The sequence below is a fragment of the Frigoribacterium sp. NBH87 genome (genome assembly GCF_014217665.1).
Taxonomy (GTDB): Bacteria; Actinomycetota; Actinomycetes; order Actinomycetales; family Microbacteriaceae; genus Frigoribacterium; species Frigoribacterium endophyticum.
Genome location: NZ_CP043650.1, coordinates 2,949,099 through 3,006,063 on the forward strand (window position 1 = coordinate 2,949,099; position 56,965 = coordinate 3,006,063).

Annotated in this window: 51 protein-coding genes, 2 tRNA genes and 1 pseudogene (2 of these 54 only partly in view); 33 read left to right on the forward strand and 21 right to left on the reverse strand. The window is 73.7% G+C overall.

Translation table 11 applies throughout. The features are described 5' to 3' along the window. The 4 genes in view from F1C15_RS13760 to F1C15_RS13775 are tightly spaced (each overlapping or abutting the next) and all read left to right on the forward strand, a layout consistent with a single transcriptional unit that may run on beyond the window. Positions 1-254: the end of a sensor histidine kinase gene (locus tag F1C15_RS13760; protein ID WP_185231830.1), read on the forward strand. The gene continues 1,024 nt to the left of window position 1, outside the view; only the last 254 of its 1,278 coding nucleotides appear in the window; its start codon lies beyond the left edge, outside the window; the stop codon is at positions 252-254. After that, complete coding sequence (locus tag F1C15_RS13765) at positions 251-1,393, forward strand: hypothetical protein (protein WP_185231832.1); 1,143 nt, start codon at positions 251-253, stop codon at positions 1,391-1,393. The genes F1C15_RS13760 and F1C15_RS13765 overlap by 4 nt, the downstream gene beginning before the upstream one ends. Next, a complete protein-coding gene (locus tag F1C15_RS13770; protein WP_185231834.1) occupies positions 1,380-2,129 on the forward strand; it encodes a response regulator in 750 nt (249 codons plus the stop codon). The genes F1C15_RS13765 and F1C15_RS13770 overlap by 14 nt, the downstream gene beginning before the upstream one ends. Then, on the forward strand, positions 2,129-2,734 hold the full coding sequence (locus F1C15_RS13775) for a thymidine kinase (RefSeq protein ID WP_056053161.1): 606 nt from the start codon (positions 2,129-2,131) through the stop codon (positions 2,732-2,734). Before F1C15_RS13770 ends, F1C15_RS13775 begins: the two co-directional genes overlap by 1 nt. Positions 2,735-3,004: 270 nt before the next feature. Here F1C15_RS13775 and F1C15_RS13780 read toward each other — a convergent pair. From F1C15_RS13780 to F1C15_RS13790, 3 genes are all read right to left on the reverse strand, one after another. After that, positions 3,005-3,078 (reverse strand) — tRNA-Pro (locus F1C15_RS13780). A gap of 106 nt (positions 3,079-3,184) precedes the next feature. Next, a complete protein-coding gene (locus F1C15_RS13785; RefSeq protein ID WP_185231836.1) occupies positions 3,185-4,135 on the reverse strand; it encodes a metallophosphoesterase in 951 nt (316 codons plus the stop codon). After that, entirely contained in the window at positions 4,132-6,693 is a 2,562-nt protein-coding gene (locus F1C15_RS13790) for a transglycosylase domain-containing protein (protein WP_082514263.1), read from the reverse strand. Before F1C15_RS13790 ends, F1C15_RS13785 begins: the two co-directional genes overlap by 4 nt. A 50-nt stretch (positions 6,694-6,743) precedes the next feature. Between F1C15_RS13790 and F1C15_RS13795 the strand changes: the two genes are divergently transcribed. Continuing rightward, positions 6,744-6,905 carry a hypothetical protein gene (locus F1C15_RS13795; protein ID WP_185231838.1) on the forward strand — a complete coding sequence of 54 codons (162 nt, stop codon included), beginning with the start codon at positions 6,744-6,746 and terminating at the stop codon, positions 6,903-6,905. Then, entirely contained in the window at positions 6,905-7,375 is a 471-nt protein-coding gene (locus F1C15_RS13800; RefSeq protein ID WP_185231840.1) for a RidA family protein, read from the forward strand. Before F1C15_RS13795 ends, F1C15_RS13800 begins: the two co-directional genes overlap by 1 nt. A 48-nt stretch (positions 7,376-7,423) precedes the next feature. Here the strand turns inward: F1C15_RS13800 and acs are convergent, their stop codons facing one another. Beyond that, positions 7,424-9,406 carry an acetate--CoA ligase gene (acs, locus tag F1C15_RS13805; protein WP_185231842.1) on the reverse strand — a complete coding sequence of 661 codons (1,983 nt, stop codon included), beginning with the start codon at positions 9,404-9,406 and terminating at the stop codon, positions 7,424-7,426. Positions 9,407-9,997: 591 nt separating this feature from the next. Here acs and F1C15_RS13810 point away from each other — a divergent pair. From F1C15_RS13810 to F1C15_RS13875, 14 genes are all read left to right on the forward strand, one after another. Continuing rightward, entirely contained in the window at positions 9,998-10,924 is a 927-nt protein-coding gene (locus tag F1C15_RS13810; RefSeq protein WP_370543597.1) for a TadA family conjugal transfer-associated ATPase, read from the forward strand. 59 nt (positions 10,925-10,983) lie between these two features. Beyond that, a complete protein-coding gene (locus tag F1C15_RS13815; protein ID WP_185231845.1) occupies positions 10,984-11,928 on the forward strand; it encodes a type II secretion system F family protein in 945 nt (314 codons plus the stop codon). A 126-nt stretch (positions 11,929-12,054) separates the two neighbouring features. Continuing rightward, positions 12,055-12,366, forward strand: coding sequence for a DUF4244 domain-containing protein (locus F1C15_RS16050; protein ID WP_197982203.1), 312 nt, complete (start codon positions 12,055-12,057; stop codon positions 12,364-12,366). 3 nt (positions 12,367-12,369) lie between these two features. After that, a complete protein-coding gene (locus F1C15_RS13825; protein ID WP_056053178.1) occupies positions 12,370-12,714 on the forward strand; it encodes a TadE family type IV pilus minor pilin in 345 nt (114 codons plus the stop codon). 25 nt (positions 12,715-12,739) lie between these two features. Further along, positions 12,740-13,102 (forward strand): Rv3654c family TadE-like protein, encoded by a 363-nt coding sequence (locus tag F1C15_RS13830; protein ID WP_219731549.1) that lies wholly within the window; start codon positions 12,740-12,742, stop codon positions 13,100-13,102. Positions 13,103-13,257: 155 nt separating this feature from the next. After that, entirely contained in the window at positions 13,258-16,215 is a 2,958-nt protein-coding gene (gene topA / locus F1C15_RS13835) for a type I DNA topoisomerase (protein WP_185231849.1), read from the forward strand. Continuing rightward, entirely contained in the window at positions 16,215-16,841 is a 627-nt protein-coding gene (gene tmk, locus F1C15_RS13840; RefSeq protein ID WP_185231851.1) for a dTMP kinase, read from the forward strand. The genes topA and tmk overlap by 1 nt, the downstream gene beginning before the upstream one ends. Further along, the gene (locus F1C15_RS13845) at positions 16,838-17,980 is read left to right on the forward strand and encodes a DNA polymerase III subunit delta' (protein ID WP_185231853.1); all 1,143 of its coding nucleotides are present in this window, start codon (positions 16,838-16,840) and stop codon (positions 17,978-17,980) included. Before tmk ends, F1C15_RS13845 begins: the two co-directional genes overlap by 4 nt. A gap of 14 nt (positions 17,981-17,994) precedes the next feature. Then, positions 17,995-18,672: a TetR family transcriptional regulator gene (locus F1C15_RS13850; protein ID WP_056053190.1), complete on the forward strand. Its 678-nt coding sequence runs from the start codon at positions 17,995-17,997 to the stop codon at positions 18,670-18,672. Positions 18,673-18,732: 60 nt separating this feature from the next. Beyond that, positions 18,733-18,805 (forward strand) — tRNA-Thr (locus F1C15_RS13855). A 111-nt stretch (positions 18,806-18,916) separates the two neighbouring features. Next, positions 18,917-19,921, forward strand: coding sequence for a Gfo/Idh/MocA family protein (locus F1C15_RS13860; protein ID WP_185231855.1), 1,005 nt, complete (start codon positions 18,917-18,919; stop codon positions 19,919-19,921). A gap of 10 nt (positions 19,922-19,931) precedes the next feature. After that, positions 19,932-21,500: a D-alanyl-D-alanine carboxypeptidase/D-alanyl-D-alanine-endopeptidase gene (locus F1C15_RS13865; protein ID WP_082514428.1), complete on the forward strand. Its 1,569-nt coding sequence runs from the start codon at positions 19,932-19,934 to the stop codon at positions 21,498-21,500. Positions 21,501-21,571: 71 nt separating this feature from the next. Next, positions 21,572-22,159 carry an isochorismatase family protein gene (locus F1C15_RS13870; protein WP_185231857.1) on the forward strand — a complete coding sequence of 196 codons (588 nt, stop codon included), beginning with the start codon at positions 21,572-21,574 and terminating at the stop codon, positions 22,157-22,159. Beyond that, on the forward strand, positions 22,156-23,223 hold the full coding sequence (locus F1C15_RS13875; RefSeq protein ID WP_185231859.1) for a Gfo/Idh/MocA family oxidoreductase: 1,068 nt from the start codon (positions 22,156-22,158) through the stop codon (positions 23,221-23,223). The genes F1C15_RS13870 and F1C15_RS13875 overlap by 4 nt, the downstream gene beginning before the upstream one ends. Before the next feature lie 68 nt (positions 23,224-23,291). Here the strand turns inward: F1C15_RS13875 and F1C15_RS13880 are convergent, their stop codons facing one another. The 8 genes and pseudogenes from F1C15_RS13880 to F1C15_RS13915 all read right to left on the reverse strand — a co-directional run bounded on the left by F1C15_RS13880 (position 23,292) and on the right by F1C15_RS13915 (position 32,457). Further along, positions 23,292-25,247 carry an ABC transporter ATP-binding protein gene (locus tag F1C15_RS13880; protein ID WP_185231861.1) on the reverse strand — a complete coding sequence of 652 codons (1,956 nt, stop codon included), beginning with the start codon at positions 25,245-25,247 and terminating at the stop codon, positions 23,292-23,294. A 183-nt stretch (positions 25,248-25,430) separates the two neighbouring features. Beyond that, positions 25,431-26,777 carry an MFS transporter gene (locus F1C15_RS13885; RefSeq protein ID WP_056053201.1) on the reverse strand — a complete coding sequence of 449 codons (1,347 nt, stop codon included), beginning with the start codon at positions 26,775-26,777 and terminating at the stop codon, positions 25,431-25,433. Between the two features lie 224 nt (positions 26,778-27,001). After that, positions 27,002-27,619: pseudogene (ribA, locus tag F1C15_RS13890) on the reverse strand (GTP cyclohydrolase II); the annotation flags it as partial. Positions 27,620-27,675: 56 nt separating this feature from the next. Next, positions 27,676-28,677 (reverse strand): bifunctional diaminohydroxyphosphoribosylaminopyrimidine deaminase/5-amino-6-(5-phosphoribosylamino)uracil reductase RibD, encoded by a 1,002-nt coding sequence (gene ribD / locus F1C15_RS13895; protein WP_185234384.1) that lies wholly within the window; start codon positions 28,675-28,677, stop codon positions 27,676-27,678. A 29-nt stretch (positions 28,678-28,706) separates the two neighbouring features. Next, entirely contained in the window at positions 28,707-29,408 is a 702-nt protein-coding gene (locus F1C15_RS13900) for a GNAT family N-acetyltransferase (RefSeq protein WP_185231863.1), read from the reverse strand. A gap of 2 nt (positions 29,409-29,410) precedes the next feature. Then, the gene (trpS, locus tag F1C15_RS13905) at positions 29,411-30,457 is read right to left on the reverse strand and encodes a tryptophan--tRNA ligase (RefSeq protein ID WP_185231865.1); all 1,047 of its coding nucleotides are present in this window, start codon (positions 30,455-30,457) and stop codon (positions 29,411-29,413) included. Positions 30,458-30,482: 25 nt separating this feature from the next. Then, positions 30,483-31,328 carry an exodeoxyribonuclease III gene (locus F1C15_RS13910; RefSeq protein ID WP_185231867.1) on the reverse strand — a complete coding sequence of 282 codons (846 nt, stop codon included), beginning with the start codon at positions 31,326-31,328 and terminating at the stop codon, positions 30,483-30,485. 10 nt (positions 31,329-31,338) lie between these two features. Then, complete coding sequence (locus F1C15_RS13915) at positions 31,339-32,457, reverse strand: YihY/virulence factor BrkB family protein (protein WP_185231869.1); 1,119 nt, start codon at positions 32,455-32,457, stop codon at positions 31,339-31,341. 187 nt (positions 32,458-32,644) lie between these two features. Between F1C15_RS13915 and ptsP the strand changes: the two genes are divergently transcribed. Further along, positions 32,645-34,237: a phosphoenolpyruvate--protein phosphotransferase gene (gene ptsP / locus F1C15_RS13920; RefSeq protein WP_255465292.1), complete on the forward strand. Its 1,593-nt coding sequence runs from the start codon at positions 32,645-32,647 to the stop codon at positions 34,235-34,237. Between the two features lie 100 nt (positions 34,238-34,337). On the opposite strand, the gene F1C15_RS13925 is transcribed toward ptsP, so the two are convergent. Continuing rightward, entirely contained in the window at positions 34,338-35,255 is a 918-nt protein-coding gene (locus F1C15_RS13925; protein ID WP_185231872.1) for a hypothetical protein, read from the reverse strand. Positions 35,256-35,426: 171 nt separating this feature from the next. Here F1C15_RS13925 and F1C15_RS13930 point away from each other — a divergent pair, with 171 nt between their 5' ends. Continuing rightward, entirely contained in the window at positions 35,427-36,713 is a 1,287-nt protein-coding gene (locus F1C15_RS13930) for a DUF6177 family protein (RefSeq protein ID WP_185231875.1), read from the forward strand. Next, positions 36,703-37,050: a hypothetical protein gene (locus F1C15_RS13935; protein ID WP_185231877.1), complete on the forward strand. Its 348-nt coding sequence runs from the start codon at positions 36,703-36,705 to the stop codon at positions 37,048-37,050. Before F1C15_RS13930 ends, F1C15_RS13935 begins: the two co-directional genes overlap by 11 nt. 111 nt (positions 37,051-37,161) lie before the next feature. On the opposite strand, the gene F1C15_RS13940 is transcribed toward F1C15_RS13935, so the two are convergent. From F1C15_RS13940 to F1C15_RS13960, 5 genes are all read right to left on the reverse strand, one after another. Then, positions 37,162-37,917: a succinate dehydrogenase iron-sulfur subunit gene (locus F1C15_RS13940; RefSeq protein WP_167258628.1), complete on the reverse strand. Its 756-nt coding sequence runs from the start codon at positions 37,915-37,917 to the stop codon at positions 37,162-37,164. Positions 37,918-37,919: 2 nt separating this feature from the next. Further along, a complete protein-coding gene (gene sdhA, locus F1C15_RS13945; protein WP_056053232.1) occupies positions 37,920-39,728 on the reverse strand; it encodes a succinate dehydrogenase flavoprotein subunit in 1,809 nt (602 codons plus the stop codon). 76 nt (positions 39,729-39,804) lie between these two features. Then, a complete protein-coding gene (locus tag F1C15_RS13950; RefSeq protein ID WP_167258631.1) occupies positions 39,805-40,251 on the reverse strand; it encodes a succinate dehydrogenase hydrophobic membrane anchor subunit in 447 nt (148 codons plus the stop codon). A gap of 4 nt (positions 40,252-40,255) precedes the next feature. Continuing rightward, positions 40,256-40,717: a succinate dehydrogenase, cytochrome b556 subunit gene (gene sdhC / locus F1C15_RS13955; RefSeq protein ID WP_082514271.1), complete on the reverse strand. Its 462-nt coding sequence runs from the start codon at positions 40,715-40,717 to the stop codon at positions 40,256-40,258. Positions 40,718-40,866: 149 nt separating this feature from the next. Then, complete coding sequence (locus F1C15_RS13960; RefSeq protein ID WP_185231879.1) at positions 40,867-42,036, reverse strand: glycosyltransferase family 1 protein; 1,170 nt, start codon at positions 42,034-42,036, stop codon at positions 40,867-40,869. A gap of 194 nt (positions 42,037-42,230) precedes the next feature. Between F1C15_RS13960 and F1C15_RS13965 the strand changes: the two genes are divergently transcribed. From F1C15_RS13965 to F1C15_RS14010, 10 genes are all read left to right on the forward strand, one after another. Beyond that, on the forward strand, positions 42,231-43,349 hold the full coding sequence (locus tag F1C15_RS13965; protein ID WP_185231881.1) for a mannose-1-phosphate guanylyltransferase: 1,119 nt from the start codon (positions 42,231-42,233) through the stop codon (positions 43,347-43,349). 164 nt (positions 43,350-43,513) lie between these two features. Then, on the forward strand, positions 43,514-44,593 hold the full coding sequence (locus F1C15_RS13970) for a BMP family protein (RefSeq protein ID WP_185231883.1): 1,080 nt from the start codon (positions 43,514-43,516) through the stop codon (positions 44,591-44,593). Between the two features lie 118 nt (positions 44,594-44,711). Then, positions 44,712-46,232, forward strand: coding sequence for an ABC transporter ATP-binding protein (locus F1C15_RS13975; protein WP_185231885.1), 1,521 nt, complete (start codon positions 44,712-44,714; stop codon positions 46,230-46,232). Beyond that, the gene (locus tag F1C15_RS13980) at positions 46,229-47,506 is read left to right on the forward strand and encodes an ABC transporter permease (protein WP_185231887.1); all 1,278 of its coding nucleotides are present in this window, start codon (positions 46,229-46,231) and stop codon (positions 47,504-47,506) included. The genes F1C15_RS13975 and F1C15_RS13980 overlap by 4 nt, the downstream gene beginning before the upstream one ends. After that, positions 47,503-48,792 carry an ABC transporter permease gene (locus tag F1C15_RS13985; RefSeq protein ID WP_056053248.1) on the forward strand — a complete coding sequence of 430 codons (1,290 nt, stop codon included), beginning with the start codon at positions 47,503-47,505 and terminating at the stop codon, positions 48,790-48,792. Before F1C15_RS13980 ends, F1C15_RS13985 begins: the two co-directional genes overlap by 4 nt. A gap of 53 nt (positions 48,793-48,845) precedes the next feature. Then, the gene (locus tag F1C15_RS13990) at positions 48,846-49,208 is read left to right on the forward strand and encodes a cytidine deaminase (RefSeq protein WP_185234386.1); all 363 of its coding nucleotides are present in this window, start codon (positions 48,846-48,848) and stop codon (positions 49,206-49,208) included. 110 nt (positions 49,209-49,318) lie between these two features. Beyond that, positions 49,319-50,611: a thymidine phosphorylase gene (locus tag F1C15_RS13995; protein ID WP_185231889.1), complete on the forward strand. Its 1,293-nt coding sequence runs from the start codon at positions 49,319-49,321 to the stop codon at positions 50,609-50,611. Positions 50,612-50,722: 111 nt separating this feature from the next. Then, positions 50,723-51,847 carry an adenosine deaminase gene (locus F1C15_RS14000; protein WP_185231891.1) on the forward strand — a complete coding sequence of 375 codons (1,125 nt, stop codon included), beginning with the start codon at positions 50,723-50,725 and terminating at the stop codon, positions 51,845-51,847. Position 51,848: 1 nt separating this feature from the next. Beyond that, positions 51,849-52,337 (forward strand): PTS sugar transporter subunit IIA, encoded by a 489-nt coding sequence (locus F1C15_RS14005; RefSeq protein ID WP_185231893.1) that lies wholly within the window; start codon positions 51,849-51,851, stop codon positions 52,335-52,337. Further along, positions 52,334-52,606 carry a PTS sugar transporter subunit IIB gene (locus tag F1C15_RS14010; RefSeq protein WP_167258650.1) on the forward strand — a complete coding sequence of 91 codons (273 nt, stop codon included), beginning with the start codon at positions 52,334-52,336 and terminating at the stop codon, positions 52,604-52,606. Before F1C15_RS14005 ends, F1C15_RS14010 begins: the two co-directional genes overlap by 4 nt. A gap of 80 nt (positions 52,607-52,686) precedes the next feature. Here F1C15_RS14010 and F1C15_RS14015 read toward each other — a convergent pair whose 3' ends face one another. The 3 genes in view from F1C15_RS14015 to F1C15_RS14025 are tightly spaced (at most 51 nt apart) and all read right to left on the reverse strand, a layout consistent with a single transcriptional unit that may run on beyond the window. Next, positions 52,687-54,363 carry a phospho-sugar mutase gene (locus F1C15_RS14015; RefSeq protein ID WP_185231896.1) on the reverse strand — a complete coding sequence of 559 codons (1,677 nt, stop codon included), beginning with the start codon at positions 54,361-54,363 and terminating at the stop codon, positions 52,687-52,689. After that, positions 54,360-55,193 (reverse strand): purine-nucleoside phosphorylase, encoded by an 834-nt coding sequence (locus F1C15_RS14020; protein WP_056053268.1) that lies wholly within the window; start codon positions 55,191-55,193, stop codon positions 54,360-54,362. The genes F1C15_RS14015 and F1C15_RS14020 overlap by 4 nt, the downstream gene beginning before the upstream one ends. Before the next feature lie 51 nt (positions 55,194-55,244). Then, positions 55,245-56,965, reverse strand: the 3' portion of a protein-coding gene (locus F1C15_RS14025; RefSeq protein ID WP_185231898.1) for a biotin carboxylase N-terminal domain-containing protein. 34 nt of this gene lie beyond the right edge of the window; the window shows 1,721 of its 1,755 coding nt (coding positions 35-1,755); its start codon lies off the right edge, out of view — the gene reads right to left on this strand; the stop codon is at positions 55,245-55,247.

Below are 56,965 nucleotides of genomic sequence, written 5' to 3' on the forward strand. Positions count from 1 at the left end.
TCGACGACGGTGCGGGCTTCGACCAGGACGCGGTGCCCCGTGACCGGCTCGGCCTCAGCAACTCGGTCCGGGCGCGCATGGAGCGCGTCGGGGGCTCGGCGCAGGTCTGGTCGTCGCCCGGCAGCGGCACCTCCGTCGTCATCCGCGTCCCGGCCACCGGCCCCGACGAGCCGGGCGACACGGTCCCGGTGCCCGGCGCCGAGGGCGCGTCGGACGTCGCGCGCTCGGACGACCGGACGGGCGACGCCGCATGAGCGACCGCGAGCGGACCCCGCAACAGGTCGACCCCGTGGGGGCCCTGGCCTCCCGTCCCGTGTCGCTGATCACCGTCGTCGCGGCCCTCGCCGTGGCCGTGTCGGCGACCCTGAGCGGTCGTGACGAGATCGTCGACCCGGCCGCGTCCGTGGGCGCGGTCGCGGCCCTGGCGGCGGCCGGCCTCGTGCTCGTGCTCTCCGCCAGCCCGCTCCGGGCGCCGTTCCGGCGTCGCTCCCTGGTGGCCGTGGTCGTGCTCTCCTGTGCCGCCGTCGCCCTCGAGGCGCTCGGTCTCCTCGGGCAGAACGAGCTCGTGCGCGACGACTGGTCGTCGCTCGCGGTCGGCGTCCTGCTGCTCGGCGTCGCCCCCTACCGACCCGCCGCCGAGATCCTCGTCGCCGGCCTCGTCGTCGCGGTCGTCGTGGCCGTGGTCGTGCTGCTCGAACGGCCCTGGTTCGTGACGGCCGTGCCGACCACGACCTTCGTCGTCGTCGCCGTCGTGCCGGTCGTGGCGCTCTCCGCGGCCGCCGCCTCCTTCTCCCGCACCTTCACGCTGCTGGTCGAGCGGTGGATCGACCGCGCGACGACCTTCCGGCGCGCCAGCGCCGACGAGCTCCGGGCGAGCATCGCCCGATCGGTGCAGCAGGACCGCGTCACCATCCTCAACCGGGAGGTCGTGCCGTTCTTCTCGTCGCTCGTCGACCGCGGGGCGGTGACGGCCGCCGACGCCCAGCGCGCCCGCGACATCGCCGACCAGCTCCGGGTGTCGATGGTGGCCGAGGCCGACCGGTCGTGGCTCGAGCACCTCTTCGTCAGCCCGACGAGCGGCGTCTCGGGCATCGTCGTCGACCCCGACTTCGTCGCCTCCGCCATGACCCCGGACCACAGGACGTCGCTGCGCGCCCTGCTCGTCGCCTTCGGCGAGCGGGACGGCGTCCAGGCCGACGACGTGCGGGTCGACCTCCGACGGGTCGACGAGCGCGTCGAGGCCCTCGTGAGCGTCCCGACCACGGTGGGGGAGTTCGTCGTCCGCCGCCGCTTCGCACCGTGGTTCGCCGTGCTCCGCATCGTCTTCGGCGACCTGCAGGTCGACGCCACCTCCCCCCTCCTGACACTAAGGTTTTCTTATGACCAGCACTGAGTCGAGCGGCCGCTCGTCCCTCCGCCCGGGCTTCGGCAGGCCCGCCGCCGCCCCGTCGTGGAGCACGGTCGGCCCCGGCGACGAGACGCCCGCCACCCGCCGGGTGCGCCTCGCCATCCTCGACGACCACGAGGTCCTCCTGGACAGCCTCTCGAGCTGGATCAACGTCAACGCGTACGACTTCGACCTCGTGCTCACGGCGCACACCTGGCTGCAGCTGGTGCACAGCGACAGCTTCCCGACCGACCTCGTCTTCCTCGACTTCCAGCTCAAGGAGCCCGTCTCGATCGAGGCCCGGGTCCGCACCTGCCGGGCCGCCGGCGCCAAGGTCGTCGTGCTGTCGAGCCTCGACACGCGGGAGTCGCGGGAGCGTGCGCTCGACGCCGGGGCCAGCGCGTTCCTGTCGAAGTCGCTGCCCATGCGCGAGGTCATGGACGCCGCGCGCCAGGTGATGGGCGTCGCCCGCGACTCGTCGCCGCAGCGGGACTGGCGGCCGCTGCCGGTCGGCGCGACCAACCAGAGCCGACCCAAGCTGAGCGCCGGCGAGGCCGAGGCATTCCGGCTGTACGTCTCGGGCTTCAGCACCAACGAGGTCGCCGCCCAGATGAACGTCCAGTACGAGACGGCGAAGACCTACCTGCGCCGGGTGCGCGAGAAGTACGCCAAGGCCAACCGACCGGCGAGCAAGAAGAGCGAGCTGATCCGTCGGGCGGCGGAGGACGGCTACCTCCAGTAGTGGCGAAGCTCTACTTCCGCTACGGGGCCATGAACAGCGGCAAGAGCACGGCCCTGCTCCAGGCGGCCTTCAACTACGAGGAGCGCGGCCAGCGCGTGCTGCTGGCGAAGCCCCGGGTCGACACGAAGGGCGACGACGCGGTCGTGTCGCGGCTCGGCGTCACCCGGACCGTCGACGTCACCTTCGCGCCCGGCGACGACGTGCTGTCGGTGTTCTGTGCCGAGCGAGCGCGCGTGCGCGACGAGACCGGCTCCGACCTCGCCTGCCTGCTCGTCGACGAGGTGCAGTTCCTGTCGCCGGGGCAGGTCGACGACCTGCTGCGCATCGCCGTGCTAGAGGACGTCCCCGTGCTGGCCTACGGCATCCGCACCGACTTCCGCACGCTGGCGTTCCCGGGCAGCCGGCGCCTGATGGAGGTCTCGCACAGCCTCGAGGAGCTCAAGACGATCTGCCGCTGCGGGCGGAAGGCCGTCTTCAACGCACGCAAGGTCGGTGACCGCTTCGTCTTCGACGGGGACCAGGTCGCGATCGACGGCGAGCAGGTCACGTACGAGTCGCTCTGCGGCGCCTGCTACCTCGCCGAGAGCAGCGGCCGCCTCGCCTGACACGGCCCCCGCCTCCTGCTGCCCGTGGAGGGGCACGTACGCCCGGGAGGCTGGACCCGCAGGGTCCCAGCCTCCCCTTCAGCGTCGTGAAGAAAGCACAGAACGACAGGAAGGCTGGACCCGTAGGCCCCCGCCTGCCCTTCAGCGTCGTGAAGAAAGCACAGAACGACAAAAAAGCTGGACCCTAGGGTCCAGCCTCCCCTTCAGCGTCGTGAAGAAAGCACAGAACGACGAATGGCTGGACCCTAGGGTCCAGCCATGCGTCGTGTGTCGGGGTAGCGGGATTCGAACCCACGACCTCCTCGTCCCGAACGAGGCGCGCTACCAAGCTGCGCCACACCCCGTCGTCTCGGTGGGCATCTCTGCCTGCCGAAGCAACGTGTACAAGGATAGCGGATGAATCGGGGTCCGCGTGCCACCGCCGGGCGGTGGGCACCGAGGGGGAGCGAGTCAGGCGGTCAACGTCACGACGACCGCCTCGGGGCGGCAGTCGAACCGCACGGGGGCGTAGATCGACGTGCCGAGCCCTGCGGAGATCTCGAGGTGCGCGGTGCGCCGTGCGTGGCTCCAGGTCGTCAGCCCGCTCACCTTGCTGCGGGGGATGTCGCAGTTGGTCACGAGTGCGCCGTAGCCGGGCACCCGCACCTGACCGCCGTGCGTGTGGCCGCCGAAGATGACGTCGGCGCCGTTCGTGACGAACGAGTTGAGCACGCGCTGGTAGGGCGCGTGCGTGACGCCGATGCCGATGGGGTCCGGCCCGCCCCGGTCGTCCTGCCAGCCGACGTTCTCGCGGAGGTCGTCGAGGGCACCGGGGAGGCGGTCGAGGCGGTCCCAGCCCCGGTGGGCGTCGTTCACCCCGAAGAGCTCGAGCCGGTTGCCCCGGAGCTCCAGGGCGCGTGCGGTGTTGTTCAGGTCGAGCCAGCCCAGGTCGGCGAAGAAGGTCTCCATGCGGTCGACGTCGAGCGGTGCCGGGGCCCGGTGCGGCCTGCTCGGCCCGGCGAAGTACCGGAGCGGGCTCTTGGGGACGGGACCGTAGTAGTCGTTGGACCCGTTGACCCAGACGCCCGGCACGCCGCGGAAGGGCTCGAGGGTGTACTCGAGCGCGGTGTGGGCGTCGGCGTGCCCCAGGTTGTCGCCCGTGTTCACGATGAGGTCCGGCTCGTACACCGACAGCCCGCGGACCCACTCCTGCTTCTCCGACTGCCACGGGGCGAGGTGGAGGTCGGACAGGTGGAGGACGGTGAGCGAGCGCGACCCCGCCTCGAGGATCGGGAGCACCTCGTGACGTACGGTGAAGCGGTTGCGCTCGACGAGCGCGCCCCACGCGAACGCTCCCAGGCCGACGGCCGCGCCCGCCGCAGCGGTCGCGGCCGTCAGGCGTCCGGCAGAGAGGGGGCTCACGAGCACCCTCCGGGGTCGTTGCCGTCCTTGCCGCCGTAGAGCACGACGGAGACGGCGGTGTCCTTCGCGACGGACGTCCCCGCGGCGGGGTCGCTGCTCGCGACCCGGCACTGGTTCTTGCCGTCCCCGGCGGTGAAGCCGGAGACGCCGAGCGCGGTGGTGAAGCCGGCTCCGGCCACGGTCGCCCCGGCGCCCTTGAGGTCCTGGCCCACGAGGTCGGGGACGGTGGTGGCCAGCGAGCCGTCGGAGGTGAAGACGCGCACCGTGGAGCCCTTGGCGACGAGCGTGCCACCGGCGGGGTCCGACCCGCTGACCTGGCCGGCCGGGAGGGTCGACGCCTGCACACCGCCGTCCTCGTACTTCAGGCCGGTGCTGCGGAGGAGCGTCTGGGCGGCGGCGGGCGTGCTGCCGGCGAGATCGGGCACGCTGACCCCGGTGCCGCGGAGGACGGCGTTCGAGGGGGCCACGAAGGCGCCGCCCGGGTACGCGGCGTTGTTGACCGTCTGGACCTCACGGAAGAAGGCCGACCGTGCGTTCGCGTAGCTGCCGTTGCGGGGCTGCACGGGCGACGAGTAGGCACGCAGGCTCTTCTTGCCGCCGGTGAAGTCGTAGTTGCCCTGCCAGATGGCCGTGGCGACGCGGGTGGACGCGCCGATGATCCAGATCTGGTCCTTGTCGTCGGTGGTGCCGGTCTTGCCGATCTCGGGGATGCCGTCGCGAGGCAGGCCGCCGACGGCCGTGCCCGACGTCCAGAGGCCCGACATCGCCTTGGCGGCGCCGGCGGCGACGTCAGGGTCCAGCGCCTGGGTGCAGGCCTGGGGCTGACCGCCGATGTCGGCACCCGAGGAGTCCTTGATGTTGTCCACGATGATCGACTCGCAGTACTTGCCGCCGGCCGCGATCGCGGCGTAGGCCGTGGCCATCGTGAGCGGGGCGACCTCGTTCGAGCCGAGGATCGACGACGGGTTCTCGTAGGCCAGCGGGTTCCCGTCGGCGCGGTGCACGCCGAGCTTCTCGGCGACCCCGGCGATGTCGGCGAGGTCGAGCTGGGAGGCCATCGCCGCGTACGCCGTGTTCATCGACTGCGCGGTGGCCGCGGCGACCGTCATGCTCCCGGGCTTCTCGCCCGCGTCGTTCTTCGGCGTCCATCGCACGGTCGGACGGCCGTCCGCCGTGAGCTGGAAGGTGCGGGGAGTCGCGTTGACGGACTGGTTCACGCCGTTGCCCTGCTCGAGCCAGTCGATCAGGGTGAAGGGCTTGTAGGTCGAGCCGGGCTGGAAGCCGCCCGAGCCGCCGTACTGCTGGTCGGTGCTGAAGTTCACGGAGGTCTGGGTGCGGTCCTCGGACGCCACCTCGGAGAACGTCGTGTTCTGCGCCATGACGAGCACACGGCCCGTGCCGGCCTCCACGGTGTTCACGACCGAGCCGAGCTGGAGCCGGGTCTCGCTCGCCGGGGCGTAGCGGTCGACCTTCTCCTTGGCGCTGGCGGTGAGGTCGAGGTCGAGGGTCGTGTAGACGTTGTAGCCGCCGGTTGCCCAGTTCTTCTCGCGCTCCTCGGGCGAGGAGCCCAGGACGGCGAGGTTCTTGATGTTCTTCTTCACGTAGTCGCAGAAGTACTGGGCTCCGGCTGCCGTGACGGCCGCACAGCCCTGCGTCGGCGTCGTCAGGTGCACGTAGCTCGCGATGTCCGCGGCCAGGGCCGCCTGCATCGTCGGCTCATCGATGAAGCCCTCGGCCTTCATCGACTTGATGATGACGTCGCGTCGAGCCTTGTTGCCCTCGTACTTCTCCGGAGTGGAGAGGTTGCGGGTGTCGGGGTACTGGACGATGGCGATGAGGCTCGCGGCCTCCTCGACGGTCAGGTCGAGCGCCGACTTGTTGTAGTAGTGCTGGGCGGCGGCCTGCACGCCGTAGGTCTGGTCGCCGAAGTACGCGATGTTGAGGTACGCGAGCAGGATGTCGTCCTTGGAGTACTTCTTCTCCAGCCCGATGGCGAACTTCATCTCCTCGAGCTTGCGGTCGAGCGTGGTCGTCGTCGCCTCCTTGTAGGCGGCGTCACGCTCCTCCTGCGTGTCGAGCTGCTGCGACTGAGCGATGCGGATGTTGCGCACCAGCTGCATGGTCAACGTCGATCCGCCGCCGCTGGCCCCCAGCTCGCCGCCCCCGAGCGACCCCGCCGCGGCGCGCACGAGCGACGTGACGTCCACCCCGCCGTGGTCGTAGAAGCGGCGGTCCTCACCGGCGAGGACGGCGTTCTTCAGGTTGCCCGAGACCTGGTCCCACTTGAGCTCGACGCGGTTCTCGCTGTAGAGGGTCGCGAAGGGGACGTCCTGCCCGCCCTGCTTGGCGTAGAGCGTGTTGCGCTGGGACAGCTTGCCGATCTCGATGTACTCGGGGATCGACTCGAAGACCCCGATCGAGCTCGAGGCGGTCATGCCCGCCACGGCGATCGCCGGCGTCACGCCGATGGTGACGAGGAGGCCGGCCAGCACGCTGAAGCCGACGAATCCGAAGAGCGCCCCGACGACGGACGTGGGCTTCGATTTTTGGGCAGACATAAGATCAGGGTAAGTGACACCGACGACATCCGAGCTGATAGGAACCACAAATGGTCCTTTGGGAGTACATGACCACGCCGCTCATGGTGCACAACAGCACCGCGATCCTGAACAACTGGGGGAGCGAGGGCTGGGAGCTCGTGCAGGTCACGCAGGGGCCGGAGGGCGGCCCCGTCGCCTGGTTCAAGCGCGAGAAGCCGCAGGGCGCCTGATGGCCGACGTCGCCGCTCGCCTCGCCGAGCTCGGCCTCGAGCTCCCCGCCGTGGCCGCCCCCGCGGGCGACTACATCCCCGCCGTCCGCAGCGGCCAGCTGGTGTTCACGGCCGGCCAGCTCCCGTTCGTCGACGGCGCCCTCCCGGCGACCGGCGTCGTGGGCGAGGCCCCCGGGCTGGTGACGCCGGAGGCCGCCCGTGACCTCGCAGCACGGTCCGCGCTCAACGCCCTGGCCGCCGCGGCGACCGTGCTCGGTTCGCTCGACGAGGTCGTCCGGGTGGTGAAGGTGACGGGCTTCGTCGCGTCCGACCCGGCGTTCACCGGGCAGCCCGGTGTGATCAACGGCGCCTCCGAGCTGCTGGGCCGGGTGTTCGGCGAGGCCGGCCGCCACGCTCGCAGCGCCGTCGGCGTCGCCGCGCTGCCGCTCGGCAGCCCGGTCGAGGTCGAGCTCGTGCTCGAGGTCGCCTGACCCCGCCCGGCCGCAGGGCTCCCGACCGGGAGCCCTGCCCGGTGGGCATCAGCGCAGGCCGGCGCTGATCGCGCTCATCACGGTCGCGTCGGCGAGCGTGGTCGTGTCCCCGACCTCCCGGCCCTCCGCGACGTCCCGGAGCAGGCGCCGCATGATCTTCCCCGAGCGGGTCTTGGGCAGCTCGTCGACCAGCACGACGGTGCGCGGTCGGGCGATGCTGCCGATCTGGCGCGCGACGTGCTCCCGCAGGGCGACCACCGCCTCCTCGGGGGCCTGGGCGCCGCGGGCGCCGTCGCGCAGCACCACGAAGGCGACGACGGCCTGCCCGGTCGCCTCGTCCGCCGCCCCGACGACGGCCGACTCGGCGACCGAGGGGTGGGCGACGAGCGACGACTCGATCTCGGCGGTCGAGAGCCGGTGCCCCGACACGTTCATGACGTCGTCGACGCGCCCGAGCAGCCAGATGTCGCCGTCGTCGTCGCGACGAGCGCCGTCGCCGGCGAAGTACCGGTCGCCGAAGCGCCCCCAGTAGGTCTCGACGTAGCGCTCGTGGTCGCCCCAGATGCCGCGCAGCATCGACGGCCACGGCTCGGTGACGACGAGCAGCCCGCTGCCGCCGGGGCCGACGGGTGCCCCGTCGTCGTCGACCACGTCGACCACCACGCCCGGCACCGGCGTCTGAGCAGCCCCGGGCTTCGTGGCGGTGACGCCGGGCAGCGGCGAGACCATGATCGCGCCGGTCTCGGTCTGCCACCACGTGTCGACGACGGGGGTGCGGCCCGAGCCGACCACCTCGCGGTACCAGAGCCAGGCCTCGGGGTTGATGGGCTCGCCGACGGAGCCCAGCAGGCGCAGCGACGAGAGGTCGCGGGCGAGGGGCAGCTGCCGCCCGGCCTTCATCGCGGCACGGATGGCCGTCGGGGCCGTGTAGAAGAGGGTCACCCCGTACTTCTCGACGATGTCCCACCAGCGCCCTGGAGCGGGGGAGTCGGGGGTCCCCTCGTAGAGGACCTGCGTCGCGCCGTTCGCGAGGGGCCCGTAGACGACGTAGCTGTGGCCGGTGATCCAGCCGACGTCGGCGGTGCACCACCAGACGTCGGTGGTCGGGCGGAGGTCGAAGACCGTCGCGTGGGTCGTCGCGACCTGGGTCAGGTAGCCGCCGGAGGTGTGCAGGATGCCCTTCGGTCGGCCCGTGGTGCCGCTCGTGTAGAGGATGAACAGCGGGTGCTCGGCCGGGAAGGGCTGCGCGACGTGGTCGTCGCCGACGCCGTCGAGGGCCTCGTGCCACCAGAGGTCGCGGCCCTCGGCCCAGTCGACGGCCTGGCCGCCGCGGCGCACGACGAGCACGGTCTGGACGGTCGACGGCCCGCCCGTGGCGAGCGCGGCGTCGACGGCGGGCTTCAGGGGCGACACCGTTCCCCGTCGCCAGCCGCCGTCGGCGGTGACGACGACGGTCGCCCCGGCGTCGTCGATGCGGGCACGGAGGCTCTCGGCGCTGAACCCGCCGAAGACGACGGAGTGCACGGCGCCGAGGCGGGCGACGGCGAGCATGACCACCACCGCCTCCGGGATCTGGGGCAGGTAGACGACGACGCGGTCGCCCGCCCCGACGCCGAGCGACGCGAGCAGGTTCGCGGCGCGCTTGACCTCCCGGGTCAGCTCGTCGTAGGTGACGGCACGGCTGTCGCCGGGCTCGCCCTCCCACAGCAGGGCGACGCGGTCGCCGTGGCCGGCCTCGACGTGCCGGTCGAGGCAGTTGTAGGCCACGTTGAGGGTTCCGTCGGCGAACCAGCGGGCGACGGGCGCGTCCGTCCAGTCGAGCGCCTCGGCGGGAGGGCGGTGCCAGGTGAGGCGCTCGTGGGCCTGTCGCAGCCAGAAGCCCTCCCGGTCCGCGGCGGCCGCCGCGGCCAGCTCCGGGCCCGCCGCGGCCTCCTCGACGAACTGCGCGGAGGGCGGGACGACCAGGCCGGGGGAGGCGGCCGCCCCGTGGTCGTCACCGGTGGGGGTGGAGGGGGCGGTGCCGTCGGTCATGTCGGTCCTCTCGCGTCGTCGCGGTGCGGCGGCCGGGGCCGTCGCGCCGACCCTACTCCGGCGGCCGGACGCCGCAGGCGCGCCCGGCACCTCGACCGGCGCCGCGACACACCAAGACGGATCGGCCTCACCCGTGGCGTCCGAGCGGGTAGCTGGGGTACAGTGATGCACGTCGGGATTCGTCCTGGCAGGCAGTGCGAGCGATTCCCCCCGATCCAGCACTGCCGTGGCGGCACCCGTTCCCCCCGACTGGTGCCGCCCCTCTCGTTTAACCCGGTCGTCGCCCCCGGGTGGCCGGGGCGTCGTCCCTCCCCAGGACGCTCCGAACGAAGTCGTTCCGGGCTCGGCGTGCACTGATCTGTCTGCGTTGCCGCCGCTGGCTAGCGTCGGCGGATGGACGAGACCGATCGTGGAGCTGCCCGGAGTCACCCCGACCTCACCCGCGGGTGGCCGCCGGGGCGGTACGTCCCCGACGTGCCCGGGAAGCGGGGTCGTGATCGGGGTACGTCGGGCCGTTCCGGGGTACAGGTCGAGGCCGCCCGGGGAGCCTCCGCGCACCGCGAGGCAGACGTAAGCGCGGTCGGCCACGACTTGGGGCCGCTCAGCGCGCTGCTCGACGACGACGTCACCGACGTGTTCGTGAACGGAGGCGCGGGCACCTGGGTCGACCGGGGCGCGGGGGCCCGCCCCGACCCTCGCGTGCACCTCTCCGAGGGCGACGTGCGCTCACTGGCCGCCCGGCTCGTCGCCCGGGGCGGGCGGCACGTCGACGAGGCGACGCCCTGCGTCGACGTGCGGCTGCCGGGGGGCGTGCGCGTGCACGCCGTGCTGCCGCCCGTCTCGACGAGGGGCACCCTCCTCTCCGTCCGGCTGCCTCGCCCCGAGCCGCTCGGCCTCGACGAGCTCGCGGCCGCCGGCTTCTTCGCGCCGGGCGACCACGCCGTCGTGCGGGGGCTGGTGGAGAGGCGCGCGAACGTCCTCGTGACCGGCGCGGGAGGGGCGGGCAAGACCACCTTCCTGGCGGCCTTCCTCTCCGCGGCCGACCCGGGCGACCGCGTCGTCCTCATCGAGGACGTCGCGGAGCTGCGCCTCCGGCACCCGCACGTGGTCTCGCTCGAGGCCCGACAGCCCAACCTCGAGGGCGTGGGCGGCATCGACACCGCGCGCCTGCTGCGGGAGGCCCTCCGGATGCGTCCCGACCGGCTCGTGGTGGGGGAGTGCCGGGGCGTGGAGGTGCGCGACCTCTTGTCGGCCCTCAACACCGGGCACGACGGCGGAGCGGGGACGCTGCACGCCAACGGGCTCGCCGACGTCCCCGCCCGGCTCGAGGCCCTCGGCGCCGTCGCCGGCCTGGCCCCGTCGGCCCTCGCCCGGCAGGCGGTCAGCGCCGTCGACGCCGTGCTGCACGTCGAGCGCCGGGACGGTGGTCGGCGGCTCGCGCAGATCGGCTCGCTGGCCCTGGGCCCGTCGGGCGAGCTCGTCGCCCGGGCGGGCCTCCGCGCGGCGGAGGAGCCGTGAGGCGGAGGCGGCCCCTGAGGCGGCACGACGGGGCGGTCGCCGTCGAGCCGGGTCGACCGGTGCGGAGGGCACCGCCCACGGCGGTCGCCGTCGTCCTGGAGCGCACCGCCGTGCTGCTCGGGGCGGGAGTGGCCCCCGCGTCGGCCTGGCGGCACCTCGCCGGGTCAGAGCGCCACGCCGTGGTGGCCGCCGTCGCGGAGCGCATCGGCACGCAGGCAGCCCGCGGCTCACCGGTCTCCGTCGCCCTCCTCGACGCCCTCCGCAGCAGGCCCTTCGCCCGCGTCCCGGACGGGCTCCGCGCGGACAGGGAGTGGCGTCAGGTCGCGTGCGCCTGGCGTGTGGCCGAGCAGAGCGGAGCGCCCCTGGCGGACTGCCTGAGGTCGTTCGCCCGCGCCCTGCGCCAGTCCGAGGAGGTGCGCCACGAGGTGGAGGTGGCGCTCGCCGGCCCCCGCGCCGCCGCGCGGATCGTGCTCGGGCTCCCCGTGGTCGGCCTCCTCTTCTCCCTCGGCTCCGGCGTCGACGCGGGGGCCGTGCTGGTCTCGCCCCTCGGCGGAGCGTGCCTCGCGGGCGGCGGGGCCCTGGTCGCCGCCGCTCGGGCCTGGAACGCCCGTCTCGTCCGCGGAGCGACGCCGCCGGGCGACGTGCCCGGCCTGCGGCTGGAGCTGCTGGCCGTCGCGCTCGCGGGAGGCGGCTCGTGGCAGGGGGCGGTGGCGCTCGTGGCCCGAGCCGTGGAGGAGTGCCTCGTCGACGGGCCGTCCGGCGACGACGACGGCGCCGCCGTCCTGGAGCTGTCCCGGCGGGCGGGCGCGCCGGCGGCCGAGCTCCTCCGGGCCGCCGCCGTGGAGGAGCGGCTGGAGGCCGCCACCACGGCGCGCTCGGCAGCGGCGCGGCTCGGGTCGACCCTGATGCTCCCCCTGGGGGCCTGTGTCCTCCCGGCCTTCCTGCTCGTGGGGGTCGTCCCGCTCGTCGCGGCACTCGTCTCCTCCACCGCCGGCGTCCTGTGATCCCTCTCCCCAGGCCGGCGTCCCCGCCCGAGGGCCGGGCCCGGGGAGGCCGCACACTCGCACCAGGTCGCCGCGGCGGCCCGCCGACCCGGCCGGGTCGGCGAACGACGAGAAGAAGAGGACCTCATGACCACTGCCCAGACATCCGTCTCCCGCTCCTCGGCGCCCGGCCGTTGCTCGGCGCCCGCGGGCGGGTCCGCGCCCGCCAGGTCGTCCGCCGCGCTCCGACCGGGCGGGCCCGACGTTCCCCGGGCCGCACCGCGGCTCCGGCGACTCGTCGCGCACCTGCGCTCGGAGGTCGGCGCCGCGACGGCGGAGTACGCCATCGTCATCATGGCCGCGGTCGGCTTCGCCGGCGTGCTGCTCGCCGTGATGCGCAGCGACGAGGTGCGGGCCGTGCTCAGCGACCTCGTGCGGTCGGCCCTGTCGGTGGGCTGACGGGTGCCCCGCGGGCTCCGCGACGACGCGGGCAGCGTGACCGTCGAGTTCGCGGTCGTGCTGCCCGCCGTCCTGCTCCTCCTCGCGCTGGTCGTCGGGGCGTCGGCCGCCGCCGCGCAGTCGATCCGCCTCGCCGACGCGGCGGCGGTCACCGCCCGGCAGACGGCCCGCGGCGACGGCGGGCGGGCCGCGGCGGTGCTCGGGCAGCTCGCGCCCGGCGCCGCGGTGCAGTCGACCGAGGGCGAGGGGCTCGTCTGCGTGGTCCTCCGCCGACCGGTCGACGCGGGCCCGCTCACGGGCGTCGTCGTCCTGACCTCCCGCAGCTGCGCCCCGGCGCTCGGGGGCTGACGTGGGAGGGAGGGCGCCGGGCCCCGTGCCCGGCGACGAGGGGGCCGCCTCCGTCCTGGTCGTGGCCGTCCTCGTGGGGGTCGTCGTGCTCGCCGTCGCCGTCGTGGGCGGCGGGCGCGCCCTGGCGGAGCGCAGCCGGGTCAGCGGAGCCGCCGACGCCGCGGCGCTGGCGGCGGCCGACGTCGCCGCCGGTCTGGTCGCGGGGTCGCCCTGCGACCGGGCCGGGGCCCTCGCGACGGCCAACGGCGTCGTCCTCACGAGCTGCCGCGTCGACGAGCTGGTCGTCACCGTGAGGGTGACGACGAGCCTCGCCGGGGTGGTCGTGGGGGCCTCCGCGACGGCGGGTCCGCCGGCGACCGGCACCGTGCCTCCCGGGCTCCCGCCGTGAGGTGGCCGCCCGCCGCGTGTGTGTATGGTGTGCCTGTCGGCGGCACACGTCAGCGCCGTCGCGCTGGTCGGGGTGCGACGCGAGTCGCCCGCCGCCGACCGTCTGACCGGCCTCCCGGGGCTGGTCCCGTCGTTCCCCCCAATGCAAGGAGTCCCGTGCCAGGCACGAAGAAACTGGTCATCGTCGAGTCGCCCGCGAAGGCCAAGACGATCGCCCAGTACCTCGGCAGCGGCTACGAGGTGCTCGCCTCGGTCGGCCACATCCGCGACCTCGTCGAGCCGAAGAACCTGCCGGCCGAGCTGAAGAAGGGCTCGCTGGGCAAGTTCTCCGTCGACGTCGAGAACGGCTTCGAGCCCTACTACGTCGTCTCCGACGCCAAGAAGAAGACGGTCTCCGACCTCAAGCGCGCCCTCAAGGGCGCCGACGAGCTCTACCTCGCCACTGATGAGGACCGCGAGGGCGAGGCCATCGCGTGGCACCTCCTCCAGGAGCTCAAGCCGAAGGTCCCCGTGAAGCGGATGGTCTTCCACGAGATCACGAAGGACGCCATCCAGCAGGCGCAGGAGAACACGCGCGAGCTCGACACCGCGCTCGTCGACGCCCAGGAGACCCGGCGCATCCTCGACCGGCTGTACGGCTACGAGGTCTCGCCGGTCCTCTGGCGCAAGGTCGGCCCCGGCCTCTCCGCCGGTCGGGTGCAGTCCGCCGCCACGCGGCTCGTCGTCGACCGGGAGCGCGAGCGGCTCGCCTTCGTCTCGGCCTCCTACTGGGACCTCACCGCGACCTTCGAGCCCGACGGGGAGGCGCTGCCCTTCTCCTCGAGGCTCGTCCGGGTGAACGGCTCGCGTGTCGCCAGCGGCCGTGACTTCGACGACCGCGGCCGGCTCAAGGGCGAGGCCGTCTCGCTCGACGAGCAGTCGGCCACGGCGCTGACGCGGGCCCTCGAGGCCGAGGGCGTCGACGTCGTCGTCTCGTCGGTCGAGTCGAAGCCCTACACGCGGCGCCCCGCCGCGCCCTTCACCACGTCGACCCTGCAGCAGGAGGCGGCGCGCAAGCTCCGCTTCTCCGCCCGCCAGACGATGAGCGTCGCGCAGTCCCTGTACGAGAACGGGCACATCACCTACATGCGCACCGACTCGCCGTCGCTGTCGCAGCAGGCCACGAACGCCGCCCGGAAGCAGGCGGCCTCCCTCTACGGCGCCGAGACGGTGCCCGAGAAGCCCCGCACGTACGCCGGCAAGAGCAAGAACGCGCAGGAGGCGCACGAGGCGATCCGCCCCTCGGGCGACACGTTCCGCACGCCGAGCGAGATGCAGGGCGCGCTCCGCGGCAACGACTGGAAGCTCTACGACCTCATCTGGAAGCGCACCGTCGCCTCGCAGATGGCCGACGCCAAGGGCTCGACGGCCTCGGTCGCCGTCTCGGCGACGACGCCCGACGACGTCGCGGGCATCACGCCCCGCACCGCCGCCGGGACCCTGGCGGAGTTCGTCGCGACCGGCACCGTCATCACCTTCCGCGGCTTCCTCGCCGCCTACGAGGAGGGCCGGGACGAGGACCGCCACGGCGCCGCCGAGACCGCCGACGCGAAGCTGCCCGTGCTGGCCGAGGGCCAGCACCTCGTCCTCGACGACGTCGAGGCCAAGGGCCACGACACCAGCGCGCCGCCCCGCTACACGGAGGCGAGCCTGGTCAAGACCCTCGAGGAGCTCGGCATCGGGCGGCCGTCGACGTACGCCGCCATCATGTCGACGATCGTCGACCGCGGCTACGTGACCCCGCGCGGCACCGCCCTCGTGCCGAACTGGATCGCCTTCTCGGTCGTCCGGCTGCTCGAGGAGTACTTCGGCGACCTCGTCGAGTACGACTTCACGGCCAGCATGGAGGACGACCTCGACCAGATCGCCGGCGGCGACGCCGACCGGGTCGACTGGCTGAACGGGTTCTACTTCGGCAACGAGACCCACCGCGGCCTGCGCAAGGTCATCGACAACCTCGGCGAGATCGACGCCCGCGACATCAACTCCATCCCGCTGGGCGCGGGCATCACGCTCCGCATCGGCCGCTACGGTCCGTACCTCGAGGCGCCCGGCGACGACCCGGAGACCCCGCGGCGCGTCAACGTGCCCGAGGACCTCGCCCCCGACGAGCTCACGCCCGCCAAGGCGCGCGAGCTGATCGAGGCGCCCGTCGTGGGCGACCGCGTGGTCGGGACGAACCCGGAGTCGGGCAAGGAGGTCGTCGCGAAGGACGGCCGATTCGGCCCGTACGTCACCGAGCGCACGCCGGAGGAGGTCGAGGCCGACCCGGCGACCGGTGAGGTCGTCGAGGCTCCCGCCGCCGCCGCCGCGCCCGCGACCGGGGCCGCGGCCCCGGCCAAGAAGCCCGCTGCGAAGAAGGCCGCCCCGAAGGAGCGCACGGCGTCGCTCTTCAAGAGCATGAGCGTCGACACGATCGACCTGCAGACCGCCCTCGCGCTGCTCGACCTGCCCCGCACCGTCGGCCTCGACCCCGAGAGCGGCGACGAGATCCAGGCCCAGAACGGCCGCTACGGCCCGTACCTGAAGAAGGGGACGGACACCCGGTCGCTCACCTCGGAGGACCAGATCTTCGAGATCGACCTCGCCGGCGCCCTCGAGGCGTTCGCGCAGCCCAAGTACGGCGCCCGCCGGGCCAGCAGCGCGCTCGCCGAGTTCGCGGCCGACCCGGTCAGCGGCAAGCCCATCAAGGTCAAGGACGGCCGCTTCGGGCCCTACGTGACCGACGGCGAGACGAACGCCACCATCCCCCGCGGAGAGACGGTGGAGGAGGTCGACTTCGACCGCGCCGTCGAGCTGCTCGCCGACAAGCGCGCCAAGGGGCCGGCGAAGCCGAAGGCCAAGGCCCCCGCCAAGAAGGCGCCGGCCAAGAAGGCGCCCGCCAAGAAGGCGCCCGTGAAGAAGGCCGCGACCACGAAGGCCGCCACGCCCGGGGCCGCGACCGCGAAGGCCGCGACCGCGAAGGCCGCGACCACGAAGGCCGCCACGACGAAGGCCGCGACCGCGAAGGCCGCGGCCGCGAAGGCGGCGGCGACCGAGGCCGCGTCGTCGACGACCGACTCGACTGGCGAGTAGTGGCGGGCCTCTTCGTCACGTTCGAGGGCGGCGACGGCTCGGGCAAGACCACGCAGGCGGGCCTGCTCGAGTCGTGGCTGACCGAGCAGGGTCGTCGGGTCGTGCGCACCCGAGAGCCGGGCGGCACCGACCTGGGGCTGGAGCTGCGCGAGATCGTGCTGCACCGCCGTGGCCACATCGCCCCGCGCGCCGAGGCTCTCCTCTACGCGGCCGACCGGGCCCAGCACGTCGACACCCTCGTCCGCCCCGCGCTGGAGCACGGCGACGTCGTCGTGCAGGACCGCTACATCGACTCCTCGGTCGCCTACCAGGGCGCCGGTCGCGTGCTGGGCGGCGACGAGGTGCGCGACCTCTCGCGCTGGGCCGTGGATGGCCTCGCCCCCGACCTGACCGTCCTGCTCGACCTCGACGAGGCCGCGGCCCGGTCGCGCCTCGACGCGTCGCGCACCACCTACGACCGCCTCGAGGCCGAGGCCCAGGACTTCCACGCGAGGGTCAGGGCCGCCTTCCTCGCGATCGCCGACGCCGAGCCCGAGCGCTTCCTCGTCGTCGACGCGACCCTGCCCGTCGACGAGATCGCCGCCTCCGTCCGGTCCCGCGTCGAGACCCTCCTCGACCGCCCGTGACGTTCTGGGACGACCTCACCGGCCAGGCCGACGCCATCGACTCCCTGAAGGCGGCGGCCTCGGCCGACCCGGCGAACTCGTCGATGACGCACTCCTGGCTGATCACCGGCCCGCCCGGCTCGGGCCGCTCGAACCTGGCCTACGCCTTCGCCGGGGCGCTCCTCGCCCGGGGCCACGACGACGAGGCGACCGCCCTCCAGGTGGCGGCCCGGTCGCACCCCGACCTCGCCGTGTTGAGCACGGAGCGCATCATCATCACGATCGACGAGGTGCGGTCGCTCGTCGCCGCCTCGCAGTTCTCGCCCTCCGTCGGGCGGTACCGCGTCGTCGTCATCGAGGACGCCGACCGGATGACCGAGCGGACCTCCAACCTGCTGCTCAAGGCCCTCGAGGAGCCGCCGCCCCGCACGGTGTGGATCCTCTGCGCGCCGAGCGAGGCCGACCTCATCCCGACGATCCGGTCCCGCGTGCGGAGCGTGCGCCTCCGCGTCCCGTCCGTGCACGACGTCGCCGCCCTGCTCGAGCGCCGGGGGGTCGAGCCCGCCACCGCCCTGGTCGCCGCCCGCGAGGCGCAGAGCCACATCGGGATGGCCCAGCGGCTCGCGACCAACCCCGAGGCGCGCGCCCGACGGCGGACGACCCTCGAGACCGCCCTCGGCATCCGCTCGGTCTCCGACGCGGTGATCGCCGCCTCCACCATGCTCGCCGTGGCGGGGGACGACGCCAAGGCCATCACCGAGGAGCGCGACGCGGAGGAGCGCGCGAGCGCCCTGCGCTCCCTGGGCGTCGAGCCCGGCGGCACCGTCCCGCCCGCGCTGCGGAGCCAGCTGCGCGCCCTCGACGACGATCAGAAGCGCCGCGCGACGCGCAGCCTCCGCGACGGCATCGACCGCATCATGGTCGACCTGCTGTCGCTCTACCGGGACGTCCTCCTGCTGCACCTCGGCGTCGGCGACGACCTCGTCAACGAGAGCATCCGGCCGCAGCTCGAGCAGGCGGTGACGGCCTCGACGCCGGCCACCACCCTCGCCGTGATGGACGCGGTCAGCGTGGCCCGGCGGCGCATCGAGTCGAACGTCGCCCCCGCCCTCGCGCTGGAGGCGATGCTGGTCGCCGTCAGCAGGCACGCGGTCCGGTGAGGCAGGATGTGCCCATGACCGACCCCACAGCGACAGCCCCTCCCGGACTGCGTGAGCGCAAGAGGCTGGCCACCCGACGAGCGATCCAGGTCGCCGTCCTCGACCTCATCGCCGAGAACGGCTTCGACGCCGTGACCGTCGAGATGATCAGTCGCCGCGCCGACGTCTCGCCCCGCACCTTCTTCAACTACTTCACGTCGAAGGAGGAGGCCGTCGTCGGCGACCCGCCCGAGCTGCCCGACGGCGCCGCCATCGACCAGTTCGTGGACGGGCACGACGAGCCCATCCTCGACGGCCTCGTCGCCCTCCTCGACCAGGCCGTCGTGACGGCCACGGTCGACCGTGAGCTCGTGCAGCGCCGTCGCATCGTGCTGCGCGCCCACCCCGACCTGTTCGCGAAGCGGATCGCGTCGATGCGCGACTTCGAGGAGCGCCTCTCCGAGATCGTCGCGCGTCGCTTCACCGCCGACCCGCGCCTGTCCGCCGCCGTCTCCGACGGGGGAGGGCGTGCGCTGCTCGAGAGCCGCGCGCACCTCGTCACGCTCGTCGTCATCGCGGCGCTCCGGCACGCCTGGGCCGAGTGGATCGACGACGACGACGCCGACCACGCCGCCGACCACCGCTTCAGCCTGCGGGCCCGCATGGAGGACTCGTTCGCCGACCTCCGCCGGGTCGTGACGCGAGAGCTCTGAGAATCCGCTACAGTTGGTGATCGTGCCGAGAGGCACGGGTTCTCGATCTGATCGAGATCCGCCGCTTTAGCTCAGTCGGTAGAGCGTCTCACTCGTAATGAGAAGGTCTGGAGTTCGATTCTCCAAAGCGGCTCCCCCAGAGGCCCGGATCCCCACGGATCCGGGCCTCTCCTCGTCCCGGCCGGGCGGCCGCGTCCCGCCGGCGGAGGCGTCCGACCGCCGTGGTGCCTGGTAGACAGGGCTAATGACGACTCGATGGGGCATCCTCGGCGCCGGCGGCATCGCCGACGCGTTCACGACCGACCTGATCGGCGCCGGCCTGACGGTCACCGCCGTCGGCTCGCGGCAGCTCGACAAGGCCCGGGAGTTCGCCGACCGCCACGGCGTGGCCGGAGCGCACGGCAGCTACGAGGATCTCGTGGCCGACCCCGAGGTCGACGCGGTCTACGTCGCCACGCCCCACCCCTTCCACCGCGACGCGGCCCTGCTCGCGATCCGCGCGGGCAAGCACGTGCTCGTCGAGAAGCCCTTCACGGTGAACGAGGCCGAGGCCGCCGAGGTGCTCGACGCGGCCCGTGAGGCCGACGTGGTGGCGCTCGAGGCGATGTGGACGCGCTTCCTGCCGCAGCAGGTACGGCTCCGCGAGGTGGTGCAGGCCGGCGTCGTCGGTGAACCGCGACTCCTCACGGCCCACCACCTCCAGGCGCTGCCCACCGACCCGCGTCACCGCATCAACGATCCCGCCCTCGGCGGCGGCGCGCTGCTCGACCTCGGCGTCTACCCGGTCTCGTTCGCCGCCGACCTGCTCGGTCCGGTCGAGACGGTCGCCGCCACCGGCGTGCTCAGCGACCAGGGCGTCGACCGCCGCATCGGTGCGTCGCTGCTGCACGCCTCCGGCGCCACGTCGACGGTCTTCGCCGCCCTCGACACCGCCGGCGAGAACACTGCCGTCCTGTACGGCAGCGAGGGCCGCATCGAGGTCGACGCCACCTTCTACGCCCCGGGCGGCTTCACCGTCCTCGACGCCGAGGGCGCCGTGGTCGAGCGCTACGACGCCGTCGACGACGGGCTGCGCGGCATGCACCACCAGGCGGTCGAGCTCGAGCGCCTCGTCGCCGCCGGCGAACGGGAGAGCCCCGCCCTGACCCACGCCGACATGCTCGAGGTGATGCGCGTGATGGACGAGATGCGTCGCCAGGTGGGCGTCCACTACCCCGGAGAGGCCGGAGGCGCGGTCCGCGTTCCGTAGGATGACCCCGATGAACGATCAGGGCGACCTCACCGACCACCCGGACGTGCCCGCCGACGGCCAGGCCCCGACGGGCGCCCCGTCGACGAGCACCGGGTCGACGGGCACCGCGTCGACGACCGCCCCGCCCGCCCGTGCGGGCCTCGGCCGCCTCGTCCGCGAGCACCCGCGCGCCGCCCTGGTGACGGCCGCCGTGACCGCCTTCGCCCTCCTCGGCGGCGGGGCCGTGGCCGCCGGCGCCGCGACCGCTCCGTCGTCTCGCGGCACCGCGTCGTCCGCGTCGCCTTCATCGAGCGACCCGGCCGCCGCCGTGACCGTGACGCCGACGCCGACCGCCGAGGCCGACCCCGTCCGGTCCGTCCCGGGGGAGATCCCGGCCCCCACGCGCCTCCGCACCTGCTCGGTCTCCGGCCCGGCCGCCGACTCCCGCCTGGCCCAGTTCGAGGGCACCGTCGTGAACGCCGCGACCGGCGAGGTCCTGCTCGACCGGGACGGCTCGACCCCCGCCCGCACGGGGAGCGTGCTCAAGACGCTGACGAGCGCGGTCGCGCTCTCGGTGCTGGGGGCCGACCACCGCCTCCGCACGCAGGTCACCGGCGACCCCGGCACGGGCTCGATCGCCCTCGTCGGCGGCGGCGACGCGACGCTCAGCGCGACGGGCCGCAGCGTCTACTCGGGTGCTCCCACGCTCGCCGACCTCGCCGGCCAGGTCAAGGCCTCGCTCGGCGACCAGCCCGTGAGCCAGATCACGCTCGACGCGACCTGGTGGAGCGCCGCCGACAAGTGGGACCCGTCGTGGAAGCGCACCGAGCAGACGATCGGCTACCACAGCGAGGTGACGGCGCTCATGGTCGACGGCGACCGCGCCGACCCCGCCGCCCAGACCAGCCCGCGCAGCACCGACCCGGTCGCCCGTGCCGGCGACGCCTTCCGCGCCGCCCTCGTCGCGGCCGGCGTGGCCGGTGCCGACAGCGCGACCATGGCCCCGGGCTCGGCGACGAGCGCCACCGTGCTCGGCACCGTGTCGTCGCAGCCCGTCTCGACGCTCATCTCGCAGATGCTCCCCGTCTCCGACAACACCCTCGCCGAGATGCTGGCCCGCGCGTCGTCGAAGGAGTCGGGGGCCGACGGCTCGGCGGCCTCGCTCACGACGCTCTACCGCTCGGTGCTGACCAGCGCGTACGGGCTCGACGCGTCGACGGTGACCATCGTCGACGGCTCCGGGCTGAGCGAGGGCAACGCCGTGCCCTCGACCTTCGTGGCGCGCCTCATGGTGAAGGTGCTCGACCGCGAGGGCGGCCTCGGCGTGGTCTACGACGCCCTCCCGATCTCGGGCCGCACGGGCACGCTGGCCTCGCGCTTCACGGGCTCCAACGCCGTCGCCCGCGGTGCGGTGCACGCCAAGACCGGCTGGATCGACACGGCCTACACGCTCGCCGGCACCGTCGCGGCGGCCGACGGCACTCCTCTCGCCTTCGCCTTCTACGCGATCGGCGACGTCCGCGACGACGCTCGGGTCGCCCTCGACACGCTCACGGCGGCCGTCTACAGCTGCGGGGACTCGCTCTCCAACACCTGACCCGGGCGCCGCCGTCCCCGGGCGCCGCCGCCCGGCGTGCGCCTCGCGGCCCGGCGCGCGAAGATGGTGCCATGAGCAGAGCCCTGATCGTCGTCGACGTCCAGAACGACTTCACCGAGGGAGGCGCGTTGGCCGTCACCGGCGGCGCCCGCGTCGCCGAGGCGGTCACCGAGCACCTCCGCCGCTCCGGCGGTCGCTACGACCTCGTGGTCGCGAGCCGCGACTGGCACGCCGCCGACGGCGACAACGGCGGCCACTTCAGCGCCGAGCCCGACTGGGTCGACTCGTGGCCGGTGCACTGCGTGGCGGGCACGCCCGGGGCCGACTACCACCCCGCCCTCGACGCGACGCTCGTCGACGTGCACGTGACCAAGGGCGCCGGGTCGCCGGCGTACTCGGTGTTCGAGGGCGTGACGGGCGACGGGTCCTCCGCGGCGGAGGTCCTCGCGTCGCGAGGCGTCGACGAGGTCGACGTGGTGGGCCTGGCCACGGACCACTGCGTGCGGGCCTCGGCGCTCGACGCGGCCCGAGCAGGCCTCCGGGTCCGCGTGCTGACCGACCTCGTCGCGGGGGTCGGGGCGGAGTCCTCGGCGGCCGCGCTCGACGAGCTGCGCGCCGCCGGGGTCGAGACCGTCGCGTCGACCGAGGTCGCCGCGTGACCGGGCCCGGCCCGGAGCGGGGCGACGAGCGCGCCCCGCTCCGCGTCGGCGTCGTGGGCTACGGCCTCGCCGGCCGCGTGTTCCACGCCTCCCTCCTCGCGGTCGACCCGGCCTACGACCTCGTCGCCGTCGTCACGCGCGACCCGGCCAAGGCCGACGCGGCCCGGGCCGCCCACCCGGGCGTGGAGGTGGTCGACGCCGTCGACGGCCTCTGGCCGCTCGCGCTGGACCTCGTCGTCGTCGCGACCCCCAACGACACCCACGTCGAGGTGGCCGCGGAGGCCCTGAGGCGCGGGGCGGCGGTCGTCGTCGACAAGCCGCTGGCCACCAGCGCGGAGGCGGCCCGCGGGCTCGTGGAGCTCGCGGAGTCTCTCGGGCGGCCCCTGACCGTCTACCAGAACCGCCGGTGGGACGGCGACTTCCTGACCGCGTCGCGCCTCGTGCGCGACGGCGCCCTCGGTGAGGTCCACACCCTCGAGTCGCGCTTCGAGCCCTGGAAGACCGCCAACCGTGCGGGCTGGAAGGCCTCGGCCACGGCCGAGCAGGGCGGGGGGATCCTCCTCGACCTCGGCCCCCACCTCGTCGACCAGGCACTCAGGCTCTTCGGCCCCGCCGAGGAGGTCCACGCCGAGATCGCCGTCCGTCGACCGGGAGCGGTCGCGGACGACGACGTCGTCGTGTCGCTCCGCCACGCGGGCGGCGTCCGCTCGCGCCTCTGGATGAGCCACGTGGCCGCCCAGCCCGGTCCGCGCTTCAGGGTCCTGGGCTCGCAGGGGGCGTACGTCGTGCACGGGCTCGACCCGCAGGAGGCGCAGCTCGCGGCGGGCGTCTCGCCCGCCGACCCGGGGTACGGGCTCTCGGACCCGGCCCGGCCCGGCCTCCTGGGCATCGGCGCCGACGCCCGGCCCGAGCCGACCGACCGCGGAGACTACCCCGCGTTCTACGCCCAGCTCGCCGTGGCGCTGCGGGGGGAGGGGCCGCTGCCCGTCGACCCCCGTGACGCGGTCGCCGCCCTCGAGGTCGTCGAGCGGGCACGCCGGTCGGCCGAGCCCCGGCAGGGCTGACCAGGGCGCTGACCGGCGGCGTCGACGGCAGTGCCGCCGGCGACGGCAGTGCCGCCGGCGACGCCCGCTCAGACCAGGAGCTGGTGCTTCGCGAGGTCGCGGTAGAGCGGCGTGCTGACGACGAGCTCGGAGTGGGTGCCCACGCCGACGACGCGGCCGGCCTCCACGACGACGATCTGGTCGCTGTCGACCACGGTCGACAGCCGGTGCGCGATGACGATGAGCGTCCTGTTCTCGGCCACCGCGTCGATGGCCTCGCGGAGGCGCTGCTCGTTGAGGCCGTCGAGGCTCGAGGTCGACTCGTCGAGGAGCAGCACGGGGGGAGCGTTGAGCAGGGTCCGGGCGATGGCGAGGCGCTGACGCTCGCCGCCGGAGAGCATCACGCCGTCCTCGCCGACCTGGGCGTCGAGGCCCTGCTCGCCGCGCTCGAGCACGCCCGTCAGGTTGACCGCCTCGAGCACGCGGCGGCAGTCGTCGTCCGACGCGTCGGGCGACCCCAGGGTCAGGTTGTCGCGGAGGGTGCCGGCCAGCACCGGGGCGTCCTGCTCGACGTACCCGATCTGGGCCCGCAGCTCGGCGCGGTCGAGGGCCCGCACGTCGACGCCGCCGAGGCGCACGACCCCGGCGGTCGGGTCGTAGAAGCGCTCGATGAGCGCGAGGATCGTGCTCTTGCCGGCGCCCGAGGGGCCCACGAGGGCCGTCCGCCGGCCGACGGGCACGGAGAACGAGACTCCGTGGAGGACGGTGAGGTCGTCGGCGGCGGGCCCCTCGCCCTGCGGGTCGCCCTGCGGGTCGCCCGCGGCGGCCGCGGCGACGGCCCCGGGGGAGGTGGCCGACCCCGTGGCGACGGGGGAGTCGGGGTAGCGGAAGTGCACGTCCTCGAAGGTCACGGCGTCGCCGGTCTCGACGCGGGCGTCGGGGCCGAGCGCCCGCGCCGTCTCGGCGTCGTGCTCCGTCTCGCCGGGCAGGTCGAGGATCTCCTGGATCCGGCCCAGGGCGCCCAGCGCCTGGTTGACGCTGAGCACGGCGCCGAGGGCCTGACCGAGCGGCATGATCATCAGGAACAGGAAGAGGATGAACGAGACGAGCGACGCGATGGTGATCGAGCCGCTCGCGACCCGGTAGCCGCCCACGCCGAGCACGACGAGGAACGACGTCTGCATCGCGACCGAGGCGATGGGCACGACGAGGGCCGAGATGCGCGCCACCTGGAGGCCGCGCTGGTAGGCGCCCACGGCGTCCTCCTCGACGCCGGCGATCTCGCGCTCGGTCGCGCCCGAGGCCCGGATGGTGCGGACCGAGCTGATCGCGCGCTCGACCGACGAGGTCAGGTCGCCGACCTTCTCCTGCGCCTGGCGGCTGGCCACGCGGATGCGGCCGCTGAGCAGCACCACGACGGCGACCGAGACGGCCACGACGAGCACGGTGAGCCCGAGCAGCACCGGGTCGATGAGGAACATGCCCACCAGGGCCCCGACGAAGGTGAGCGAGCCGCCGATGGCCTCGACCAGCCCCTGGGTCAGGACGGCGCGGAGGAGCGTCGTGTCGGAGCCCACGCGGCTCACCAGGTCGCCCGTGCGCCGCACGTCGAACTGGCTGATGGGCAGGTTGAGCATGCGGCCGACGAGGCGGCGTCGGCTCGAGAGCACCACGCCCTCGCCGGTGCGCTGCAGCAGGTAGTGCTGGAACCCGCTGATCAGGCCCGCGACGACGACCAGCGCGACGAGCAGCCAGACGAGGCGGCCGAGGGGGTCGCCCGCCTGGACGACCGAGATGACGCGGCTGACCAGCAGGGGCTGGGCGAGCGAGGCGGCGGCGCCCAGCACGCTGAGCACGATGATGAACACCATCACCTTCCGGTGCTCGAACAGGTACGGCACGAGCTGGCGGAAGGTCGCGCGCGGACCCTCCGGCCGCGGCCGTCGACCCAGGCCCCTGCGGGCCGGGGGCGGCGTCGGCGAGCCGACCCGCGCCTCCTCGGCCTGGGTGGCGGCGCGCTTGCGGGTGCTCGTGTCGGAGCTCATGGTGCCTCTCGTGCTCGGTCGTCGCGGCGACGGGTCGCGACCGGTGGGCGCGACGCGACCGGGGTCACGGGCACCGAGTCGAGGGTACTGCCGTGCGGCCGCGAGCCGCCTGTCGGGGGACGCCGACGGCCCGCCCCCCGAGGGGAGCGGGCCGGGGTGGTGCAGGAGGCGCGGTGCGGCCCGTCAGCTCGAGGTCTCGTACTGCACGTCGCGGGTCTCCGAGCTCAGCAGCAGGGCGATCAGCGTCAGCACCGCCATCGACGACAGGTAGAGCCCCACCAGCCAGGTGCTGCCCCCGGCGGCCTGCCACAGCGCCACGGCGATGAACGGCGCCACGGCCGCGCCGAGGATGCTGGCGACGTTGTAGCTGATGGCCGAGCCGGTGTAGCGGACGCTGGTCGGGAACAGCTCGGGCAGCACGGCGCCCATCGGCCCGAACGTCAGCCCCATGAGCACGAAGCCGATGATGAGCAGCGCCTGGGCGCCGAGCGCTCCCGCCGCGAAGAGCGGGGCGAAGAGGAAGCCGAAGACGAGGATGCCCGCGGTGACGCAGATCAGCAGGGCGCGCCGGCCGTACTTCTCCGCCAGCGGACCGGAGACGAGTGTGAACACGCCGAAGAACACGACGCCGAGGATGAGCATCCAGAGGAACTGGTTGCGCGCGATGCCGAGGCCCGGCGCCGCGCCCTCGGCCGGGGCGGTGCCGTAGGTCAGCGTGAACGTCGTCATCAGGTAGAAGAGCGTGTAGGTCGCCAGCATGATGAACGTGCCGAGGATGAGCGGGCGCCAGCTCGTCGAGAACACGCGCGCGAGCGGCAGGGTCGCGACGTTGCCCGAGTCGACGACCTTCTGGAAGGCCGGCGTCTCGATCAGCTTGAAGCGCACGTAGAGCCCGATCACGACGAGGACGGCGCTGGCGAGGAAGGGCAGGCGCCAGCCCCAGCTCAGGAACTGCTCCTCGGTGAGCGTGCTGTTGAGCACGACGAACAGCAGGTTCGCGATGATGAAGCCGATCGGGGCGCCGAGCTGCGGGAAGGTGCCGTAGATCGCCCGACGCTTCGCGGGGGCGTTCTCGGTCGCCAGCAGGGCGGCGCCGCTCCACTCCCCGCCGAGGCCGAGGCCCTGGCAGAAGCGCAGCACGACGAGGCAGGCCGGGCCGGCGACGGCCCAGCCGGGCGTGGTGCCGGCGGGGATGCAGCCGATCAGCACCGTCGCGACGCCCATCGTGAGCAGGGAGGCGACGAGCGTGCCCTTGCGGCCGATGCGGTCGCCGAAGTGGCCGAAGATCACCGAGCCGACCGGGCGGGCGATGAAGGCGACGCCGAAGACCGCGAAGGAGGCGAGGCGCGCGACGGCGGGGTCGTCGTTCGCGAAGAAGACGGTCGGGAAGACGAGCACGGCGGCCGTCGCGTAGACGTAGAAGTCGTAGAACTCGATGGAGGTGCCGACGAGGCTCGCGACGATGACGCGCGAGCGTTTGTTCGCGGGAGGGGCGGGGGGCGTCGACGAGGCGACGGTGCTGGCAGACATGGAGGCTCCGGAGCGGCAGGCAGGGCGGCGGGTGCGGACGGGCGACGGCCTCGACGACGCCCGGCGCGAGGTGTGCGCTGCAGGTGTCGGAGGCGGCTGGTGCGGTGCTCGGTGGGCGCACGTCGCCGGTGGTGCGGGGCGCTGCTCGTGACAGCGTCCTCCCAGCTTACCTCCGCGACGGCGTCGTGGCGGACGCTGGGCGACGACCGTCGTCGACGCCGGGCTCAGGCTCCGGCGAGGTCGTCCGGCAGCTCGTGGCCCATGCGGTCGCGCTTGGTGTCGAGGTAGCCGGCGTTGAACGTGCCGACGCCGACGACGAGCGGCACCGTCTCGCTGACGGCGATCCCGTGCGCCGCCAGCTGACGGCGCTTCTCCGGGTTGTTGCTCAGCAGCCGGATCGAGGTGACGCCCAGGTCGCGCAGCATGTCGGCCGCCGCGCCGTAGTCGCGGGAGTCGGCCGGGAGCCCCAGGGCGAGGTTGGCGTCGAGGGTGTCGAGGCCGTCCTCCTGGAGCCGGTAGGCACGGAGCTTGGCGACGAGGCCGATGCCCCGGCCCTCGTGGCCGCGCAGGTAGACGACGACGCCGCCGTGGGCGTGGATCGTGTCGAGGGCGGCGTCGAGCTGCGGTCCGCACTCGCACTTCAGCGAGCCGAACGCCTCGCCCGTCAGGCACTCGCTGTGCACGCGCACGAGGGCGCCGTCGCGCGGCGGCGAGCCGTCGGGGGCGGACGCCACGATCGCGATGTGGTCGGCCCCGGTGAGGGTGTCGGCGTAGGCGCGCATGCGGAAGGTGCCGTGGCTGGTCGGGACGGTCGTCTCGACCTCGAACCGCACCTGCGACGAGACGGCGGGGGCGGTCGCGGGCCCTGAGGTGGGGGCGTCGGCGGCGGGGGTGTCGGTCACGGGGTCCTCCGGTGCGGGGCGCGGGCCACGACGAGGAGGTCGTCGCCCAGCGCGGCGGTGCTCACGACGCTCAGCCGGCGCTGGTCGTCGATGGTGTCGACGCCGAGGTCGTCGAGCGCCGTCCGGGGCCCGCCGAGCAGCGTCGGGGCGAGGTAGACGAGGTACTCGTCGACGAGCCCGCGCCGGACGAGCTCGCTCGCCACGGTCGGCCCGCCCTCGACGAGGACGCTCCGGACGTCACGCCGCCACAGGTCGTCGAGCACGGCGGCGAGGTCGTGGGTCGCCGCCCGGACGAGCCCACGCGGGTGCGCGTGCAGGGCCGCCCCGGCCGGCAGCTCGCGGTCGCCGACGACGACGGGCAGGGGCTGCTCGGGCAGCAGTCCGCCGTCGGCGTCGCGGGCGGTGAGCGACGGGTCGTCGGCGAGGGCTGTGCCCGTGCCGACCAGGATCGCGTCGTGCTCGGCCCGTCGGGCGTGGACGTCGAGGCGGGCGGCGTCGCCGGTGACCCAGCGGCTGGAGCCGTCCGCCGCGGCCACGCGGCCGTCGAGGCTCGAGGCCCACTTCAGCGTGACGAAGGGGCGGCGCAGCTCGACGGCCGTGAGCCAGCGGTGCAGGAACTCGCGGCCCTCGGCCTCGAGCACCCCCGGGACGACGTCCACGCCGGAGGCGCGGAGCCGGTCGGCCCCTCCCGAGGAGTCCCGGCCGGGGTCGGCGACGGCGTACACGACGCGCTCGACGCCGGCCGCCAGCAGGGCCTCGCTGCAGGGCCCCGTCCGGCCGGTGTGGTCGCAGGGCTCGAGGGTGACGACCGCGGTCGTGCCCCGGGCCTCTCCGGTGGGCAGCTGCGAGAGCGCGTCGACCTCGGCGTGCGCCGTCCCGGCACCGCGGTGCCAGCCCTCGGCGGCGACGGTGCCGTCCGGTCGGAGCAGCACGCAGCCCACCCGCGGGTTCACGCCGAGGAGCGTGCCGCGGGCCGCCAGCTCGAGGGCGCGGCGCATGGCCGTCTCGAGCACGGCGGGGGCGAGGGTCACGGGGTCTCCGGGGGAGTGGTCGAGGGAGCGGGAGGGGGCGTCGGTGCCGGGTCAGGGGTCGCGGCGTCAGGGCGGTCGCCAGGCCCGACGGGAATGTCGGCCCTCGACCCAACGCTCGCGCCACCGGGGAATTCCCCGGTGAGGGGCACGGGCCAGCCCGGCGCCGGCTCGCGGTCGTCGTCGGGCCCGAGCCGAGCCGTCCAGCACAGGGGGTGCTCGCCGTCGCGCCCCGGGTGCAGGCCCGGGGCCGCCCCGAGGTACCGGAAGCCCACCCGGCGGGCGACCGCGGCCGACGCGACGTTGCCGACGTGCGCCTCCCAGCGCACCTCGGGCAGGCCGCCCTCGCCGAGGGCCCAGTCGACGACGAGCCGCACGGCCTCGGTCATGAGGCCGCGGCCGCGGGCCGCCGGCGCCGTCCAGAAGCCGACGTCGCGGCCCGCCGTCCGCACGCTGACCACGCCGACGAGCTCGGACGACCCCGGGGTCCGGAGGCCCCAGGTCATCTCGCGGCCCGTGGCCCAGCCGTGGTCGACGATCCGGTCGAGGAAGAACGCGGCGTCGGAGCGGTCGTAGGGCGCGGGCACGGTCGTCCAGCGGACGGTCTCGGGGTCGTGGCAGGCCGCCACGATCGCCTCGACGTCGCTCGTGTCGGGCGCTCGCAGCTCGACGAGCGGCGAGCGGAGCGTGAACGCGCGCACCGTCACGCCCTCGCGAGGAACCCGATGCGCTCGTACACGGTGGCGAGGGTCGCCTCGGCGATCTCGCCGGCCCGGTCGGCGGCGCCGGCCAGCACGCGGTCCAGCTCGGCGGGGTCGTCGAGCAGCTCGAGCGCCCGCGCGCGGATCGGGGTGAACGTCTCCACCACCGCCTCCGCGACGTCCTTCTTGAGGTCGCCGTAGCCGCGGCCCGCGTACTGCTCCTCCAGCGAGGCCACGGGGGTCTCGGTGAAGGCGGAGAGGATGGTCAGCAGGTTCGAGACCCCGGGCTTCGCGCCGCGGTCGAAGCGGATCTCGCGCTCGGCGTCGGTCACGGCCGACTTGATCTTCTTCGCGGTGCGGCTGGGCTCGTCGAGCATCCAGACCACGCCGGCCTCGGTGGCCGCAGACTTGCTCATCTTCGACTCGGGCGACTGCAGGTCGTAGACCCGGGCGCCCTCCGCCTGGACGACCGCCTCGGGCACGACGAGCGTCGGGCCGAAGCGCGAGTTGAAGCGGTTCGCGAGGTCGCGCGTCAGCTCGACGTGCTGGCGCTGGTCGTCGCCGACCGGGACCTCGTGGGCGCCGTAGAGGAGGATGTCGGCGGCCATGAGGGTCGGGTAGGCGAAGAGGCCGAGCGAGGCCGTGTCGGCGCCCTGCTTCGCCGCCTTGTCCTTGAACTGGGTCATGCGGCTGGCCTCGCCGAAGCCGGTGAGGGTGTTCAGCACCCACGCGAGCTGGGCGTGCGCCGGCACGTGCGACTGGATGAAGAGCGTCGAGCGCTCGGGGTCGATGCCGGCCGCGATGTACTGCGCCGCGGTGCGACGCGTCGACTCGCGGAGCGTCGCGGGCTCCTGCGCCACGGTGATGGCGTGCATGTCGACGACGCAGAAGAGCGCGTCGTGCGTCGACTGCATCTCGCGCCACTGCAGCAGGGCGCCCACGTAGTTGCCGATGTGCAGCGAGTCGGCCGACGGCTGCATGCCCGAGAAGAGGCGGGGCTTCTGCCCGGGCGTCGTGGTCGGGGCGGGGGAGGGGGGGAGCGTGGTCATGGTGTCCTCGTGGGGGCGGTGCGGGTCAGATGTCGTAGTCGACGACGACGGGGGCGTGGTCGGACCAGCGCTTGTCGTACGACGCGGCGCGGTCGATCGTGTAGCCCGAGGCGCGCTCGGCGAGGGCCGGGGTCGCCACGTGGTAGTCGATGCGCCAGCCCGTGTCGTTGTCGAAGGCCTGGCCGCGCCACGACCACCACGAGTAGGGCCCCTCGACCTCGCCCGAGAGGCGGCGCCCGACGTCGACCCAGCCGAGGCCGGTGCCGCCGCTGCCGTCGACGGTCTCGACGGGCTGGCCGGCCTCGCCGAAGAAGCGGTCGAAGTAGGCGCGCTCGCGGGGCAGGAAGCCGGCGCGCTTGACGTTGCCCTTCCAGTTCTTGATGTCGAGCTCGCGGTGGCCGACGTTGAGGTCGCCCGTCACGACGGCGAGCTCGGAGTGCGCCGCGAGCTGCGGGAGCCTCTCCGACATCGCGTCGAGGAACCGCCACTTCTCGTCCTGCTTCTCGGTGCCGACCTCGCCCGAGTGCACGTAGGTGCTCACGACGGTGACGATCGTGCCGTCGACGTCGTAGTCGGCCTCGATCCAGCGGCCGGCGCTGTCGAAGTCGTCCGGCCCGAGCTCGACGCGGTGGATCACCGCGGCGCCGCGGGACGCGATGGCGACGCCGGCGCGGCCCTTCGCGGTGGCGGGGTGGTGGACGACGTTCCACTCGGGGCCGAGCAGGCCCTCGAGGTCGTCGGTGGTGGCCCGCACCTCCTGCAGGGTCAGCACGTCGACGTCGCGGTCGGCCAGCCACTCGCCCATGCCCTTGCGGTACGCGGCGCGGATGCCGTTGACGTTGACGGACGCGAGTCGGAGGCGTTGTGACATGCCGACGAGACTACCGGCGGCCGCCGACGTCGCCGCCTCGGCGCCGCACCGACCCGGCGGCCCGGGCGACGTGGGCGGCGAGGCCCCGCACCCGCGACGCCGCGCGCCGGGGGGCGGAGACGACCCGCGCCTCCTGGGCGAGCCGTTCCTCCTCGAGGCGGCGCAGCCGCTCGGCCTCCTCGCGGGGGTCGGCCCGCACGCCGATGTCGTCCAGCCCGACGGCGATCCAGGCGGCGGCGAGCAGCAGCACCTGGCAGAGCAGGTTGATGACGAGCAGCAGGCCGACGATCGCGGCGAAGGAGGCGAGGAGGGGGTTCGACCCCGCCGCCCGCAGCAGCGTGCCGCCGACGAAGGTGATGAGCACGAAGCCGGCCGCGCCGAGCGCCGACCCCGCGAGGAGTCGCCGGCCGGGGATGTGCAGGCCGGCCAGCACCCGGAAGAGCGCGACGAGCACCGCGGTGTCGAACGCGAACACGAGGACGAGCGCCACGACCCGGAGCAGCACGACGGACGCCGGGGAGGCCGTGGAGAGGCCGACGAGGTGCAGGCCCCAGGTGACCGCCGTGGTGCTCAGCAGGGAGATCGACGCCGAGACGAGGACGGCCACGCCGAAGGCCACGGCGAGGGCCAGGTCGCGCAGCACGAGGACGACCAGCGACGGGGCCGGCGTCGGGGCCCGGAAGACCGTGCGGACGGAGTCGCGCATGCTGCCGAACAGGCGGACGGACCCGAACAGCAGGCCGACGAGCGCGACGGTGCCCGTCCAGCCGAACACCGAGGCGTTCATCAGGGCGCCCGGCTCCACGACGCCGGCTCCCGAGTCGTCCTTGATGACGCCGGGCACGGCCGACTGGATGAAGACGACGAGCTCGTCGCGGAGGACGACGTCGCCGGCCACGACGAAGCCCGCCACGCTGAAGCCGACCCAGAGGGCCGAGAAGAGGGCGAAGAGCGCCTGGTAGGTGAGGCCGGCCGCGAGCAGCGGCCCCTTCGAGGCGACGTGTCGCCCGACCACGCGGACGAGGCGCGACCCGAGCAGGCGGGCCGCCGCCGAGGGCCCCGCGGGCGTCGCCGGGGCGGGGGCCGAGGGCGGGGGCGGGGTCGCTTCGTCGTCGGGTCGGCGGCGCATGCCCCCAGCGTAGGTGCCCGCGCGCCGGGGGCCGCGGACGGACAGGCCCGCTCGCGTACGATGTGGACGACCGTGCGGCGCCGCCCCTCCCGTGTGCGCCGTCCCCTCCCGAGCATGAAGAGGTACGACCGTGGCACTACAGGGCGTTGGCGTCGGACGTGGAGTGGCCGTCGGCCCCGTCCTGAGGATGCCCGAGCCGCTGCCGGAACCCGGCACCGAGGCGCGCACCGCCGACGCGTCCGCCGAGCTGGCCCGCGTGCGCGAGTCGCTCGAGGCCGTCGCGGCCGACCTGACCGCCCGCGGCGAGAAGGCCGGCGGCGAGGCGAAGGACGTCCTCGACGCCCAGGCGCTCATGGCCCAGGACCCGACCCTCGTCGACGACGTCGAGCAGCGCATCGACGGCGGCGTCACCGGCGAGCGGGCGGTCTTCGAGGCCTTCGGCGCCTTCCAGGAGATGCTCGTCGGCATGGGCGGCTACATGGCCGAGCGAGCGACCGACCTCGGCGACGTGGCCCAGCGCGTGATCGCGGCCCTCCGCGGCGTGCCCGCCCCGGGCGTGCCCGAGAGCGACACGCCCTTCGTGCTGGTGGCTCCCGACCTGGCCCCGGCCGACACGGCGCTGCTCGACCTCGACAAGGTGCTCGCGCTCGTCACCCGCGACGGCGGCCCCACCTCCCACACCGCGATCCTCGCGCGCTCGAAGTCGATCCCCGCGATCGTCGGCGTGACCGGGGCCCTCGACCTGGTCGACGGCACCGTCGTCGTCGCCGACGCCGTCTCCGGGGTCGTCACCGTCGACCCCTCCGCCGACGAGGTGGCCGCCGCCGAGCAGCGCATCGCCGACCGTCGGGCCGCCGCGGCCGCCCCGCTCACCGACGGCGCGCTCGCCGACGGCCACGCGGTGCCGCTGCTCGCGAACCTCGGCTCGCCCGACGAGGCCGCGGGCGCCGTCGCCCTCGGCGCCGAGGGCGTGGGCCTGTTCCGCACGGAGTTCCTCTTCCTCGGCGCGAGCCAGGCCCCGACGGTCGAGAGCCAGACCGCCAGCTACACGGCCCTCCTCGAGGCCTTCCCCGGCCGCAAGGTCGTCGTCCGTGCCCTCGACGCCGGGGCCGACAAGCCCCTCGCCTTCCTCAACGACGCCCACGAGGAGAACCCCGCCCTCGGCCTCCGCGGCCTGCGGGCGCTGCGGGTCAAGGAGCAGATCCTCCGCGACCAGCTGACGGCGCTCGCCGCGGCCCAGGCCGCCACGACGGCAGACCTCTGGGTCATGGCGCCCATGGTCAGCGACGCAGAGGAGACCGAGTACTTCGTCGCCCTCGGCCGTGAGCTCGGCCTCCGCACGGTCGGCGTCATGGCCGAGGTGCCCTCCCTGGCCGTCCTCGCCGACCAGGTGATGCAGAGCGCCGACTTCGTGAGCATCGGCACGAACGACCTCACGCAGTACACGCTGGCCGCCGACCGGATGCTCGGCTCGGTCGCCAGCTACCAGGACCCGTGGCACCCGGCGGTGCTCCGCCTGGTCTCGACCCTCGGCGAGGCCGGCCGAGCCGCCGCGAAGCCGGTCGGCATCTGCGGCGAGGCGGCGGCCGACCCGCTGCTCGCCGTCGTGCTCGTCGGGCTCGGGGCGACCACCCTGTCGATGACGCCGGCCGCCCTGGCCGACGTCCGGCTCGAGCTGTCGAAGCACACGCTCGAGCAGGCGAAGGCCCTCGCGGCCGCCGCGGTCGCCGCGACCACGGCCACCGGTGCCCGTCAGGCCGCCGAGGCGCTCGCCGGCTAGTCCAGGCGGGCCGGCCGGCCAGGCCGGCCGGCCGGGTCCGGCTCGGACCGGGTCCGGCTCGGACCGGGTCCGGCTCGGACCGGGTCCGGTCCGCCCGGCCTCAGCCCTCGACGGCCTGCTGCAGGTGGGCGGCGACGACCGCGTCGACCACCTGGCCGACGGCGGCCTCGACGGCCGCGACGAGCTCCGGAGCCGCGACCCGCGCCTCCTCGAGCGACAGGTCGCCGTCGACGGCCTCGGCGCCCTCGACGCCGGGCAGCAGCCCGGCCGCGACGGCCTCGTCGTGCAGGCGCAGCAAGGTCGCGACACGGTGCGGGGCGATCACGTCGGCGACGACGGCCTCGCGCACGAGGGGGGCCAGCTGGTCGACGGTGAGCACGGGGGAGTCGGTCGCCGTTCCGCCCCCCTCCTCTCCTGTCGTCGTCGCTCCGGCCACCGACGACACCGGTGCCGTCGCCATCTGCTGCGCGACGCTCTCGAGCACGCCCGGCCAGCCCCAGCGGCCCTCGAGGGCCGTGAAGGCGCCGGGCAGGGCGACGGAGGCGGTGGTCGCGGAGGCCGTGCCGCCCGTTCCCGCGGTGGTCGGCAGCCACTCGGGCCGGTAGCGCTCCGCGCGCGGGAACCGCTCGAGGTCGGCGGCGTAGTCGGCGTCCGAGGGCAGCACCCCGGCGTCGCCGGGCTCGAAGGGCGAGCCCGGGTTCACCCAGACGCGTCGGTCGAGGTTGAAGCGGGCGGTGAACGACCCGTCGCGCGAGACGGTGAGCGAGAGGGAGAACCAGGCGCCCTTCTCCGGGTCGGCCATCACCTCGCGGAGCTGCCCGCCGAGGGCGACGACGTCGGGCACGGTGCCGACGGTGCGGCTGCTGCCCGCGGCGTCGACGGCGTCGACCCAGAGGCGCGAGACCGAGCCCACCTCGAGCAGCTGGAGCGTGGCCTCCGCCCAGTCGGTGCCCTCGAGGCTGGCGGCGAAGCGCTCGGCGATGTCGTTCTGGAGCTGCTGCTGGCGGGGGACGTCCATGTCGGCGCGGCCTCTCGGTCGTGGTCGGTGATCGGGGGCGGTGCCGACGACGGGGCGGTTCCCGGCAGGACGGCACGAGAAGCATATGCGCCCGGGCGGGGCCGTGCCCTGATCCGGGGGACGCCGGGGTCGTTCCGGTCAGCGCGCAGGGGCGTGGAGCAGACTGTCCTCGTGGGCACCCCTATCCGACACCCGATGGTCGACGCGGTCACCGCGCAGGTCGTCCGGGTCGACAGCCGGGCCCGGGTCGTGCGGCTGAGCGCGCCCTTCGCCGACCTCCTCTCGCGTCGCCGCAGTCGGCGACGCGTCGTGCTCGTCACGAGCGACCGGTCGCGGCTGACCGTCGGCGTACGCGCCGCGCTCGTCGACGCCGGCGGCACCTGGGCCGTCCACGACGACGCCGGGGCCCTGCGCGACGGGCTGACCGGCCTGCCCTACGCCGACGTCGACGCCGCCGGCCGGCCCCAGGAGGACCCCCTCGCGCCGGTCGTCCCGGTGGACGTGCCGGCTGCGGTCGGCACCACCGCCCAGCTCAGCGTCGACCTCACGGTGCTGCACCGCGCCTCCCACGACACCAGCCTGGGAGGCGCGCTCGAGGCCCTCGGGACGGCCGTCTCCGGCACCGGCCCCGCGTCCTGGGGCAGCTCCGAGCCCCTCCTCCACGACTGGGACCGCTGGGTCCTCACGCAGCACGCTCGGCACGCCGCCCCCGAGACCGTCCGGGTCGTCGTCGAGGGCCCTCGCCTCTCGGGCACCGTCACCGCCCGGGTGACCGAGCACGGCATCGAGGAGACCACCGCCGTCACCATCGACGTGCCCGTCGTCGAGACCGCCGCCGGGGGCTCCGAGGGGGCCGAGGCGGACGCCCGACGCGCCCTCGACGCCGCGATCTCGCGCCTCACCGAGGCGCTCTCCGACATCGCCGGGTCGTCGCTGCCCACGTTCGCGCTCGTCGTGGCGCGGGAGGGCGACGTCGACCGCTGCGTGCGGGCGAAGACCTACCCGCCGCCGAACCCGGTCGCGCTGCTCATCGGCGCGCCCTCCGTGAAGCGGCTGGGCCTCGAGCTGTCCGCCCTCCCCTCGACGCGGCCGGTGGTCGTCGTCGGTCGGCCGCGGCTGCCCGCGTACGTCGTGCCGCTCGGCGACGCGAGCACCTCCGGCTGGGACGCCCTCCACGACACCCTCGACGCCGTCGGGCCCGAGCGTCTCGCCACCATGGTCGCCACCCCACTGCTGCAGGCGTGGGAGGAGGACCTCGCCGAGGCCGACCTCCTGCACGAGAGCGCCGTCGACGGCGCCGTCGGCGTCGCGGGGGCCGGCCGCCCCCGCGAGGGCGAGGGCGAGGTCGACGACGACGAGCGGCACGACGACGACCAGCCCTACGACGACCAGCCCCACGACGACCAGCCCCACGACGACCAGCACGACGACGAGGAGACGCCCCCCGGTGCCCCGTGACATCACCATCCTGAGCCCCACCATCCCCGACGCCCTCGACCTCGCCACGGCCGCGCGGGCGGTCGACGAGTCGTACGGCGAGCGCGAGATCGACGAGGGCGACGCCCTGCAGGTCTTCGCGGAGGGCGGCGAGCCCCTCCTCACCGTGTGGGGCGCGCGGGAGCTCACGACGGCGGGGGAGATCGAGCGGCTGCTGCCGCACCCTCCCGAGGTGCGCCTCCCGGTCTTCTGGGTCGACGCCGTGGCGCCCCTGGCCGACGCCGGCGAGGCCGGGGTCTCCGTGGCCCTGCGCCTGGCGCTCGGGCTCGACGCGACGTGCATCGTCGAGGACGACTGACCCGGCCCCGTCACCCCGACCCCTGGCGATCGACGGTCGCCCGGCGCGACGGGAGGCCCGGACCCCTGGGGGTCCGGGCCTCTCGTCGTCGGAGGGCGGTGCCGGCGGAGGCTAGGCCCGCCCGCGCAGGACGGCCTGCTTGACCTCGGCGATCGCCTGGGTCACCTGGATGCCGCGGGGGCACGCCTCGGTGCAGTTGAAGGTGGTGCGGCAGCGCCACACCCCCTCCTTGTCGTTGAGGATGTCCAGGCGCACCTGGGCGCCCTCGTCGCGCGAGTCGAAGATGAAACGGTGCGCGTTGACGATCGCGGCGGGGCCGAAGTACTGGCCGTCCGTCCAGAAGACGGGGCAGCTCGAGGTGCACGCGGCACAGAGGATGCACTTGGTCGTGTCGTCGAACCGCTCGCGCTGCGTGGCGCTCTGGATCCGCTCCTTCTCCGGCTTCGACGAGGCCATCAGGAACGGCTGGATCTCGCGGTACGACTGGAAGAAGGGCTCCATGTCGACGACGAGGTCCTTCTCGAGCGGCAGCCCCTTGATCGCCTCGACGTAGATCGGCTGGGTGATGTCGAGGTCCTTGATCAGGGTCTTGCAGGCGAGCCGGTTGCGGCCGTTGATGCGCATCGCGTCGGAGCCGCAGACCCCGTGGGCGCACGAGCGGCGGAAGGTCAGCGAGCCGTCCTGCTCCCACTTGATCTGGTGCAGGGCGTCGAGGACGCGGTCGGTGGGCAGCACCTCGACGTCGAAGTCCTGCCAGCGCGGCTCCGTGTCGACGTCCGGGTCGAACCGTCGGATGATCAGGGTGGCGGTGAAGGTGGGGATCGCGTCGGCGCCGGCGGGGGCGTTCTCGAGGACAGCGGTGCTCATGCTCAGTACTTCCGTTCCATCGGCTGGTAGTTCGTGATCACGACGGGCTTGGTGTCGAGGCGGATGTGGTCGCCCGCCAGCGACGAGTGGGCGTCGCCGGTGAGGTAGGCCATCGTGTGCACCAGCCAGTTCTCGTCGTCGCGCGTCGGGTAGTCCTCGCGGAAGTGCCCGCCGCGGCTCTCCTGGCGGGAGCGGGCCGAGTAGACGACGACCTCGGCGAGGTCGAGCAGGAAGCCCAGCTCGATCGCCTCGAGCAGGTCGGTGTTGAACCGCTTGCCCTTGTCCTGCACGGAGATGTTCTTGAAGCGGTCGCGCAGGTCGGCGATCACGTGGGTGACCTCGTCGAGGGTCTCCTCCGTGCGGAACACCTGGGCGTTGCGGTCCATGCTGTCCTGCAGCTCCTTGCGGAGGGTCGCGATGCGCTCGGTGCCGGTGGCGGCCCGCACGTCGTCGACGAGGCCCCGCACGAAGCCCGCCGGGTCGTCCGGCAGCGGCACGAACTCGGCCGTCCTGACGAACTCGACGGCGTTGTTGCCGGCGCGCTTGCCGAAGACGTTGATGTCGAGCAGCGAGTTGGTGCCGAGCCGGTTCGAGCCGTGCACGCTGACGCAGGCGCACTCGCCCGCGGCGTAGAGCCCGGGCACCACGGTCGTGTTGTCGCGCAGCACCTCGGCGTGGACGTTGGTGGGGATGCCGCCCATGGCGTAGTGCGCCGTGGGCAGGACGGGCACGGGCTCGGTGTAGGGCTCGACGCCGAGGTAGGTGCGGGCGAACTCGGTGATGTCGGGCAGCTTCGCGTCGATCACGGCCGGGTCGAGGTGCGTGATGTCGAGGTAGACGTAGTCCTTGTGCGGCCCGCCGCCCCGGCCCTCGCGGATCTCCGTGGCCATGCAGCGCGCCACGATGTCGCGCGGCGCGAGGTCCTTGATGGTGGGCGCGTAGCGCTCCATGAAGCGCTCGCCCTCGCTGTTGCGGAGGATGGCGCCCTCGCCGCGGGCGGCCTCGGAGAGGAGGATGCCGAGCCCGGCCAGGCCGGTCGGGTGGAACTGGAAGAACTCCATGTCCTCCAGCGGCAGGCCCTTGCGCCAGATGATGCCCACGCCGTCGCCCGTCAGCGTGTGCGCGTTCGAGGTCGTCTTGTAGATCTTGCCGAAGCCGCCGGTCGCGAAGATCACGGCCTTGCCCTGGAAGACGTGCAGCTCACCGGTCGACAGCTCGTAGGCGACGACCCCCGCGGGCCGCTCGACCCCGTCGACCTCGCCCATGATCAGGTCGAGGACGTAGAACTCGTTGAAGAACTCGATGCCGTGCTTGACGCAGTTCTGGTACAGCGTCTGCAGGATCATGTGGCCGGTGCGGTCGGCCGCGTAGCAGGCGCGACGGACGGGGCTCTTGCCGTGCTCGGCCGTGTGCCCGCCGAAGCGCCGCTGGTCGATCTTGCCCTCGGGCGTGCGGTTGAAGGGCAGGCCCATGTTCTCGAGGTCGAGGACGGCGTCGATCGCCTCCTTCGCGAGGATCTCGGCGGCGTCCTGGTCGACGAGGTAGTCGCCGCCCTTGACCGTGTCGAAGGTGTGCCACTCCCAGTTGTCGTCCTCGACGTTCGCGAGGGCGGCGGCCATGCCGCCCTGGGCGGCGCCGGTGTGCGAGCGCGTGGGGTAGAGCTTCGAGATGACCGCCGTGCTGGCGTTCGGCCCGGCCTCGATGGCCGCGCGCATCCCCGCCCCGCCGGCGCCGACGATGACGATGTCGTGCTGGTGGTAGTGGATGCCGTCGACGACGGAGCTCTGGGCGGAGGGTGCAGGTGTGGTCACGGTGCTTCCAGGTGGGACGTGGTGCAGGTGGACGGGGTGGTCGGTCGTGGGGCGGCGGCGCGGCGCCCGCCGACGGTCAGCGGGAGCAGATCGACGGGAGGAGGTCGGCCGGGGCGCCCGCGGGGCAGGGGTCGAAGGTCCAGATGACGAGCGAGCCGAGCAGCAGCAGCACGGCGCTGGAGACGACCAGGGCGCCGAGGAAGACCTTGCGGGTGGTCGGGCGGCCCACGTAGTCGTTGACGATCGTGCGCATGCCGTTCGAGCCGTGGATCAGCGCCAGCCAGAGGAGGAGCGTGTCGTAGACCTGCCAGAACGGGTCGGCCCACTTGCCCGCCACGAACGCGAAGTCGATGGCCTTGACGCCGCCCTCGCCCGCGAGCAGGTTGATGAAGAGGTGGCCGAAGATCAGCACGACGAGCACGAGCCCGCTCGCGCGCATGTAGATCCAGCCCCACTTCTCCCAGTTGGTGCTGCGCTGGGCGGTGCGGGCCGACCGGGGGGCCTCGATGGTCTCAGTGGTCATCGCTCTACTCCGAGAAGACGTTCATGAGGTGGCGGGGGGCGAAGCCGAGCATCAGCACGGCCCAGAGGCCGATCACGACCCAGAACATGACGCGCTGGTGCTTGGTGCCGGCGCTCCAGAAGTCGATGAGGATGATGCGCAGGCCGTTGAGGGCGTGGAAGAGGATGGCGGCGACCAGGCCGGTCTCGCCGAGCCCCATCACCGGGTTCTTGTACGTGCCGATGACCGCGTCGTAGGCCTCGGGGCTGATGCGCACCAGCGCCGTGTCGAGGATGTGCACGAGGAGGAAGAAGTAGATGCTGACTCCGGTGATCCGGTGCAGGACCCACGACCACATGCCCTCACGGCCGCGGTAGAGCGTGCCCTGGAAGCGCTTGGCGCGCTGCGGCTCGCTGATGGTGGGTGCACCCGGTCGCCCCGAGGGCGTGCCCGGTGACGCCAGTGTTCCCGTCGACTGCTCGGCCATGAGCTGCCCTCCTCGCGGCTGGGGCGGTCGGCTGTGATCAGGGAGGACAGCCGTGTCCACCGTGTGTTCTCAGAACACCCCGAGCATACGGAACGCGCGGTGGGCACCGCTGCCGAGGCTGCCCTAACTAGTTCGATGTCGAGAGACGGTCAGCTCGTCGCCGACAGCTGCCGGGCCCGGGCGGAGGCGCGGGTCGGCACCGCCGGAGCCGCCACCGCGTCGGCGTAGTGCCCGAGCAGCTCGTCCCCGAGGCGCTCCCAGGTGCGGCCGACGACGGCGCGGCGCCCCGCCTCGCCGAACCGTGCCCGGAGGGCCGGGTCGTCGACCAGCAGCCGGACGGCCCGGCGAAGCGAGTGGTCGTGCAGGGGGTCGACCAGGAACCCGTCGACGCCGTGCCGGACGAGGTCGAGGGGCCCGCCCGCGGCGGGGGCCACGACCGGCGTCCCGCTCGCGTGCGCCTCCTGGACCGTCTGCCCGAAGGTCTCCGTGACGCCGGTGTGCACGAAGACGTCCAGGGCCGCGTAGGCGTCCGCCAGCTCGTCGCCGTGCAGCGCCCCGGTGAACACGGGGTCGAGGTGCCGGAGCCGCCGCCGCAGCGACGGCAGCGCCGGGCCGTCGCCGACCACGACGAAGCGGGTGCCGGGCGTGCGGTACAGGGCCGCGAGCCGCTCGACCTGCTTCTCGGGGGCGAGGCGTCCCACGTAGCCGACCAGCGCCTCCCCGGGGGCCGCGCCGACTGCTGCGCGGAAGGCGGCGGACCCGCCCGTGCCGCGCCGGTTCGGGTGGTAGCGCACCGAGTCGACGCCGCGGCCCCAGGTCGCGAGCCGGTCGACCCCGGCGCGGCGCAGGTCGCGCAGCGAGGCCGACGACGGCACGAGGGTGACGGTGGCCTGCTCGTGCAGTCGACGGACCAGGCGCCAGGCGACCGCGGCGGTGACGGGGCCGAGGCCGCTCGTGCTCGCGTAGCGGGCGACGTCGGTCTGGAAGACCGCGACGCTCGGCAGCCCGAGGCGCGCCGCCGCCGCGATCGCGTGACCGCCGAGGAGGAAGGGGGAGGCGACGTGGACGACGTCGGGGCAGAAGTCCGCGAGGGCGCCCGCGACGACCGGCGAGGGCAGCCCGACGGGGAACTGCCGGTAGGCCACGCTGGGCACGCGGTGCACCCTGGCGGGGCCGTAGGAGTCGTGGCCCCGGCCCGCGGGAGCGATGACGATGGCCTCGTGGCCGCGTCGCTCCAGGTGGTCGAGCACCCGCAGCACGCTCGTCGTCACCCCGTTGACGGTGGGCAGGAAGCTCTCGGTCACGATGGCGACCCTCATGGGGACCTCCTCGGCTCGGCGTCCTCCCAGGCTCCGCCCGGGGCGTGGCCGGGGCGGGGACCGGCCGTGGCCGGGCCGTGGCGGCCGCGTGAACGGGCGGGGACGGCGGGCGACCACGGCACGCGCGCCGCCGGTGCCCGCCCCGGAGGCGCGCCCCACCGGCTCCCGACCCTCCCGTCGCTAGGGTGGCCGTCATGAGCATCTCCGAGAGCGTCGAGCGCTTCTACAGCATCATCCCCGCCGGCGGCATCGGTTCCCGGCTCTGGCCCCTCAGCCGCGCCGACGCCCCCAAGTTCCTGCACGACCTGACCGGCAGCGGCTCGACGCTGCTGCGCGGCACCTGGGACCGCCTGGCGCCCCTGGCGGGCGAGCAGCGGATCATGGTCGTGACCGGCAGGGCGCACCGCGCCGCCGTCGAGGCCCAGCTGCCGTCGCTGGCCGACCACAACGTGGTGCTCGAGAGCGAGCCGAAGGACAGCACCGCGGCCATCGGCCTCGCCGCGGCGATCCTCCGCCGCCGCGAGCCGGACGTCATCATCGGCTCGTTCGCGGCCGACCACGTCATCGCCGACACCCGGGGGTTCCAGCGCGCCGTCGGCGAGGCCATCGTCGCCGCCGACGCCGGCTACATCGCCACGATCGGCATCACCCCCACCGAGCCCGCCATCGGCTTCGGCTACATCCACGCGGGCGACGCCCTCGCCGTCGAGGGCGCGCCGAGCGCCCTGCGCGTCGAGTCGTTCGTCGAGAAGCCGGACCTCGAGACGGCCGAGCGGTACGTGGCCGGGGGCGACTACCTCTGGAACGGGGGCATGTTCATCGCCCGTGCCGACCGCCTCCTCGAACAGCTCGGCGAGACCCGCCCGGAGCTGCTCGCGGGCCTCGAGGAGCTCGCCGAGGCGTGGGACACCCCGCGCCGGGGCGCCGTCGTGGACCGCATCTGGCCGGGCCTCGAGAAGATCGCGATCGACTACACGGTCGCCGAGCCCGCGGCGGCGGCGGGCCGCCTCGCGGTCATCCCGGGCGCCTTCGACTGGGACGACGTGGGCGACTTCGCCTCGATCGCCAAGCTGCACTCGGGCGGGCGCAAGAGCGACCTCGCCATCCTCGGCGAGAACGCCCGCGTGCTCGCTGACGCCTCCAGCGGCATCGTGGTCGGCCACAGCGGCCGGCTCATCTCGCTGATCGGGGTGAACGACATCATCGTGGTCGACACCCCGGACGCCCTCCTGGTCACCACGACGGCGAACGCGCAGCGCGTCAAGTCGGTCGTCGACGCCCTCAAGCTGAGCGGCCGCAGCGACGTCCTCTGACGGCCCGACCGGGCTGTCCTGTTACGGGCCCGTTACGCGACGGTCGCGGTCGTGTAACGCCTCGGTCTCACTCTCCCGGAGCGGTCGGAGGGGCTCCGCGCAGTAGGTAACCTGTCGCCATACGTGCCCGGCGTCTCGTGCCGGGCAGCACCTTGGAGGACAACTTGACTACAACTGCGCGCAGGGCCGTCTTCGGCGGCCTCGCCCTGGCGAGCACCGTCGCCATCCTGGCCGGCTGTGCCTCGGCCCCCGAGAGCGACGACGCCGCGGGCGGCAGCTCGAGCGACTTCGTGCCCTGCATGGTGTCCGACGCCGGCGGCTTCGACGACAAGTCGTTCAACCAGCTGGGCTACGAGGGCCTGACCGAGGCCGCGGAGACCGCGGGCGCCGAGGCCAAGACCGTCGAGTCGGCCGACGAGACCGTCTACGACGCCAACCTCTCGAACCTCGCCGACCAGGGCTGCGGCCTGATCGTCACGGTCGGCTTCGCCCTCGCCGACGCCACGAAGACGGCGGCCGAGGCCAACACCGGCGTGAACTACGCCACCATCGACGACGCGTCGATCACCGCCGACAACGTCAAGCCGATCACGTTCAACACGTCGGAGGCGGCCTTCCTCGCCGGCTACGCCGCGGCGAGCTACTCGAAGAGCGGCACCGTCGGCACCTTCGGCGGCATGCAGTTCCCGACCGTCACCATCTTCATGGACGGCTTCGCCGACGGCGTCGAGTACTACAACGAGCAGAAGAGCGCCGACGTCAAGGTCGTCGGCTGGGACGTCGCGTCGCAGACCGGCACCTTCACCGGCGGCTTCGAGGCCGGCACCACGGCCAAGCAGAGCGCCCAGACCCTGATCGACCAGGGCGCGGACGTCATCCTGCCCGTCGGCGGCCCGATCTACCAGAGCGCCGCCGAGGCCATCCGCGACTCCGGCTCGGACGTCGTCCTGGTCGGCGCCGACTCCGACACCTACGAGACCGACAGCGCCAACAGCGACCTGTTCCTGACCTCGGTGCTCAAGGGCATCAAGCAGGCCACGAACGACGTCGTGACCCAGTCGGCCGACGGCTCGTTCTCGAACGAGCCCTACGTGGGCACCCTCGAGAACGACGGCGTGGGCATCGCTCCGTTCCACGACTACGAGGACAAGATCGACGCCGGGCTCCAGGACGAGCTCGACACGATCAAGGCCGGCATCATCGACGGCTCGATCGAGGTCGAGTCGCCCTCGGCCCTCAGCTGAGCCGAGCCGGCACCCCCTCAGGCATCGTCTAGCATTGCCTGATCGAGGGCCCGGTCCGGACGGTCCCCACCGTTCGGCCGGGCCCTTCCCACGCCTACACCCGAGGTAGATTGACGAGATGAAGCTCGAGCTCCAGGGCATCACCAAGCGATTCGGCGCACTGACCGCCAACGACCACATCAGCCTCACCGTCGAGCCGGGCGAGATCCACGCCCTCCTCGGTGAGAACGGCGCCGGCAAGTCCACGCTCATGAACGTGCTCTACGGCCTGTACCAGGCCGACGAGGGCGAGATCCTGCTCGACGACGTCGTCCAGCGGTTCTCCGGCCCCGGCGACGCCATGGCGGCGGGCATCGGCATGGTCCACCAGCACTTCATGCTCGTCCCCGTGTTCACGGTGGCGGAGAACGTGATGCTCGGCCACGAGGAGACCCGCCCCGGCGGGCGGCTCGACCTGCAGGCCGCCCGCGCGAAGGTGCGCGAGATCTCCCGGCGCTTCGGCTTCGACATCGACCCCGACGCCGTCGTCGAGGAGCTCCCGGTCGGCGTGCAGCAGCGCGTCGAGATAGTCAAGGCGCTCTCGCGCGACGCCGAGGTCCTCGTCTTCGACGAGCCGACCGCCGTGCTGACCCCCCAAGAGACCGACGAGCTCATGGTCATCATGCGTCAGCTCCGCGACGCCGGCACGGGCATCGTCTTCATCACCCACAAGCTCCGCGAGGTGCGCGAGGTCGCCGACCGCATCACGGTGATCCGCCTAGGCAAGGTGGTCGGCGAGGCCGAGCCCACGGCGACCAACGCCGAGCTGGCGTCGCTCATGGTCGGCCGCGCGGTGGAGCTCACCGTCCAGAAGGCCCCCGCCGTCCCGGGCGAGGCCGCCCTGGTCGTGGAGGGGCTCCGGGTGCTCGACCCCATCGGCCAGGTCGTCGTCGACGACGTCTCGTTCGAGGTGCGCCGCGGCGAGGTGCTCGCGATCGCGGGCGTCCAGGGCAACGGCCAGACCGAGCTCACCGAGGCGATCCTCGGCCTGCAGGGCCGGGTCGAGGGCCGGGTCACGCTCGACGGGCGCGACATCACGGGGCTGAGCGTCCGCCGCGTGCTCGACGCCGGGGTCGGCTTCGTCCCCGAGGACCGCAACGAGGACGGCCTCGTCGGCGAGTTCACCGTCGCCGAGAACCTCATGCTCGACCGCTCGCAGTCCGGGCCGTTCGTCAAGCGCGGCTCACTGCGCCTCGCCGAGCTCGCCGCCTTCGCGGTCGAGAAGGTGCGGGAGTTCGACATCCGCACCCAGGGCATCACCACGCCCGCCGGGCGCCTGTCGGGCGGCAACCAGCAGAAGGTCGTGCTCGCGCGCGAGCTGAGCCGCGACCTGCGCCTCTTCGTGGCGGCCCAGCCCACCCGCGGCATCGACGTCGGGTCGATCGAGTTCGTCCACAAGCGCATCGTCGAGACGCGCGACCAGGGCGTGCCCGTCATCGTCGTCTCGACCGAGCTCGACGAGGTCGTGGCCCTGGCCGACCGCATCGCCGTGATGTACCGCGGCTCGATCATCGGCATCGTCCCCGCCGACACCCCCCGCGACGTGCTGGGGCTCATGATGGCCGGCGAGACGCCGCACGGAACGGAGCAGGCAGCGTGAGCGACGCCACCACCACGACCACCCCGACCCCGGCAGGCGGCCCGGCCGCCCCGGAGACGCGACCGGACGACTCGCGCGGGTCGCGCCTCCTGCGGGAGATCACGACCGGCAACGCGGCCATCTCGGTCCTCGCCGTGGTGCTCGCCCTCGTCGTCTCGGGCCTGCTGATCGGCTTCACCGACCCCACGGTCCAGTCGACCCTCGGGTACTTCGCGTCGCGGCCGACCGACTTCTTCCAGGCCTTCGGCCAGACGGTGGGCGGGGCGTACTCGTCGCTCTTCCAGGGCGCGGTCTACAACTTCCGGGTCGACGGCTTTGCCGCCGGGATCCGCCCGCTCACCGAGACGCTCAACTACTCGGTGCCGCTCATCGCGGCCGGTCTCGGCGTCGCCCTCGCCTTCCGGGTCGGCCTCTTCAACATCGGTGCCCGCGGCCAGATGCTCGTCGCGGCCGGAGCGGCGGGGTGGGTCGGCTTCTCGTTCGACCTGCCGCTCGCGGTCCACCTGCCCCTCGCGCTCCTGGCCGGCATCGCCGGCGGAGCCGTGTGGGGCGGGCTCGTCGGCCTGCTGAAGGCCAGGACGGGCGCGCACGAGGTGATCCTCACGATCATGCTCAACTACATCGCCTTCTACCTGATCTCGTTCGCCCTGCGCACGCCGGGCCTCCTGCAGGCCCCGGGCAGCCCGAACCCGAAGTCGCCCGCGACGCTCCCGAGCGCCGTGCTGCCCGATCTCTTCGGGGCCCGCTACAACCTCAACTGGGGCTTCATCCTGGTGATCGTCGTGACTGCCGTCGTCTGGTGGCTCATCAACCGGTCGACGCTCGGGTTCCGGTTCCGCGCGGTGGGCGAGAACCCCCACGCCGCCCGCACGGCCGGCATGGACGTCAAGAACATCTACCTGTACGCCATGCTGATCTCCGGCGCCCTGGCGGGCGTCGCGGGCTCGACGCAGGTGCTCGGCACGCTCACCACGGGCTTCACCGCGGGCATCGACGCCGGCATCGGCTTCGACGCCATCACCGTCGCTCTGCTCGGTCGCTCGCGCCCGTGGGGCGTCTTCGGCGCCGGCGTGCTCTTCGGTGCCCTCAAGGCCGGCGGCTACTCGATGCAGGCGGCCAACGGCGTGCCGATCGACATCGTGCTCGTCGTGCAGTCCCTGATCGTGCTGTTCGTCGCGGCCCCGCCGCTCGTCCGCAGCATCTTCCGTCTGCCCGCGCCGGGTGCCCGCAGGGCCCCCCGCGCCTCGAAGAAGGAGGCGGTGGTCACCAAGTGAGCACCCTCACCCCCGACGTCGCGGCTCCCGCCGCGCCCACGCCCGGCCTCGCCCGCGCCGTCACGCGCAGCTTCAAGGCCCCGATCGCGTTCGCGGTCTTCTCGGTCATCGCCGTCGTGCTCTTCGTCGGCCTGCAGCGGGAGGGGCGGAGCACCTTCCGCCTCTCGACGCCCACCGACTTCTTCGCCCTGCCCGACGCGGTGCTGCCGTCCGCCGCGACGGGGGTCGTCCTCACCGTCGTGCTGGTGCTGCTGACCGTCGGCGCCTTCCTCCTGGCCGTCCGCGCCGCGCGCGTGCCGATCTGGCTGGTCAGCGTGTTCGGCGTCGTCTTCCTCGTCGCCTTCCTCACCTGGACGAGCGCCGACGCGACGATCCCCGTGCCGGGCCTCCTGCTCGGGGCCCTCGCGCTCAGCACGCCGCTCATCTTCGGCGCCCTGGGCGGCGTCATCTCGGAGCGGGTCGGCGTCGTGAACGTCGCGATCGAGGGGCAGCTGCTGGCCGGCGCCTTCGTCTCGGCCGTGGTGGCCTCGGCCACCGGGTCGGCCGTCGTCGGCCTCGCCTCGGCCATGGTCGCGGGCGTGCTCGTCTCGATGGTCCTCGCGGTGTTCAGCATCCGCTACATCGTCGACCAGGTGATCGTCGGCGTCGTGCTCAACGTGCTCGTCACGGGCCTCACGAGCTTCCTGTACTCGCAGGTGCTCACGAAGTCGGAGGCGCTCAACGAGGGCGTCCGCTTCCCGCAGCTGCCGATCCCCGGCCTGAGCCAGATCCCGATCATCGGGCCGGTGTTCTTCCGCCAGACGATCATCGTCTACCTGATGTACGTCGCGATCGCCGTCGTCTTCTACGGGCTCTTCCGCACCCGGTGGGGGCTGCGCCTCCGCGCCGTCGGCGAGCACCCGCAGGCCGCCGACACCGTGGGCATCAAGGTCAACGCGACCCGGTTCTGGAACGTCTCCCTCGCCGGTGCCATCGCTGGCCTGGGCGGGGCGTACTTCACCCTCGGCTCGCTGGGCAACTTCCAGAAGGAGATGACGGCGGGGGCGGGCTTCATCGCCCTGGCCGCCGTGATCTTCGGCCGGTGGGACCCGATCAAGGCCACGCTCGCGGCGCTGCTGTTCGGCTTCGCCTCGAACCTCCAGAACGTGCTCGGGGCCATCGGCTCCCCGGTGCCGAGCGAGTTCATGCTGATGCTGCCCTACGTCGTGACGATCTTCGCCGTGGCGGGGCTCGTCGGCCAGTCCCGCGGCCCGGCCGCCTCCGGCAAGGCCTACGTGAAGTCGTGAGCGTCGTCGAGTCCACCGACTGGGAGGCCCTCCGGGCCGCGGCCCGGGCGGCCATGTCCAAGGCGTACGTCCCCTACTCGAAGTTCCCCGTCGGGGCGGCCGCGCTGACGACCGACGGCCGGCTCGTCTCGGGCTGCAACATCGAGAACGCGTCGTACGGCATCACGCTCTGCGCCGAGTGCTCCCTCGTCACCGACCTCGTCATGGGCGGCGGGGGGCGACTCGTCGCCTTCGCCTGCGTCGACGGCAACGGCGACGTCCTGATGCCCTGCGGTCGCTGCCGGCAGCTGCTCTACGAGCACTCCGACGCCTCCATGGTGCTCGACACCGTCTCGGGCTTCCGCACGATCGACGAGGTCATCCCCGACGCGTTCGGGCCGCGCCAGCTCGAGGAGTTCCGAGCCTCGCAGGCGTAGGCGCCCCTCGGGGCGTGCACCGCGCCTCCTCGCCCCCGCCCTCCGTCCGGCGTCGTTCCGGGGCCGGCGAGACACCTCCGGAACGACGCCGCCACCGCTGAGGAGACCCCATGACCACCACCGTCGAGCCCTTCGACACCGTCGACCTGATCCGCGTCAAGCGCGGCTCGGGCGCCCTCAGCACCGCGCAGATCGACTGGCTGATCGACGCCTACACCCGCGGGTACGTGGCGGACGAGCAGATGTCGGCGCTGACCATGGCGATCTTCCTCAACGGCATGGAGCGCCGCGAGATCCGCGACATGACCCTGGCCATGATCCGCAGCGGCGAGACGATGGACTTCGCCGGCCTCGGCAAGACCACCGTCGACAAGCACTCGACCGGGGGAGTGGGCGACAAGATCACGCTGCCGCTCGCCCCGCTCGTGGCCTCGTTCGGCGTCGCCGTGCCGCAGCTCTCGGGCCGCGGCCTCGGCCACACGGGCGGCACGCTCGACAAGCTCGAGTCGATCCCCGGCTGGCAGGCGTCGATCTCGAACGAGCGGATGCGCGAGATCATGGCCGACACCGGCGCGGTCGTCTGCGCGGCCGGCTCGGGCCTCGCCCCGGCCGACGGCAAGCTGTACGCGCTCCGCGACATCACCGGCACGGTCGAGTGCATCCCCCTCATCGCGTCGTCGATCATGAGCAAGAAGATCGCGGAGGGCACGGCGGCCCTCGTGCTCGACGTCAAGTTCGGCTCGGGCGCCTTCATCCAGGACATCGAGCAGTCGCGCCTGCTCGCCCGCACGATGGTCGACCTCGGCACGGACGCCGGGGTCGCGACGACCGCCCTGCTCACCGACATGAACGTGCCGCTCGGCCTGACGATCGGCAACGCCCTCGAGGTGCGCGAGTCCGTCGAGACCCTCGCGGGCGGCGGCCCGGCCGACATCCGGGAGCTCACGGTCGCGCTGGCGCGCGAGATGCTGACCCTCGCCGGCCAGCCCGACGCGGACGTGGAGGCCGCGCTCGACGACGGCCGCGCGATGGACGCCTGGAAGGCCATGATCCGCGCCCAGGGCGGCGACCCGGACGCGGCGCTCCCGACCGCGCGCGGGACGCACGTCGTCACGGCCGAGCGCAGCGGGTACCTCACCGAGCAGCGGGCGCTGCCCTTCGGCGTGGGCGCCTGGCGCCTGGGCGCGGGCCGCGCCCGCAAGCAGGACCCCGTCCAGGCCGCGGCCGGCATCGAGCTGCACGCGAAGCCGGGCGACGCGGTGACGGCGGGCCAGCCCCTGTTCACGCTGCACACCGACGAGCCCGCGCGCTTCGAGCGCGCGCTCGAGGCGGTGCAGGGGGCCTGGAGCATCGGCGACGAGCGGACGACCCGCGGGCCGATCGTGGCCGAGCGCGTCTCCTGACGCCCGTCCCGGCGGCGTCCAGCCGGTGCGCCGGGCGTGCCCGACGAGCGCCCGGCTGGCTCGCCGTGGTCGTCCAGGGTCGGGGGCCCGCGCACGGGTAGGTTGGTCCCCATGAGCGCTCCGGACAAGGACTACCGACTGCCTGACGGCGGCCCCAGCATCGTCTCCCTCCCCAAGGTGTCGTTGCACGACCACCTCGACGGCGGGCTCCGCCCCTCGACGATCATCGAGCTGGCCGACGAGATCGGCTACGACCTGCCGGTCGGGGGCGACGCGGAGGCGCTCGGGCGCTGGTTCGTCGAGAGCGCCGACTCCGGCAACCTGCCCGACTACCTCGCCACCTTCGACGTGACGACGGCGGTCATGCAGACCGAGGCGGGCCTGCACCGCGTGGCCCGTGAGTTCGTCCTCGACCTGGCGGCCGACGGCGTCGTGCACGGCGAGGTCCGCTGGGCCCCCGAGCAGCACCTCACCGCCGGCCTGTCGCTCGACGCGACGGTGGAGGCCGTCCAGGCGGGCATCGACCAGGCCGTGGAGGAGCTCTCCGGCCAGGGCCACGACATCTCCGTCGGCCAGCTGATCACGGCCATGCGCCACGCCGACCGCGGCCTCGAGATCGCCCAGCTCGCGGTGCGCCACCGGGAGAACGGCGTCGTCGGGTTCGACATCGCCGGCGCCGAGGCGGGCTTCCCCGCCAGCGCCCACCGCCCCGCCTTCGACCTCCTCGCGCGCGAGTTCTTCCCGGTCACCGTGCACGCCGGCGAGGCCGACGGCCTCGACAGCATCCGCAGCGCCCTCCTCGACGGCCGGGCCCTGCGCCTCGGCCACGGCGTCCGCCTCGCGGAGGACATCCGTGTCGTCGAGGCCCGCGGCGGCCAGACCACGGTCGAGCTCGGCCCGATCGCGTCGTGGGTCCGCGACCGCGAGATCGCCCTCGAGCTCTCCCCGCAGTCGAACCTCCAGACCGGGGCGATCTCGGCCTGGGGCCCCGACCTCGACGACCACCCCTTCGACCTGCTCTACCAGCTCGGCTACCGGGTCACGGTCAACACCGACAACCGCCTGATGAGCGACACGAGCCTCAGCAAGGAGCTCGCGCTGCTGGCCCAGGCGTTCGACTACGGCCTCGACGACCTGCTCGCGTTCCAGCTCAACGCCGCCGCGTCGAGCTTCCTCCCGCTGGAGGACCGCGACGAGCTGGCCGACCGCATCACGGCGGGGTTCGAGGCGGTCTGACGTGACGCTGCCCCCGGTGCCCGACTCCGCCGTCGTCATCGCCGCGCCCGTCACCGACTGGCGCGCGGCGGTGCACGCGGCGGCCGACGCGCTGGTCGCCTCCGGGTCGGCGCTGCCCGGCTACGGCGACGAGATGGTGCGGATGATCGACGAGCACGGCCCGTACGTCGTCATCGCGCCGGGCCTCGCGCTCGCCCACGCCCGGCCCGACGACCTCGTCCTGCGTGACGGCCTCGCCGTCGTCACCCTCGCGGCTCCCGTGGCCTTCGGGCACCCGCACAACGACCCGGTGAGCGTCGTGCTCGGCCTCGCCGTCGAGTCGGTGGGCGGTCACCTCGAGTCGATCGCCGACATCGCGAACGTCTTCAACGACGCCTCGGTCATCCCCGCCCTCGCCAGCGCGGCCTCCGCCGACGAGGTCCGTCGGCTGCTCGGCGCTCCCGCCGTGGCCGACGGCGGCCGCTCGACGCCCGAGGAGGGCTCCCCGTGAAGATCGTGACCATCTGCGGCGTCGGCATCGGCAGCAGCGGCATCCTCAAGGTCAACGCCGAGCGCGTCCTGGCCAAGCTCGACATCGAGGCGGACGTCGTCGCGGCCGACATCGGCTCCCTGGCGGGGGTCGCCGACGACGCCCAGGTGATCCTGACCTCCGCCGAGTTCGTCGAGGCCATCGGCCAGACCTTCGCCGACGTCATCGTCATCCAGAACCACTTCGACCAGCAGGAGCTCACCGAGAAGCTGCAGCGTTCGCTGGGCTGACGGAGCCGGTCCGGGCACGGACGCACGGACGGAGGCCGCCCCTCTCAGGGGAGCGGCCTCCGTCCTCGTCTCGCGGCGGACTAGGCCAGCAACGCCCGCATGCCCGCGTCGAGGTCGGCCACGGCCGCCTCGGCGGCGGCCCGGCGAGCCAGGGCGTCTCCGTCGGTGCTCGACGCGTCGATGTAGACCTTGAGCTTCGGCTCCGTCCCGCTCGGGCGCACGATGACCCTCGAGCCGTCGGTGAACCAAAAGCGGAGGACGTCGCCCGCGGGGAACTCCCCGAAGCCGTCCACGAAGTCGTCGACGTGGTCGACCCGTCGCGTGCCGATCTGGCGGGGCGGCGACTGGCGGAGTCGCGTGGTCAGCTCCGTGATGCGCTCCAGGTCGTCGACGCGCAGCGAGATCTGCGAGGAGGCGTATGCGCCGAACTCCGCGTCGAAGTCGCGCAGGTGCTCGGCGATGCTCGAGCCCCGGCCGTGCAGCTCGGTGGCCAGGGCCAGGATCTCGACGGCGGCGGAGATGCCGTCCTTGTCACGGACCTTCGCGGGGTCGACCAGGTAGCCGAGGGCCTCCTCGTAGCCGTACAGCAGGCCGCCGACGCGGGAGACCCACTTGAAGCCGGTGAGGGTGTCGCGGTAGTCGAGGTCGTAGCGGCGGGCGACCTCGCGGAGGGCCGGCGACGAGACGATGCTCGCCGCGAGGGTCCCGTCGACGTCGTCCCGGCGGGCGCGCTCGGCGGCACGCCACCCCAGCAGGGCCCCGACCTCGTTGCCGGTCAGGCGCCGCCACCCCTCGGGGCCCGGGACGGCGACCGCGAGGCGGTCCGCGTCCGGGTCGTTGGCGATGACGAGGTCGGCGGAGACGCGGTCGGCGGTGGCGAAGGCCAGGTCGAGCGCCCCGGGCTCCTCGGGGTTCGGGAAGGCGACCGTGGGGAAGGCGGGGTCGGGCGCCGACTGCTCGGCGACGGGCACGGGCTCGGTGAAGCCGGCCGTCGCGAAGACGCGACGGGCGACCTCCCACCCGACGCCGTGCATGGCCGTGTAGACGACGCGGGGCTGCGAGCCCGACGCGGCGGTGCCGGTGAGGGCCGCGGTGCGCGCCACGTACTCGCCGACGAGGTCGTCGCCGGCTTCCCGGTGGTCGTCGGAGCGGGGGATCTCGGACACCGGCCGGCGCGCGGCCTCCTCGATCAGGGCGGCGATCTCCGTGTCGACCGGCGACACGATCTGCGACCCGGCGTCGAGGCCGCCGAGGTACACCTTGTAGCCGTTGTCGGCGGCGGGGTTGTGGCTCGCGGTCACCATGACCCCGGCGCTGACGTCGAGGTGGCGCACGGCGAAGGCGAGCACGGGGGTGGGCAGCGCCCGGGGGAGCAGCGTGGCGGAGACGCCCGCCGCGGCCATGATCTCCGCCGTGTCGCGGGCGAAGACGTCGCTGTTGGTCCGGCCGTCGTAGCCGATGACGATCGACGGCGTGGCCTCACGGCCGACCAGGAACGCCGCGAAGCCCGCTGCCGCCTGGGCCACGAGCACGCGGTTCATGCGGTTCGGGCCGGCTCCGAGGGCGCCGCGGAGGCCCGCCGTGCCGAACTGCAGGCGGCCGTCGAAGCGGTCGCGCAGCTCCGCGGTCGCCGCGTCGTCGCCCGACCGCGCCGCCGTCAGCAGCGCGGCGAGCTCGGCGCGGGTGACCTCGTCAGGGTCCTGGTCGAGCCAGGCCTGCGCGTCGGCGAGGAGGTCCGTGGTCGCGTCGCCGCTCACAGGGCCGCCACGATGCGGGAGAGCAGGTCGCTGATGGCGGCCTCGGCGTCGCGGCCGGCCTGCAGCACCTCCTGGTGCGACAGCGGCTCCTTCTGGATGCCGGCGGCGAGGTTGGTGATGAGCGACATGCCGAGGATCTCCATGCCGGCCTGGCGGGCGGCGATGGCCTCGAGGGCCGTCGACATGCCGACGATGTGGCCGCCCATGGCCTTCGCCATCTGCACCTCGGCGGGGGTCTCGTAGTGCGGCCCGCGGAACTGCGTGTAGACGCCCTCGTCGAGCGAGGGGTCGATGCCCTTGGCGAGCTCGCGGAGCCGCGCCGAGTAGAGGTCGGTGAGGTCGATGAAGGTCGCGCCCTCGAGGGGGGAGTCGGCGGTCAGGTTGATGTGGTCGCTGATCAGCACGGGGCTGCCCGGCTTCCAGGTCTCCTTGATGCCGCCCGCGCCGTTGGTGAGGATCATCGTGGTCGCGCCGGTGGCGGCCGCGGTGCGGACGCTGTGCACGACACGGCGGACGCCGTGGCCCTCGTAGTAGTGCGTGCGGGCGCCGATGACGAGAGCGTGCTTGCCGCTGGGCAGCAGGATGCTGCGGATCGAGCCGGTGTGGCCGACCACCGCGGAGGCGCTAAAGCCGGTGATCTCGGTGGCGGGCACCTCGGCGACGGTCTCGCCGATCAGGTCGGCCGCCGCGGCCCAGCCGCTGCCCAGCGTGAGGGCGATGTCGTGGCGCTCGACGCCGGTGGCCCGGGCGATGTCGGCAGCGGCGGTGCGGGCGACCTCGAACGGGTCGGCAGCGGGGTCGTCGAGGGGGTGCGTGGGTGTCTCGGACATGCGCTCCACTCTAGGGTCTGCTCCCCGGGCCGGCGGGCGCCGCCGCGGGCGTCAGTCGATGCTGAGCAGCACGTGCCCCGACGACACCGTCTGGCCGACCGTGGCCGAGATGCCCGAGACGACGCCGTCGCGGTGGGCCGCGACCGGCTGCTCCATCTTCATCGCCTCGAGCACGAGCACGAGGTCGCCCTTGACGACCGACTGGCCCTCCTCGACGGCGAGCTTGACGACGGTGGCCTGCATGGGCGACGTCACCTGCGAGCCCGTCGCGGTGACGACGGTCGACCCGCCGGAGCGCCGGCGGGGAGCGGCGGCGGGAGGCGCGGTGCGGGCCCCCAGACCGGCCGGCAGCGAGACCTCGACGCGCTTGCCGCCGACCTCGACCACGACGGTGGTGCGCTCGTCGAGCGCGCGCGGCGCCTCGGCCTCGCCGCTCCAGGCGGGGATGTCGTTCTCGAACTCGGTCTCGATCCACCGGGTGTAGATCGAGAAGGGCGCCCCGTCGGCCGGGGCGAAGGCGGGGTCGCGCACGATGGCGCGGTGGAACGGCAGGACGGTGGGGAGGCCGGCGACCGCGAACTCGTCGAGGGCGCGGCGCGAGCGCTCGAGGGCCTCCTCGCGGGTGGCCCCGGTGACGATCAGCTTGGCAAGGAGGGAGTCGAACGACCCGCTGATCTCGTCGCCCGCCTGCACGCCGCTGTCGACGCGGACGCCGGGGCCGGTCGGGGCGGAGAACACGTGGACGGGGCCGGGGGCGGGCATGAAGCCCCGCCCGGCGTCCTCGCCGTTGATGCGGAACTCGAACGAGTGCCCGCGGGCGACGGGGTCGCCGTACTCGAGCGCGCCGCCCTCGGCGAGGCGGAACTGCTCGCGCACGAGGTCGATGCCGGTGACCTCCTCCGAGACCGGGTGCTCGACCTGGAGGCGCGTGTTCACCTCGAGGAAGGAGACGGTGCCGTCCTTCCCGACGAGGAACTCGCAGGTGCCGGCGCCGACGTACCCGACCTCGCGGAGGATGGCCTTCGACGCGCTGTAGAGGGCCTCCACCTGGGCCTCCGTCAGGAACGGCGCGGGCGCCTCCTCGACGAGCTTCTGGTGACGGCGCTGCAGCGAGCAGTCGCGCGTGGAGACGACCACGACGTTGCCGTGCTGGTCGGCGAGGCACTGGGTCTCGACGTGCCGGGGCTGGTCGAGGTACTTCTCGACGAAGCACTCGCCGCGGCCGAAGGCGGCGACGGCCTCGCGGGTCGCGGACTCGAACAGCTCGGGGACCTCCTCGCGGGTGCGGGCCACCTTGAGGCCGCGGCCGCCGCCGCCGAACGCCGCCTTGATGGCGACGGGGAGGCCGTGCTGGTCGACGAACTCGAGCACCTCGTCGGCCCCGGAGACCGGGTTGAGGGTGCCGGGGGCGAGCGGGGCGCCGACCCGCTCCGCGATGTGGCGGGCGCTGACCTTGTCGCCCAGCTGCTCGATGGCCTCGGGCGAGGGCCCGATCCAGACGAGCCCCGCGGCCGTGACGGCGCGCGCGAAGTCGGCGTTCTCGGCGAGGAACCCGTAGCCGGGGTGCACCGCGTCCGCCCCGGAGCGGCGGGCGACGGAGAGGATCTTGTCGATGACGAGGTACGTCTCGGCGCTCGTCGTGCCCTCGAGCGCGTAGGCCTCGTCGGCGAGGCGGGCGTGCTGGGCGTCGCGGTCCTGGTCGGCGTAGACGGCGACGGAGCCGATGCCGCTGTCGCGGGCGGCCCGGATCACGCGGACGGCGATCTCTCCAC

Excerpts from the sequence above, each read along its gene's own strand:
- F1C15_RS13880 (WP_185231861.1), bottom strand. The coding sequence starts at position 25,247 with ATGAGCTCCGACACGAGCACCCGCAAGCGCGCCGCCACCCAGGCCGAG.
- F1C15_RS13965 (WP_185231881.1), top strand. The coding sequence starts at position 42,231 with ATGAGCATCTCCGAGAGCGTCGAGCGCTTCTACAGCATCATCCCCGCC.
- F1C15_RS13975 (WP_185231885.1), top strand. The coding sequence starts at position 44,712 with ATGAAGCTCGAGCTCCAGGGCATCACCAAGCGATTCGGCGCACTGACC.
- F1C15_RS13860 (WP_185231855.1), top strand. The coding sequence starts at position 18,917 with ATGACGACTCGATGGGGCATCCTCGGCGCCGGCGGCATCGCCGACGCG.
- F1C15_RS14000 (WP_185231891.1), top strand. The coding sequence starts at position 50,723 with ATGAGCGCTCCGGACAAGGACTACCGACTGCCTGACGGCGGCCCCAGC.
- F1C15_RS13850 (WP_056053190.1), top strand. The coding sequence starts at position 17,995 with ATGACCGACCCCACAGCGACAGCCCCTCCCGGACTGCGTGAGCGCAAG.
- F1C15_RS13865 (WP_082514428.1), top strand. The coding sequence starts at position 19,932 with ATGAACGATCAGGGCGACCTCACCGACCACCCGGACGTGCCCGCCGAC.
- F1C15_RS13950 (WP_167258631.1), bottom strand. The coding sequence starts at position 40,251 with ATGACCACTGAGACCATCGAGGCCCCCCGGTCGGCCCGCACCGCCCAG.
- trpS (WP_185231865.1), bottom strand. The coding sequence starts at position 30,457 with ATGACCACGCTCCCCCCCTCCCCCGCCCCGACCACGACGCCCGGGCAG.
- F1C15_RS13885 (WP_056053201.1), bottom strand. The coding sequence starts at position 26,777 with ATGTCTGCCAGCACCGTCGCCTCGTCGACGCCCCCCGCCCCTCCCGCG.
- F1C15_RS13870 (WP_185231857.1), top strand. The coding sequence starts at position 21,572 with ATGAGCAGAGCCCTGATCGTCGTCGACGTCCAGAACGACTTCACCGAG.
- ptsP (WP_255465292.1), top strand. The coding sequence starts at position 32,645 with ATGCCCGAGCCGCTGCCGGAACCCGGCACCGAGGCGCGCACCGCCGAC.
- F1C15_RS13795 (WP_185231838.1), top strand. The coding sequence starts at position 6,744 with ATGGTCCTTTGGGAGTACATGACCACGCCGCTCATGGTGCACAACAGC.
- F1C15_RS13770 (WP_185231834.1), top strand. The coding sequence starts at position 1,380 with ATGACCAGCACTGAGTCGAGCGGCCGCTCGTCCCTCCGCCCGGGCTTC.
- F1C15_RS13995 (WP_185231889.1), top strand. The coding sequence starts at position 49,319 with ATGACCACCACCGTCGAGCCCTTCGACACCGTCGACCTGATCCGCGTC.
- F1C15_RS13940 (WP_167258628.1), bottom strand. The coding sequence starts at position 37,917 with ATGAGCACCGCTGTCCTCGAGAACGCCCCCGCCGGCGCCGACGCGATC.
- ribD (WP_185234384.1), bottom strand. The coding sequence starts at position 28,677 with ATGCGCCGCGCCCTCGAGCTGGCGGCCCGCGGCACGCTCCTCGGCGTG.
- F1C15_RS13800 (WP_185231840.1), top strand. The coding sequence starts at position 6,905 with ATGGCCGACGTCGCCGCTCGCCTCGCCGAGCTCGGCCTCGAGCTCCCC.
- F1C15_RS16050 (WP_197982203.1), top strand. The coding sequence starts at position 12,055 with ATGACCACTGCCCAGACATCCGTCTCCCGCTCCTCGGCGCCCGGCCGT.
- F1C15_RS13960 (WP_185231879.1), bottom strand. The coding sequence starts at position 42,036 with ATGAGGGTCGCCATCGTGACCGAGAGCTTCCTGCCCACCGTCAACGGG.
- F1C15_RS13910 (WP_185231867.1), bottom strand. The coding sequence starts at position 31,328 with ATGTCACAACGCCTCCGACTCGCGTCCGTCAACGTCAACGGCATCCGC.
- F1C15_RS13915 (WP_185231869.1), bottom strand. The coding sequence starts at position 32,457 with ATGCGCCGCCGACCCGACGACGAAGCGACCCCGCCCCCGCCCTCGGCC.
- F1C15_RS13765 (WP_185231832.1), top strand. The coding sequence starts at position 251 with ATGAGCGACCGCGAGCGGACCCCGCAACAGGTCGACCCCGTGGGGGCC.
- F1C15_RS13790 (WP_082514263.1), bottom strand. The coding sequence starts at position 6,693 with ATGTCTGCCCAAAAATCGAAGCCCACGTCCGTCGTCGGGGCGCTCTTC.
- F1C15_RS13925 (WP_185231872.1), bottom strand. The coding sequence starts at position 35,255 with ATGGACGTCCCCCGCCAGCAGCAGCTCCAGAACGACATCGCCGAGCGC.
- F1C15_RS14020 (WP_056053268.1), bottom strand. The coding sequence starts at position 55,193 with ATGTCCGAGACACCCACGCACCCCCTCGACGACCCCGCTGCCGACCCG.
- F1C15_RS13990 (WP_185234386.1), top strand. The coding sequence starts at position 48,846 with ATGTCCAAGGCGTACGTCCCCTACTCGAAGTTCCCCGTCGGGGCGGCC.
- sdhC (WP_082514271.1), bottom strand. The coding sequence starts at position 40,717 with ATGGCCGAGCAGTCGACGGGAACACTGGCGTCACCGGGCACGCCCTCG.
- acs (WP_185231842.1), bottom strand. The coding sequence starts at position 9,406 with ATGACCGACGGCACCGCCCCCTCCACCCCCACCGGTGACGACCACGGG.